The sequence below is a fragment of the Paenisporosarcina sp. genome, assembly GCF_057785155.1.
Genome location: NZ_JBYNRN010000026.1, coordinates 1 through 42048 on the forward strand (window position 1 = coordinate 1; position 42048 = coordinate 42048).

At 36.3% G+C, this 42048-nt stretch carries 37 protein-coding genes; 30 read left to right on the forward strand and 7 right to left on the reverse strand.

All coding sequences use genetic code 11. The annotated features are described in order from the left end of the window. Positions 1–259 precede the first annotated feature (259 nt). Positions 260–1282: an IS1595 family transposase gene (locus tag AC3EA5_RS10770; RefSeq protein ID WP_488608349.1), complete on the reverse strand. Its 1023-nt coding sequence runs from the start codon at positions 1280–1282 to the stop codon at positions 260–262. A gap of 814 nt (positions 1283–2096) precedes the next feature. On the opposite strand from AC3EA5_RS10770, the gene AC3EA5_RS10775 reads away from it, so the two are divergent. The 16 genes from AC3EA5_RS10775 (at position 2097) to AC3EA5_RS10850 (ending at position 20847) form a co-directional block, all read left to right on the forward strand. After that, positions 2097–5912 (forward strand): DEAD/DEAH box helicase, encoded by a 3816-nt coding sequence (locus tag AC3EA5_RS10775; protein ID WP_488608350.1) that lies wholly within the window; start codon positions 2097–2099, stop codon positions 5910–5912. An 11-nt stretch (positions 5913–5923) separates the two neighbouring features. Further along, positions 5924–6727, forward strand: coding sequence for a hypothetical protein (locus tag AC3EA5_RS10780; protein ID WP_488608351.1), 804 nt, complete (start codon positions 5924–5926; stop codon positions 6725–6727). A gap of 188 nt (positions 6728–6915) precedes the next feature. Next, positions 6916–7869 (forward strand): hypothetical protein, encoded by a 954-nt coding sequence (locus tag AC3EA5_RS10785; RefSeq protein ID WP_488608352.1) that lies wholly within the window; start codon positions 6916–6918, stop codon positions 7867–7869. Between the two features lie 123 nt (positions 7870–7992). Further along, a complete protein-coding gene (locus AC3EA5_RS10790; RefSeq protein ID WP_488608353.1) occupies positions 7993–8367 on the forward strand; it encodes a hypothetical protein in 375 nt (124 codons plus the stop codon). 78 nt (positions 8368–8445) lie between these two features. Next, positions 8446–9156, forward strand: a complete 711-nt coding sequence (locus AC3EA5_RS10795; RefSeq protein ID WP_488608354.1) for a DNA alkylation repair protein — start codon at positions 8446–8448, stop codon at positions 9154–9156. Positions 9157–9221: 65 nt separating this feature from the next. Further along, positions 9222–9653, forward strand: coding sequence for an SRPBCC family protein (locus AC3EA5_RS10800; protein WP_488608355.1), 432 nt, complete (start codon positions 9222–9224; stop codon positions 9651–9653). 292 nt (positions 9654–9945) lie between these two features. Beyond that, entirely contained in the window at positions 9946–10359 is a 414-nt protein-coding gene (locus AC3EA5_RS10805) for a VOC family protein (RefSeq protein WP_488608356.1), read from the forward strand. 251 nt (positions 10360–10610) lie between these two features. Then, positions 10611–11402: a cupin domain-containing protein gene (locus AC3EA5_RS10810; RefSeq protein WP_488608357.1), complete on the forward strand. Its 792-nt coding sequence runs from the start codon at positions 10611–10613 to the stop codon at positions 11400–11402. Between the two features lie 422 nt (positions 11403–11824). Then, positions 11825–12898 carry a stage II sporulation protein P gene (locus AC3EA5_RS10815; RefSeq protein WP_488608358.1) on the forward strand — a complete coding sequence of 358 codons (1074 nt, stop codon included), beginning with the start codon at positions 11825–11827 and terminating at the stop codon, positions 12896–12898. A 63-nt stretch (positions 12899–12961) separates the two neighbouring features. After that, complete coding sequence (locus AC3EA5_RS10820) at positions 12962–13873, forward strand: cupredoxin domain-containing protein (RefSeq protein WP_488608359.1); 912 nt, start codon at positions 12962–12964, stop codon at positions 13871–13873. Between the two features lie 103 nt (positions 13874–13976). Next, positions 13977–14549 (forward strand): YdhK family protein, encoded by a 573-nt coding sequence (locus tag AC3EA5_RS10825; RefSeq protein WP_488608360.1) that lies wholly within the window; start codon positions 13977–13979, stop codon positions 14547–14549. Between the two features lie 212 nt (positions 14550–14761). Next, positions 14762–16126, forward strand: coding sequence for a HAMP domain-containing sensor histidine kinase (locus AC3EA5_RS10830; protein ID WP_488608361.1), 1365 nt, complete (start codon positions 14762–14764; stop codon positions 16124–16126). Positions 16127–16141: 15 nt separating this feature from the next. After that, entirely contained in the window at positions 16142–16822 is a 681-nt protein-coding gene (locus AC3EA5_RS10835; RefSeq protein WP_488608362.1) for a response regulator transcription factor, read from the forward strand. A gap of 621 nt (positions 16823–17443) precedes the next feature. Next, positions 17444–18838: an alkaline phosphatase gene (locus tag AC3EA5_RS10840; protein ID WP_488608363.1), complete on the forward strand. Its 1395-nt coding sequence runs from the start codon at positions 17444–17446 to the stop codon at positions 18836–18838. Positions 18839–18945: 107 nt separating this feature from the next. After that, on the forward strand, positions 18946–19584 hold the full coding sequence (locus tag AC3EA5_RS10845; protein ID WP_488608364.1) for a hypothetical protein: 639 nt from the start codon (positions 18946–18948) through the stop codon (positions 19582–19584). Positions 19585–20022: 438 nt separating this feature from the next. After that, positions 20023–20847 (forward strand): methyl-accepting chemotaxis protein, encoded by an 825-nt coding sequence (locus AC3EA5_RS10850; RefSeq protein WP_488608365.1) that lies wholly within the window; start codon positions 20023–20025, stop codon positions 20845–20847. A gap of 345 nt (positions 20848–21192) precedes the next feature. Here AC3EA5_RS10850 and AC3EA5_RS10855 read toward each other — a convergent pair whose 3' ends face one another. Beyond that, entirely contained in the window at positions 21193–21495 is a 303-nt protein-coding gene (locus AC3EA5_RS10855) for a DUF4362 domain-containing protein (protein WP_488608366.1), read from the reverse strand. Between the two features lie 150 nt (positions 21496–21645). Beyond that, positions 21646–22083 carry a stage III sporulation protein AH gene (locus AC3EA5_RS10860; protein ID WP_488608367.1) on the reverse strand — a complete coding sequence of 146 codons (438 nt, stop codon included), beginning with the start codon at positions 22081–22083 and terminating at the stop codon, positions 21646–21648. A gap of 205 nt (positions 22084–22288) precedes the next feature. Here AC3EA5_RS10860 and AC3EA5_RS10865 point away from each other — a divergent pair, with 205 nt between their 5' ends. The 3 genes from AC3EA5_RS10865 to AC3EA5_RS10875 are packed head-to-tail and all read left to right on the forward strand — an operon-like array spanning position 22289 to position 25928. Further along, the gene (locus AC3EA5_RS10865; protein WP_488608368.1) at positions 22289–23017 is read left to right on the forward strand and encodes a GntR family transcriptional regulator; all 729 of its coding nucleotides are present in this window, start codon (positions 22289–22291) and stop codon (positions 23015–23017) included. Continuing rightward, positions 23014–24564 (forward strand): gluconokinase, encoded by a 1551-nt coding sequence (gene gntK / locus AC3EA5_RS10870; protein ID WP_488608369.1) that lies wholly within the window; start codon positions 23014–23016, stop codon positions 24562–24564. Before AC3EA5_RS10865 ends, gntK begins: the two co-directional genes overlap by 4 nt. A 17-nt stretch (positions 24565–24581) precedes the next feature. Next, positions 24582–25928, forward strand: coding sequence for a GntP family permease (locus AC3EA5_RS10875; protein ID WP_488608370.1), 1347 nt, complete (start codon positions 24582–24584; stop codon positions 25926–25928). A 344-nt stretch (positions 25929–26272) separates the two neighbouring features. On the opposite strand, the gene AC3EA5_RS10880 is transcribed toward AC3EA5_RS10875, so the two are convergent. Both AC3EA5_RS10880 and AC3EA5_RS10885 read right to left on the reverse strand, forming a co-directional pair. Beyond that, positions 26273–26743, reverse strand: coding sequence for a hypothetical protein (locus tag AC3EA5_RS10880; RefSeq protein WP_488608371.1), 471 nt, complete (start codon positions 26741–26743; stop codon positions 26273–26275). Positions 26744–27086: 343 nt separating this feature from the next. Next, entirely contained in the window at positions 27087–28151 is a 1065-nt protein-coding gene (locus AC3EA5_RS10885) for an NAD(P)/FAD-dependent oxidoreductase (protein ID WP_488608372.1), read from the reverse strand. 162 nt (positions 28152–28313) lie between these two features. Between AC3EA5_RS10885 and AC3EA5_RS10890 the strand changes: the two genes are divergently transcribed. The 4 genes from AC3EA5_RS10890 to AC3EA5_RS10905 are packed head-to-tail and all read left to right on the forward strand — an operon-like array spanning position 28314 to position 32056. Then, a complete protein-coding gene (locus tag AC3EA5_RS10890) occupies positions 28314–29105 on the forward strand; it encodes an ABC transporter ATP-binding protein (RefSeq protein ID WP_488608373.1) in 792 nt (263 codons plus the stop codon). Positions 29106–29111: 6 nt separating this feature from the next. Continuing rightward, entirely contained in the window at positions 29112–30041 is a 930-nt protein-coding gene (locus tag AC3EA5_RS10895) for an iron-hydroxamate ABC transporter substrate-binding protein (protein WP_488608374.1), read from the forward strand. A gap of 3 nt (positions 30042–30044) precedes the next feature. After that, entirely contained in the window at positions 30045–31052 is a 1008-nt protein-coding gene (locus AC3EA5_RS10900) for a FecCD family ABC transporter permease (protein ID WP_488608375.1), read from the forward strand. After that, complete coding sequence (locus AC3EA5_RS10905; protein ID WP_488608376.1) at positions 31049–32056, forward strand: FecCD family ABC transporter permease; 1008 nt, start codon at positions 31049–31051, stop codon at positions 32054–32056. The genes AC3EA5_RS10900 and AC3EA5_RS10905 overlap by 4 nt, the downstream gene beginning before the upstream one ends. Before the next feature lie 353 nt (positions 32057–32409). Here the strand turns inward: AC3EA5_RS10905 and AC3EA5_RS10910 are convergent, their stop codons facing one another. Continuing rightward, positions 32410–32583, reverse strand: coding sequence for a hypothetical protein (locus AC3EA5_RS10910; protein WP_488608377.1), 174 nt, complete (start codon positions 32581–32583; stop codon positions 32410–32412). A gap of 392 nt (positions 32584–32975) precedes the next feature. On the opposite strand from AC3EA5_RS10910, the gene AC3EA5_RS10915 reads away from it, so the two are divergent. From AC3EA5_RS10915 to AC3EA5_RS10925, 3 genes are read left to right on the forward strand one after another with little or no spacing between them, the layout of a single operon-like run. Beyond that, the gene (locus AC3EA5_RS10915) at positions 32976–34541 is read left to right on the forward strand and encodes a spore germination protein (protein ID WP_488608378.1); all 1566 of its coding nucleotides are present in this window, start codon (positions 32976–32978) and stop codon (positions 34539–34541) included. 15 nt (positions 34542–34556) lie between these two features. Next, positions 34557–35666 (forward strand): GerAB/ArcD/ProY family transporter, encoded by a 1110-nt coding sequence (locus AC3EA5_RS10920; protein WP_488608379.1) that lies wholly within the window; start codon positions 34557–34559, stop codon positions 35664–35666. Next, a complete protein-coding gene (locus tag AC3EA5_RS10925) occupies positions 35666–36787 on the forward strand; it encodes a Ger(x)C family spore germination protein (protein WP_488608380.1) in 1122 nt (373 codons plus the stop codon). The genes AC3EA5_RS10920 and AC3EA5_RS10925 overlap by 1 nt, the downstream gene beginning before the upstream one ends. Before the next feature lie 138 nt (positions 36788–36925). Here the strand turns inward: AC3EA5_RS10925 and AC3EA5_RS10930 are convergent, their stop codons facing one another. Further along, positions 36926–38224: a saccharopine dehydrogenase NADP-binding domain-containing protein gene (locus AC3EA5_RS10930; RefSeq protein WP_488608381.1), complete on the reverse strand. Its 1299-nt coding sequence runs from the start codon at positions 38222–38224 to the stop codon at positions 36926–36928. Between the two features lie 156 nt (positions 38225–38380). On the opposite strand from AC3EA5_RS10930, the gene AC3EA5_RS10935 reads away from it, so the two are divergent. The 4 genes from AC3EA5_RS10935 to AC3EA5_RS10950 all read left to right on the forward strand — a co-directional run bounded on the left by AC3EA5_RS10935 (position 38381) and on the right by AC3EA5_RS10950 (position 41530). Next, positions 38381–38827, forward strand: coding sequence for a MarR family winged helix-turn-helix transcriptional regulator (locus AC3EA5_RS10935; RefSeq protein WP_488608382.1), 447 nt, complete (start codon positions 38381–38383; stop codon positions 38825–38827). Continuing rightward, positions 38824–39768 carry a ring-cleaving dioxygenase gene (locus tag AC3EA5_RS10940; protein WP_488608383.1) on the forward strand — a complete coding sequence of 315 codons (945 nt, stop codon included), beginning with the start codon at positions 38824–38826 and terminating at the stop codon, positions 39766–39768. The genes AC3EA5_RS10935 and AC3EA5_RS10940 overlap by 4 nt, the downstream gene beginning before the upstream one ends. A gap of 13 nt (positions 39769–39781) precedes the next feature. Continuing rightward, entirely contained in the window at positions 39782–40384 is a 603-nt protein-coding gene (locus tag AC3EA5_RS10945) for an alpha/beta hydrolase (protein ID WP_488608385.1), read from the forward strand. Between the two features lie 606 nt (positions 40385–40990). Continuing rightward, positions 40991–41530 carry a DUF4871 domain-containing protein gene (locus AC3EA5_RS10950; RefSeq protein WP_488608384.1) on the forward strand — a complete coding sequence of 180 codons (540 nt, stop codon included), beginning with the start codon at positions 40991–40993 and terminating at the stop codon, positions 41528–41530. Positions 41531–42048 lie beyond the last annotated feature (518 nt).

Here is a 42048-nt window from a genome sequence, read left to right on the forward strand (position 1 = left end):
AGAGTCCCAACCAGCCTCAATCATGTTTCTACAAGTAGGGGGCGAACTGTTTAGTTGACGGGATCACTAGCCCCACGGGTGCTTACGTTCTACCCCGGCTACCGCTATCATATATCGATATAAAAAATGGTCAACCAGAAATATCTGGCTGACCTTATAATACGAACGGGTGCTTTAGTAAAAAACGGACATCAAAATACAATGAGCTTGGAGATACATTTCCCAGCTCATTTTTATATGCATTTTTTGTCTCTATCGCTTAGAATGCAATGTCTCTCAGTCTTAATTTATCTGCGGTTTCCCATGTTCCATGAACACTTGCCAAGATAAGCATTTGCTTTTTCTTGCTCAAATCACTTTCCATTTTTCTATTGTCAAGGAATTGAAACCACACCAGATAAAGCTGTAAATACTTCGTAGAAACACCATTAAAACGACTTATCCAATTCTTTAAACGGGAATGGTAATTATTAATATTATTGAGGTGGTAGATACCTTTCTTTACATATTCTTTCCTACTGGCATTTATGATGACGTGTTCCAAATCGGTTTTAGATGTATACGATTTGTAAGAATTGTGGGCATCGGAAATAAGCACCGTATCACGCTTAAAATGCGATGTAAGGGTGGTATCAATTTGTTCCATTAGAATTCTACCTGAACCGACTCGCTTTGAAAGGGTTGTTTTGTTTCTGTCCCTAGCCACTAATACACAGATTTGTTCATTGGAAATACCTCTTTTTGTAGCGGAACCGCCCCGTTTTCTTGGTTTACGGTTCTCAATAACTCTTCGTCCTTTATAGCTTTCTAAGAAGTATGTTTCATCTACTTCTACTAATCCTTCAAAAATACCGATACTTTCTTTTGAGAGAGCGGACAACACTTTGTGACGCCAGTAAAAAGCGGTTACGTGAGTGATGCCGATTTTTTTAGCCGTTTTACGAAGTGATAGACCATTCAACATACACTCAATAAATGGAATCCATTTGTCTGCCTTTTTCGAACGATACATAGGGGAGTTGGTCAAATCACTGCTTAATTTACAACAGTCTTTGCACTTATATCGTTGGCGACCGTCTCGTTTGCCATGGCGAACCACTGATGTACTTCCACAATGACGGCAATGAAATCCATGCGAAAACTTCCTCTCTCTCAATTCACCAATTAATGCACCTTGTTGCGAAGCTGACGGCGAGAAATGACGAGTTAGATATCCTAAAATCGCTTCTTTGTCTCTATCGTTTAAAGAAGAAATATCATTTATTATGTTTGCTAATGTCATTTGAATTACCCCTTTTGTTATTAGTACAGTTAGGATACTACAAAAGAGGATGATTTAAACAAAATCAACCAATAACTTTAACATAGCCATTTAAAAAAACATCCAGTTCTTCGTTGGTCGGAAATCTAGATTCTAGCTCTATATATTACAAGGTAAAGAGAGGTTAATTCCATTTGAATTGACCTCTCTTTTTGCCAAGATATTTAGTTCTTTACCACGATAACTACATCTATAAGGACTTAATACATACCGTACGAGCGATTCACCGCATACGGAGTTCCAAATAAACCAATTTATTCTTTCTATGTATAAGCAGATGAGTACTAATTTTCCAAAGTTAGATTATTGCATTGTTACATTTCAGTCGTAATTTGTTTACTTTTTCTATTTGCTTTTTTGAATGCTTTAAGCTTTTAAGAACTTTTCAATTTGTGCTTTGTCTTTCAAATGTATAAGTTGTTGTATAGCTTTATTCAAAATTATTAAGTTCGAGTAGCTATCATCTTTTGAAATGTTAAAAGGATTAATATGATGACATAGAGTGAAAACAATCGATCTATTAAATGTGTCGCTAATTATGGTGTTACCATCATATCAGTTTAAAACATTTCCAAATCAACAAAAAAGAACAGTCCATTTAAGTGGAAATTAGTGAACGCATTAAACTTCAGTCGTTTTTTTTAAAGTAGTCAAAGGTGACAATTCTTTATTTCCCAAAACGGTCAAAAAGGTTTATGAATGGATGGTCGATTTGAGGACCACAATCCTTTACAATAGGAAGATATGGTTTGGACGGGTTAGGAGTGTTTTGGTTGTGAGTGTGGTGAAAAGTATAGATGTGACGCGGTGCAACTTAGCTGTGAGCAGTCGGTTTAAAAAGAGTAAGCCGAAAATGGTAGATGAATTGACAAGCTTGTTGAATGCATCTCCCATTGTGGAAGTGCATATGGAACGTCTTGCAGATGGACAGGCAAATCAGCGACGCGTGTCGTTATATATAGATTCAGAAACAATTGAAGGCACCCCGGTTATGGAATGTGAATGGATTGGGAATGGGCTTGAGGTTTCTCATTTTTACATCACGAAGAAGCGTCTGCAATTAGGAAATAACCGACATCTGCACATGAAGATGGCGTTTGATCGTAAAGGGCTAGTATCTACTGAAATGACACTAACTCTATATCGAATCATTCAATCTTTACCCATTGCTTCCGACCGATCGGAGTATGTAAAGAAACGGATTTCAAGTTGGGAATCTTATTTACATGTAATGGAGCGAAACGCAGATGTGGATCGACTGGAGATAGGCATTCGAGGAGCACGATTAAGTCCTGATTTCCGCAAAGTAACGTTTGAACTACAAAAGCTACCAAACGGATTTGATAAATATTATAAAAGGTCAGCTGTTAAATTAGTGGAGACGAACCAAAGCCTAGGGAATGTTGTACAAGTTCAAATAGGTAAGCGAAGTATCGATGTGGAACTAGGCAGAGATCTTCAAGAAAAGGCACGAACAGGAAAATGGCGAGTGCCTGCGAGCGGTAAACTCGCATTTGATAATGTAGCGGAAATGGCACAAATCAATCGATTAAAAGATGGCTTTAAGCGTCTTGAAAATGGTTGGGCGGTTAACCCGAATCTTGAAAAGCTACTATTTGAAAAACGACCAACTGTGCGAAAAGGCAAAGTACCAGAGGACTTATCCTTCAAACAAAATCTAAATGAGTTTCAAAGACAGGCAGTAGAAGGCGCGATTGCTGCAAATGATATGTATGTGATCCAAGGTCCCCCTGGAACCGGGAAAACCACGGTTATATCTGAAATTTGTTATCAGCACGCGAAGATGGGATTGAAAACGCTTGTCGCTTCTCAATCGAATTTAGCGGTAGATAATGCACTCGGTAAATTGATGAAGGACCAAGACATTCGAATTTTACGTATTGGTCGAAGTGAAAGTATCGAGGAAGAAGGGCAGCGCTTTGTGGAAGAGCAAGTGGCCCTTTACTGGAAAGAGCAGACGCTTTCGTCGATTCAAACGCATGTGAATCAGTTCGAAAAAGAAGGACATGCCTTACTGGCTGCGATTAAAGATACCGAAGAAACCGTCTCGTATTTAAAGATTGAAATAGAAGAGCTTGAAACAAAGAAAGTTGAAAAGGCTCAAGCGAAAGAAAAATTAAGCAAACTAAAGCTCGATTTGGAAACAAGTCAGACGTACGTTCAAGAGTTGAATCGCAAAAAGAGCCAATTCGAACGTCAATTAAATATGAGCGAAGACATTTTAGAAGATGCGAAAAGCAGATATGCGCGATTAAACAATCAGGTCGCCTTATACGCTGGAACGGGTGAATTCGCAAAACTGCATTCACGACTTTTAGATGGAGTTAATGAACTTCAGAAACAGTTCGCCTATTTACAAGTTGAGATGTCACTTCAGAATAAACGAAGCGAGCGTCAGAATGCTGAAGTCCAACTTAAAGGTTTTCAAGATCAACTAGCATCTTTTGTACATGCAGCTGAGCAAACTCCTCATGTGAAAAAAATCCCGGAACTGCAAGCTTTAATCGGACGGGATGAATGGACTCGAACAAATGAAATCGACTCGCTAATTCAACAGATGGGTCAATTGCGTGTGAATTATCAAGCTTCCATGCAATTAGGGAACCATTCTGAAGTAGATGCTACTTTGAATAAAGCCATTACGTATGCTGAGCAACAGTTGCATGCTCACCAATACAATATGAAAATGCTAGCAAAGAAAATATCGATGTTGCCTCACGTAACAGGAGTAAAGCTAGAAGATGTTTATGTGAAAAAAGTAATCGATGCTTTCCGGGATTATACGAAACAAATGAATGCGTTCCGAGAGCCTTTGCAACAAGCGGATCGCCAAAAGTTATCGGCGATTTATGAACATATGGTGGTTTTAAAAGCTTCTCGTACCGCGTTTTTTAAAAACAAGGTTTCTCAAGGTCAAGGGAATGAACAGATTAAGAATGAGATTTTAACGACTTTTGAAAAGTTAAAAGAAGTTGTTGGACAAGCACTTGTTACTCGTCAGCAAGAAGTAGAGGTTGAGATTTCTTTATTGGACCCAAAACTAGCGACACTCGATGAAGAGATTGTCTCTGTTGAACAGTCTTTATTGGAAATGAATGAGGTTGCAATAGCACCACTGCATGAAGTGGAAAAAGTTCTTGGGGAGAAGAAGTTAGAACTTGAACAACTGGGAACGGAAGAGAGTTACGTAGAAGGTTTAGAACAAGCATCTGCTGCGCAACAAGCCGTTGTGCAAAAACGTCAGCATGAAATGACGCAGTTCAAAACGACGATTGATGAATTACAACAAAAAACGTCTGATGAACAACAAAAGCAAGAATCATTTGCTCACGAAATGTCCGAATTAGAAGAGATTGTTTTAATCGACTTCGACGCTTTACTTAGCAAAGTGAAATCGGATTATGAACAGAAGTCTGGCCAATTAAGTGAACTTAGAAGGAAAGAGACGTTGTTGAGCGTATCGAACGACATACGCTTGGAATGGCAAGAAATGCTTCAGGAATCTACGGCTTACGATTTAGATGAAATCAAGAAATTGTATATCCAATACGCAAACGTCATCGGAGTTACTTGTTCCATTTCGGCAAGTAAAGATTTCGTGAATCAATACCCCGATTTTGACGTGGTCATTATTGATGAAGTATCCAAAGCAACGCCGCCAGAACTGTTATTGCCAATGCTAAAAGGGAAGAAAATCATCTTAGTTGGGGACCATCATCAATTACCGCCACTCGTTGGACAAGACACGATGGATGAAGTGCTTGAAGAAATGACAGACCCAACCGAAAAAGCTGATTTGAAAGCGATTTTGAAGGAATCTATTTTCGAGCGTTTCTTTAAAGACTTACCTGACGATAGCAAAGCTACGCTACGTATTCAGTACCGAATGCACGAGCACATTATGGAAACCATCAACCCGTTTTACTTAGAGAAAAACTACGGACTGGAGTGTGGTTTGACTGACTCCAATAAAGACCGGGACCACTTGCTCGATGGGAAGCAATTTAAACGTGGTCAACATATTCTTTGGTATGATATGCCGAACGCGAAAGGCTATTTAGAGGAGCGGGAACAACATAATCGAAGCTTTTATAATGCAGCTGAACTGACACAAATTCGAGCGTTGTTGCTTGATTTAAATGAAGCGACTGCCTCTGCGAAACAAAAAGGTGATCTAGATCAACATGTGAAGAAAAAAGTCGGCGTGATTAGTTTCTATGGGGAACAAGTGAAGAAAGTGGACCGTATGCTAAGCCAAGAGCTTGACCTTCCACATCTTCACACCCGAACTGGAACAGTTGATAAATTCCAAGGGATGGAGATGGATGTGATCATCCTCAGCTTTGTACGAAACCATCTGCAACCAGATGCCAATATTGGCTTCTTAAAAGATTACCGTCGACTCAATGTAGCCTTATCAAGAGCGCGCGAGCTCCTCATGATTGTAGGAAGTGTGGATATGTTCACGCAAAAAGCATTGAAAGAACCTCAACGAAAAATGTTTGAACACGTATTACACGTGGTGAATAAACACGAGGGCTTAAAAGTATTAGAAGCGAGCAAAAGGTAGGAAGTGAAGCAATGAGTGTCAATCCGCAAGTCGAAAAAGAAATGGCGAAGATAGCCAAGCAGTTTACAGAACAACCTCATATGCGTTTACTTGGAAGTGAAGCATGGGTCTTTCCGATTCAACTCGCGGATGTTCAAATGAAAACCGTGGTTAGAAGTCAGATGGATGTCTTAATGAAAATGATTTTGAAGATTCTAAAGAAATTAGCTGTTAAAGAAGCGAATGAAATCGGTGAACTCTTAGCGGTAGAAACCATCTTTGTCGAGCATATGCTGGCTTTATTAAAACAAAACAAAATGGTCCAAAAAGCAGAAGGCTTGTACCAACTGACGCCTCTTGGAACGGAACATTTAAATCGAGGCACATTTGTCCATGACCCAACCGATGAACAAATCGACCTTTTTTATAGTCCATTTCATCAAGAAGTGTTAACTCATGACTATGAGCAACAAATGATTGAAGACACGGATGATTTAGCTGAATACCGAATCGAACAAGACACTCCGCAAAAGGATGTCACCACCTTAAATGACGACCAAATAATCCAAATGATTTTAGATTCAGGTTATGAAGTGTTAGTGGATGCTGGTCAGAAACAAATTGACGAAATCACATCGATTCAGGTTAAAGAAACCTTACCCGCAGTATGTTTCGAATTTCATTTACACGATACAACCGAAGATCTGGTCTTTATACGCGTATGGAATACGTGGACAGGCAGCTTTGATGTAGCCTTTGAAACGGAGCTGAATCAAAAAGAAGCAAGTCGATTAAGAAAACAGTATTTCGAGCCAGAAACAGAAATAGACAAATAAAGTGTTTAAACAATCTTAGATTAATTTAAGAAAATTAAAAACTAATTTGACAGTTCATTTGTCGTAGTAAATTTTAATAGTAAAAGGAATTGAATCTAGAATATGGTAATGTAAATAAAACGGAATAATACTGTTGGAAAGTCAAAGTCTGAGTAAAACATTTGCTATTGCTAAAGGGGATGAATTAAATGGATAAATTTTATTCGCTGTGTCTTCAAGGAGATATAAATTCAGCAATGGAATACCTTAATTGTATTCAGCCAAAAACAAAAGAAATTGAATTACTACAGCAGAAATATAATGAGAGATTTTTTGTGCAAAATTCAGATGAAAATATTCTGACAGAAGATCCCTGGATTAAAGATGTCGTGTCAGCTTATCATGCTTATTTTAGAACTGTATTAACAAATGTAGAAGTAATGGGTGAAGCTGAGTTAAATTTGAATAATAGTTTAAAGATGCATTTAAACGTGGAGTCATCTGAAGATATAGATGAAACCGAAAATGAGTTGGCTTCTATTTTTTCTGAAAAAGGATATTATTTCTTGGGTGGAGTTACGCCACCATTTAGAGGCGCATATATTTGGAAGCGTATGGAGACATTGAATTTTGATGTTGAAATACCAAATCAAATGATTACAGTTTCTGTACATATGATGTCAGAATTTTTATTGGAAGGTTGGATGGGTTACGCCACGTTTAATAATAGAGCTGTCGGAGGGTGGGCAAATGAAAATGGGTTGTATTGTAATTTGAAGCGTTACAAGAACTTAGATGATGACAGTTTTCAAGTATCCTATTTAAAACACGAAGCTCAGCATTTATATGACTACACACATTTTCCTGAATTGAAATCCGATGCATTAGAATATCGAGCAAAACTAGTAGAACTTATTTATTCCAAAAACCACTTAATCTTAAAGAAATTCCTGAACGATGCAAAAAATGATCCGAATTTCCCCCATCCCTATTCTTCTTACAAAATTATAAAAAGCTTGTCTTTTATCATTTTTAAAAAAGATTATGAGCCTAATATTAATGCATGGTTAGAAACCGATTATCAAATCGTATCTTCCACAGCTCTAGAGCTTTTTGATCAGAATACAAGTGAACTAAAGATGGTTAGTACAGATGTTACTTGAACATTCTTTAGCCTCTTCAATAGCCACAAGTAAATACGATTAACAGATTCTTTACTTCATTTTGAACTAATTATCTTTTTGTGAAAATTAGTAACTAATTTATAAAAGGTGATATGAAGGAACATGAAAAAAATAGTTATTTTCTTGTTGTTAATAAATATTTTAGGTGGATGTTCGTCAAAGTACATGGAATTCTCAGGTGAAAGTGAGAGCTGGGAAGGGAAATACTCAGTAAATCTTCACGACAATGACGAGGACGGAAGCTATACTTTTTTCTATAAAAATGGAGATGGCAACACTATACTTAAGAATATTGAGATTAAAGTTGGTACCGGTATTAAGGAAAGTAAGCTGTTTTCGGAAGAACATCAAGGAGCTAACTTTACAATGAAATCGTCTTGTCAAAATTGTTCGGTAACCCAAGAAAATGAAAAAATTGAAGTTACTATTAAATGGGATAATCAGCATGAGGAAACTTTTGTCTTAGATTCTAAATAAAATAAGTGTTAGGCAATTGCTATCTATACTTTAATTGAGAATTAACAAAAGTGTTTATTAAAAAGGAGGAAAATCAATATGACGGATTTCGAAATGGCTATGCAGGAATTAGAAGCACTTAGTAATGAACGAATGAAGAAGATTTATATCAGTAACGGTGCACAAGAACCTCTATTTGGCGCGGCTACAGGTAAAATGAAGCCGATTGCTAAAAAAGTAAAGGGAAATCAGCTTGTAGCTGAACAACTTTATGCAACGGGAAATTACGACGCTATGTATTTGGCCGGTATGATTGCGGATACGACGAGTATGACTGAGTCGGATTTCGAGCGCTGGATCGATGCAGCTTATTTTTATATGATTTCCGATCATGTGGTTTCGGTTACTTTAGCTGAAACTGATTTCGCACAAGCTGTTGCAGATAAATGGATCGCAAGTGGTGAAGAACTTAGAATGTCGGCAGGTTGGAGTTGCTATTGCTGGCTTTTGGGGAATCGAAAGGATGAGGAATTCAGTACTAGCAAACTTGCCGGTATGCTTGAACAGGTGGAAAAAACAATTCATGATTCACCAGATCGAACGAAATCTTCTATGAATAATTTTGTCTACACTGTTGCAATATCATATGTACCTCTCCATGAACGAGCGGTTGAAACTGCAAAAGCAATAGGACCAGTCGAAATCAATCGAGTAAAGAAAAAAACCAGTATCCTACTTGCTTCCGAAAATATTCAAAAAGCTTTAGACAGAGGGCAGCTTGGTTTTAAACGTAAACATGTAAGATGTTAAAGTTTTTCCTCCTTGGAATGTCCTGATTCAAACCAATAAATTCTATAATTTTAGGAGAATCTATAGTGCTTGTAGTTAAAACGAATATACTGATTCATAAACCGTTAGAGGAAGTAGTGAATTTTTCGGCTGCTCCTGATAATGCACCCTTATGGTATAAAAATATTGATAGTGCCGAATGGAAGACTGGTCAATCGCTGAAAGTGGGTAATCAAATTGCATTCCATGCTAAATTCTTAGGACGGGACCTGGCATACACATATGAAATCAAGGAACTCATTCCGATGAAAAAGCTTGTCATGGAGACTGCCAATGGTCCTTTTCCTATGATGACGATTTACGAGTGGGAGAATGACGGTACTGAATCCACCAAGATGTCTCTGATTAATCAAGGAACACCTACTGGTTTTTCTATACTTGCAAAACCTTTCATGGGTTTAATGATGAAGAGAGCAAATGAAAAAGATTTACAACTTCTTAAGAAAATTATGGAATAAAAAATTCTGTCACATGAAGATGACAGACTTGGATTTAGTGTTCAAATTAATGTGATTGACTTAGACTCCTTCATAAGGAGTCTATTTTCTTAAGTAAGTGCCACATCAAGTGGGTTCATTATTTCGTTTTTCTTTTTTTAGCTGCGTATATAGCGATAAATGTTCCAGATAAAACCGTAATCCATAAAATAAGATCCATGCAATTAGCTCCAATCGGTCATTTTATCTATCTATACGTGTAAAATTGATGAAAGATTCATGTAGGATATAAATACAGAACGGAGGCTATGTAATGGAATATGTTCTCGATCACGTAGGAATTGCTGTTCGCAATATTGATGACGCTCTTCCCTTTTATCTACATGTACTAAATGGTTCACTAGAGGATCGCTATACAAGTGATACTCCTGGTGTTGAAGTACATGTTGCTGTTGTTAAAACGAATGATAAAATAATTGAATTATTAGCTCCAACTAACAAGAACTCACCAATTGCTCGATTTCTAAAGCAGCGAGGAAAAGGGGTACACCATATCGCTTATCGAGTGGACGATTTGGATAAAGCGATACAGGAGGCACGTAAAGATGGAGTTCAATTTCTAGAAGACACACTCCGTACAAATATTCGGGGAAGAAGGCTTATTTATTTAAATCCCGTTTCAACAGATGGCACTTTAATTGAACTGTGTAGTTATCCAAACAGTTAGCATGTTGGTTGGTCGCATTATGTTAAACCCTGACTATGCGAAGTAAGCTTCTGCGTCTGCAGAAGCCTCAGAGTTTGGTCTATCGCCAAATTAATGGATTGTTACGCCATATTATCGGTTTGAAACGCTATATTAAAAGCACCAAACGCTATTTTTTCGAAGAATCGTGCCAGATTATGTGAAGGATGTGAAGTACATCCCAATGCTCAGGTGCATACGTTATTTGTATAAACTGTGAAGGGATTGAGAAAATGTACTATGTTCCTCATATGTATCAGTGTCCTCATTACGTTCATGTACCCATGTGTACCTGCGGCAGACAGTATCCTTACCAAGCTTTTCCTCAAGGAACCGACATTTCAAACAATGCTGAGAGTATTTTATTAAAAGATTATGGACCAAAACCTTTTGTTGTTAATATCAATGAAGCAACGAAGCAAAATGATACGTATCGAACGGCTTTATGGACCGGAGAACATTTACAAGTTACGTTAATGAGTCTCAATGTTGGAGAAGATATCGGTTTAGAGATGCATCCCGATGTGGACCAATTCCTTCGTATTGAACAAGGACAGGGAATCGTTCAAATGGGCAAGCGTAAGGATCACTTGAATTTTCAAAGAAATGTCTATGATGATTCTGCAATTGTAATACCTGCTGGCACATGGCATAATTTAACCAATACAGGTACTGAACCATTAAAACTTTACTCGATTTATGCACCTCCAAATCATCCATTTGGTACTGTACATGAAACTAAAGCCGAAGCACTAGCTGCGGAAAAAGAACATAGTCATGGCAATGGAAATACCGATAATTCTGGAAGGACTCCTGATGAATGGGTTCGATATACAGAATATCTAGTCGATGAAGGATTAGAAGATGTGAAAAGAGGCATAAACGCTACACACATTCTTCAAGAATTTATTCTAATGGGGGTTCTTGTAGGTAAAGGGTATTCGCCTCAAAAAGCATACGAGACGGTAGAAGAATGGGAACGTACTGGAGAATCAAAACTTCTTCAACAAAGTAAAAATATGTAGCGAACCTAATAAATTATAGACAAAGCGTTGATCCATAAGGGATTGACGTTTTTGTATGTGAAATTAATAATGAGGATGATAATCATCGTATTTTCTTATAGCTTCTGATACCTAAAATTTTTTTATGAATTATCTAAAATCATAAGAAAGTAAAAAATGGGATAAAGTTATTTGTTTTGCAGAATGGTATTCAACAATCGAATTAATTGAGCATTACCCTCATTTGTTATCAATACTAATCTAAGTTATGTGTATAGAAGATGAGCTGTTTTTTGTTGAAATTATTTATTTTCTTGTCTAAGTTATCATTTAAGTGGAAATGTAAAATGTATACCAAACTCTATCTAAAACTTCCAGAACCATAATAAAGTGTTATGATTAGTTATCTTTTTATTCTGGAATAGGTGGGACTTAAAAAACAAATGCTTACAAGAAATAAGAAAAATGAAGAAAATAAAACTAATATAAAACCTTTACTAAAGATTTTACTGTTTATGGCTATTTTTCTGTTTATTATTTGGCTTATGATCGTCTTTTTTTTATCATTTTTTTATGATTCAAACAAAGTAAAAGTAAATGTATTTGAAGAGCATTCACATTCTTTAACAAGTTTGAAATCGGGGACATTAAAGAAATTATTCGATTATACTAATCCTCAAGATAATTTAGTTGATTCTAAAAGTAATGTGGATAAAAAGTCAAAAATTCACACGAATGTTCAAGACAGAGATGAATTTCAACCAACTATGAAGAATCTTTTTAAAGATAGAGATCTCACCATAAAGAATATTGATGCAATTTTTAATAATATAGAATCCCCAAAGAAAATTAAAAAATCACATTCAACTTTTGGAAAAGAAGTTGTATTTATTTATCACACTCATAGTAGAGAATCATTCTTACCTTATCTCAAAGACACTCTACTACCGGAAGAAGCTTACCATGAGACAGCAAATATTACATTAGTTGGGGAAATGCTTGGAAGAGCACTAGAGAGAAGAGGGATTGGAACGGAAGTAGATTCTAGTGACATAGTAAAAATACTAGAATTCCGAGAGTTGGACTACAGTAGTTCGTATGCTACTTCGAGAGGCTTAGTTCAGGCTGCTCTCAAAGAAAATAATGATTTAGATTTGTTTTTAGACGTCCATCGGGATTCTTTGAACAAAGATTCTACTACTATCAAATTAAATGGAGAAAACCATGCTCGGCTGTTATTTGTGGTTGGAACAGGCTATGAGGATTTTGAAAGCAATCTTAATTTTGCTGAAGCACTAGATGAAATGCTCTCAGCTCAATACCCCGATTTATCGAAGGGCGTAATTCAAAAAGATGGTAGTAGTGGAAATGGCATTTACAACCAAGATCTGTCTCCGAATTCAGTAATTATTGAAATTGGCGGGGTTGATAATACAGTAGAAGAACTTCATAGGAGTACAGAATTGTTAGCTGATGTCATTAGCGATTATTATTGGCACAAAGAAATAACAAATTAGTGAAAAGAAATATCATTAAATTTGTTGCTTAAACATAGCATGTACCCTAAGGTGGTAATGCTAATGAGTGATTTTCATTTATATGTTTTGATTGTATTAGCCGGCATAACAATTTTAACGATGTTATTAGCTCTAAGAAGGAAGAAACATTTTACACTGATGGCTGCAATGATTGTTTCCATGTTTTTAGGTATGTCTGTAGGTTTAACCGCAGGCATAATGTTCGGAGTTATATTCCAAGGGAATTTATTTATTTCTACGATTTTAGGAATGATTTTTGGAATAGTAGCCGGTGCGATGTGCGGGGGAAGTTTTAATCTTATTTCATCAATTGAAGGGGTATTGTCAGGATTAATGGGTGGCATGATGGGTGCGATGCTAGGAGAAATGATTCCGGCCGAACAAGCTAACGTGTTCATTAAAATGTTCTTGCTCATGTCATGCTGCACAATTTATTTGTTGATCATCTTGTCTACCTCAGCCAAAGATACGATAAATAAAATCAGTGCATTAATTAAACCGATTTCAGTTTCGCTTATTATTGGGTGCGTTTTACTTTTAGGGCATTCTTTAGAAAAAGAAGTGTTGAAATTCGCATCTCCTAACTCTGAAAAAGGTATGCATCACGTTTCTGATAAGGAAACACAAAACATTGTGATTGAAACGACTGAAATGAATTACTCGCCGAATGAAATAGTTGTTGAAAAGAACAAGCCTACTACATTTCAATTAATTAATTCGGATCAAATAGAACATGATATAGAAATTGTAAACTTGTCTTTTAAAACAATTACGAAATCTACTCATAATACGCACCATCATGAGGTTTTAGAGAACGTACTACATTTACATGCTGAGGCTCAAAAAACAAGTGAAACGACAGTTGTAATCAATCAAAGTGGAACGTATGAATTTTATTGTACAATTCCTGGTCATAAGGAAAGTGGAATGATTGGGCAATTGGTAGTTCACTAATTTAAATCTTTCTAAATAGATGTTCGTTAATATAGTGTCTGCATAATTTCTCCATAATTATCGTGTATAGTTAGTTTTACTCGAACAATTAGGAGGAAAAATAATGCCAAAAAAATTATTAATGTTAATGATTACTGTTTTTATGGTAGTTACATTAGCAGCTTGTGGTGAGGAAAAAGAAGAAGTAAATCATGAAAACATGAACATGGAATCAAATTCCAACGCACACGAAGGTATGGATATGAATCACTCAGGTTCTGGTGAAGTTCCTGAAGGACTAAAAGTATCTGAAAATCCAACATTTGAAGTAGGAAGCCAAGCGATTATTCAAGCCAATCACATGGAAGGTATGAATGGTGCTGAAGCAACTATCGTAGGTGCTTTTGATACTACTGCGTACATTATTTCATATACACCAACAAATGGTGGAGAGAGAGTGACTAATCACAAATGGGTCATTCAAGAAGAAATTAAAGATGCTGGCGAAGAAACATTTGAGACAGGTTCAGAAGTTATAATAGAAGCAGACCACATGGAGGGAATGGATGGAGCAATTGCTGAAATTGACTTTAGTGAAAAAACAGTTGTTTATATGATTGATTACACTTCAACAATTGGAGGAGAAAAGGTAACAAATCACAAGTGGGTAACGGAAAGTGAACTTTCTACGAACTAAATTTTTTAGAAATAAATATTCATCAATATGTAAAAAGAGCTTATTCCCAAAGGAACAAGCTCTTTTTTGCATATTAAGATCCAAATAATTGATGATAAAATAGGGTAAATAAGATGATTCTTTACAGAATTATTATTGAATTGATCATTTGGTAACTGCATAGTTTCTTCATATTTATCAAGTATTATAGGTCAGAAGGAAGGGGGTATTGCATGAATGTAATATCTGTAAAATTGGCTGCTTATTTTTTCCTCACCGTTCTCGTTATGGAATCGTTACTCATGTTATATCTCCATCAAACAATCATTCATTCGAGAGTGAATGAGGAATTTTCACAATTGGTTTCAAGAGGTTCCAATCACCGTGACGCACTTGAAGACAGTTATTCCAAAAATACAATGCGTCATATTTCGTTGATGGAATATAACAGTGCTAAACAAGTTGCTATAACAGACGATGATTATAACTTATTAATTAGCTCAGAAGAAAATCAGACAAATTTAGAAATACTTATAAGTGGTTTTTCAGATAGTAAATTTAACGAAGATCGAATCGTTGAAAGAAACTGGAAAAAAGAGGAGTATATCATCAGTTTGCATCCTTACAATGTAAACGGACAACAAGCTGGCTATGTCTTACTTTTTCAAAGCACCAAGGATCTTCAAACCCTTGTTAATAAACTTAATTTCCATTTTATTTTAGCTGGATTAGCTAGTTTAATTTCATTATGTATTGTGTATCTAATACTTTCTAAATTCTTAACTCGACCGTTAATTCGGATGAAAGAAGCAACAGAAAAATTAAGTGAAGGTGAATTTAATGTCACACTACCAAAACAAGGAAATGATGAGCTAGGTGATTTATCAAATGCTATTCGAAAATTAGCATCTGATTTAGAACGAGTAAAAAAAGACCGAATGGAATTTTTAGCATCGATTTCCCATGAACTTCGAACTCCACTTACTTATTTATCGGGATACTCGAAGGTTGCTATGCGACCGGAGTTAAATGATGAGGAACGTAAAAAATATCTCTCAATTATTGATGAAGAATCATTACGGATGACGAAATTGGTAAAGAATCTTTTTGACATAGCTAAAATGGATGATAATAGTTTTACTGTTTCTAAACAATCCATTCAAGTATTACCTTTCTTTCTCCATTTATATGAAAGGGTGTTACCGTCATTTAATATGAAAGGAATTAACTTAATAGTGGATTGTAATGAAGACTTTGAGATGCTCGCTGATCCATTGCGGTTGGAGCAAATCGTGCTGAACTTATTGGATAACGCTCTTAAATACTCTTCTGAAGGAACAACAACTACTTTAGCTATAACACAAAAAAACAACAATAAGACCGAGATTTCCGTTCTCGATCAAGGTATTGGTATACATGAAAATGATTTTACCCACATCTTTGAAAAATTATTTAGAGTTGAAAAATCTCGTTCACGTGATTTTGGAGGTTCAGGATTAGGTCTTTCTATTGTGAAAGATTTAGTGGTGGCTCATGGTGGCACAATAGATGTGAAGAGTGCACTTGGAAAAGGTAGTCAATTTACCGTCATAATCTAGGAAGGGAGCATGTAATTGAAAACAATTTTATTAGTAGACGATGAACAAAGAATGTTGGATTTGCTGGAATTATTTTTAATGCCCAAGGGCTATAAATGCATAAAGGCTAAAAGTGGGGAAGATGCATTGGAAATTCTTGATGAAGAGGAAATTCATTTGGTTATATTGGATGTGATGATGCCATTTATGGACGGCTGGAAAACATGTAAAGAAATAAGGATACGAACGGTCGTTCCAATTTTAATGTTAACAGCAAGAACAGATAAGTCTGATATCGTTAAAGGATTAAATTTTGGTGCGGATGATTATTTAACAAAGCCTTTTGACGATCAAGAATTACTTGCAAGGGTGAATGCATTATTCAGACGGGTGTCTAATGATCAAGTAGAGGAGCAAAAGATAATTAAGTACGAGGAGTATGAATTGGACACACAATCATATACTTTAAACTTTCAAAATAAACATGTGGCCTTAACGATGAAAGAATATAAAATAATCGAAGCTTTAATTAGTCAACCGAAACGTACATTTACGAGGGATCAATTACTTTTCCTTGCTTGGGATTATCATTCAACCACTGACATTCGTACGGTTGACTCGCATATTCGAAACTTGAGAGACAAACTTAAGAATGCTGGTTTTTCTACAGATCAATTTCTTCACACTGTTTGGGGGATTGGTTATAAATGGAAGTGATGTCTAACAGTGAGTAATAATTAGGTGAAATTGGTTGCTTAAAATAAATACTTCTATATTCCATATATTTCTTTCGATAATAAAAAAGGATATACCACCAAAGATGTCTTTTAGAAAAAATGGCGGAAAACCACACAGGAATTGACTTTTAAACTTATGGAACAAAATATTTCTTATCATAATTATTTTAGGAACAAATTTGAACTTGTCAAAACAGTAACCAAAGAGAAAATGGCAGATGGCGTAAATATAGCCTCTGCCATTTTTTATTCCTGAAATGTTGGTCATATGTTGAGTAACTTTGTATTCAATTATATTCAACACATTATGTTAACTATAATTCAGGTTTGTAAACCTCATGTAAATTCCTTCAGTGATCTTTCTATAAGTATTTTACTAAGACGATATTAATTGCAGTTCTATTAATACAATAAATAAGAGTTTTATGATACGGGAACCCCTTTTTAGTAATTACACTGATTTCAATTCCTCATAAAAAAACCATTCTCTGATTCTTTCTACCTCCTATCACGCAACTTACAATATCGTTACACCCACTTAATATCATATTAAAACTAAAGAAATATAATAAATTCAAGATAAGAGGAGGAGGAAAACATAATGATCAATAAAAAATTGACAAAAAAACTTTTACCCTTAGCAGTTATGACTACAGTTGCAGTTGGTAGTTTAGGAGGAACTTTTTCTACCGCTGAGGCAAAAGATGTAAAGTCAAACAATGCAGAAATAAAAAATGTTATTGTCCTTATTGGGGATGGCATGGGAGTATCGTATACAACCGCATATCGTTATTTACAAGATAGCTCTGACTCGAAATTCGCGAAACGAACAGAGCTTGATAAATATCTTGTTGGTCAACAAATGACCTATCCAGAAGATCCAGTTCAAAATATTACTGACTCAGCTTCCGCTGCAACAGCAATGTCCGCTGGTATTAAAACATACAATAATGCCATCGGGGTTGATAATGATGGATCAGAAGTAATAACTGTATTGGAATCTGCGAAAGAACGCGGGAAAGCAACTGGACTTGTCGCAACTTCTGAAATTACACATGCTACTCCTGCATCATTTGGTGCACATGATGAAAGTCGTAAAAATATGAATGCTATTGCAAATGATTATTATGATGACCTGGTAAATGGTGAACATAAAGTGGATGTTCTTCTTGGTGGAGGAACTGATTTATTTGTTCGTAACGATCGTGATCTTGTTGAAGAATTCCAAAAAGACGGTTTTAGTTATGTAACAAACAAAGATGAGCTTTTAAATGATGAGAACGAACAGGTACTTGGGTTATTCGCGAAACGCGGAATGCCAAAGATGATTGACCGTACAGAGGACATTCCATCATTAGAAGAAATGACTAATTCTGCAATTGATCGTTTAAATAAAGATGAAGATGGTTTCTTTTTAATGATAGAAGGAAGCCAAATTGATTGGGCGGGTCATGACAATGACATCGTTTCTGCGATGAGTGAAATGGAAGACTTTGAAAAAGCATTTAAAGCAGCAATTGATTTTGCAAAAAAGGACAAGCATACACTAGTCATCGCAACTGCTGACCACTCTACAGGCGGTTATTCTATTGGTGCAAATGGTATATATAACTGGGACGGTGCGCCAATTAAAGCAGCAAAAAGAACACCAGATTTCATGGCAGAAGAAATTGTTAATGGTGCTGATATTGAAGAAACGTTAAAAGAATATATTGATCTTGATTTAACTAGTGAGGAAATTAAATCTGTTAAAGATGCTTCGATTTCTAAAAAAGTAATCGATATTGATAATGCAATTGAAAAGATTTTCGACAACCGTTCTAGCACTGGGTGGACTACTGGAGGCCATACTGGTGAAGATGTTCCTGTCTATGCATTTGGACCATCCGCAAAACGTTTTGCGGGTCAAATTGACAATATTGACATTGCAAAAAACATTTTTGATATTTTAGAAAAAGGGAAAAAGGAAAATAAAACTGTTATTAACGATAAGTAGGGATTGGTTTAGATTAAACGGAGAAAGAAAGTATGGGAGGCTGACATTTAGATATAGAGTCAGCCTCTTCTCTTTCATTGTTAAATTTGAAAATCGGAGGGCTTTACTTGAAAAATATAATTATCCTTATTACACTTGTATCCCTTTTATTATATGGGTGTTCAAGCAACGTACAAAGCAGTTCTGTTTCTGAAAACGAAAAACAGAAAGAAGACGATTATTTAAATGATTACTCATCAAATCCACAAGTGACAGATGATCGTTCACTACTGGAAGTTGGCCAAGAAGTTTCAGATGAAAAAGGGGAAGCTACTTTAAAGGCGATTAATCTTGTGAATGAGACTTACCCTGTTGGCCCGATCGAACTTCGTGTGAAAGATCTGAAGGTTATTCACTTACGACCAGATTACAGCCTTGTTGATTACTTTCATGTTTTGACACATGAAGAAAAATTTAATTTTGTTAAGGTGTTTATAGAAACTGAAAATATGTCCGAAGAAAAAGTGAAATTTGCTCCAATAGCAATGATCGAAACAAGCACAGGTGAGAAGATTGATTGGGAAAAAGATATTTATCTTGAAGATTTAAACGGTGAGATAGACGGTAATACAACTAAAAAGGGCAACATAGGCTTTATTATAGAATCTTCCAAAGACCTTAAATGGATTGAGATTACAACTAGTGATGTATATGATGAGGATGAAAATAAATTGAGCGAATCACAAAAATTAAAAATTGAATTATAGGTGCTAAAATTAATCCTTCAACGTAAATGTGGATGGAGAATCTAATTCGAATATGTTTTAACAGTTAATTGGTAATATAAATGTTTAATAAAAACGCTCAGATTTTTCTGAGCGTCTTTTTTTTGGCTAAATAATTTATTAAATTGTTCGGAATTAAAACATACTGTAATTGGATTATCATCCCAGACTATTGCATAATATCTGTTGTAAACGGGTTTCTAGGGAAGATTTGATTTGGTTATGTTTACTTAATTTTAAAAGGAATGATCTTCCTTTCTCTGTTTATTTATACCAAATATTTTATATACTCAAAAGATAACGCCTATGATTTATGATTAGCCTTAATGTACTAATATATTTTTCTGAATAATTATAATATAGGTCAATGTTACTGTTGCAATATTGTTAATAACATTTTTAATAAAGGGAGTTTAGGATATGAGTATTATTTCAAGTATTAATAGAAGCACTCAAATTTTAGATCAAACATCTGTTTTAGCAGCACTAGAATCAAATTTAGCCATGATAGAATTTAATATAAATAGAGAAGTTATCTGGGTAAATGAAAACTTCGCAGAGAATATGGGATATACAGTTGATGAAATGAAGAATATGCAGCATAAACAATTTTGTACTCCTGAATTCAGTAACAGTAGAAAATATGAAGAATTGTGGGGGAATCTTGAAAAAGGGAATAAGTTTCAAGAAAAGATTCAAAGAATCGATAAAACAGGCAAGTTACTTTGGTTAGAAGCCACTTACATTCCAATTTTAAATGAAGATGGAATAGTTGATGCTGTTCTTAAAATAGCAACCAATATTACAGAGCGAGAAAATAACACGGCAAAAATAATCTCTGAATTAAAGGATATGCCAGTAGAATTGGTAAGTCTAGTTGTTAAAAATTCTAAAGAAAAAATTCAAGCAGTTGAATCACTAAAAAAACAAACTGATTTAATAATTGAAATAACTAAAACCATACGCAATATCTCTACACAAACAAATGTGTTGGCATTAAATGCGGCGATCGAAGCAGCGCGAGTTGGAAAAGAAGGACGAGGTTTTAAAGTTGTAGCTGATGAAGTCCGAAAATTGGCTGGTAATGTTGATGATGCCATCAAAAATGTGAATACAAATGTAGAGAATATTACAATGGAAGTAGAAAAGGTTAGTAAAATTACAGAGGATTTACAAATAACAGTCTCAGAAACTCAAACTAAATTTAACAAAGTTATTGAAGAATTTGAAGGCGTTGCTAAATAAAAAAAGGGATCATTATTTTACTTTAGTAGATATGAAAATTTAGCGAGAATGCTCAATAATTAAAATATAAAACCCCCTTGTTTTGAATTAAGTTTTATCAAAATAAGAGGGTTTACTTTGTTGTGAATTATCATTTTTAACAATAAGATTTTTCGGAGAGTCACTCTCAACTCACTTTTTTTGAAAAGTTCCTGATTCTGAACTAATTTCTTCGTTAATAGAACTGCTTAGTCGAAACTTCTAATAACTCAAAATCCCCTTCAAAATCACCTGAACATTGAATAAGTATATATTTTTTAACATCTTCGTTTGTTTCTGCTATTACATCTTTACACTCATATTCTTCTATAAAATTTCCCCCACTTCATGAAAAACATTAATATTTTCACCGTTAAATGTTAGTGTCATTACTCCACGTTGACCCTCAATTCCATAACGAACATAATTGATTTCAGATTTAATTTGATTTTTAACATTTTCTACAAATGTATTTAAAGCATCGAGATTTTGAATGTGACCATGCTTGCTTACCACTTCTACAATACCTTTTTTGTCATTCTGTACATTTACATCTTCATCAATGTTATTTGATTGACAGCCTGAAATGAGGAGAATAAATATTGTAATACCTATTAAAAAACGCCACATTCTTACACACTCCTTACATATTTAGTTGTAAGTCCTTATTCAACTACCTATCTCTTAATGATTAAATAACAGAGCTTTGAAGCATAGAATAGTCGAAGAAAGAAAAGTTTTTTTACATAATTAACGAGAATATTCACTAATCTGTAATCCTTAAATATTCTTTAACCTCTCAATTTCATCTTCACCGTCCGTATTTATATAACTCTCTCTTTCATGTGCACAATTAACTAACCATTCATTATCACCCTTAAAAAATGATAAATCTTCAGGTAATACATTTGGTTCTGACAAACTCCATTCGTATAGTGAATTTGACAATTCTCTTATAACTTTCTTGGCATTTTCATCCGCATGGTAAAAATAAACTTCTGCTTTATTATCGTCGTCCAAGATTGTACTTGCCCACTTCGATTCTAGCCTCATCTCTTTGAACGAACCTTTAAGCTGATCTAAGATAGGATCTAATGCTCGAATATTCCCCATATCTCTTCTTAGAACGAGATGAAATTCAGTGCAAACTTCGAATGCTAAATCCATTATCGCACCGAAAGTTTCATTTTCTGGGTTTTTATCAATTGTAAAAATCATTAGTTCCATCCTTTTGCTTTTAAATTACTTTATTTACTAACTTGCTCCGTAAGTTTAAGAACATTCCTTCGCTAGCTTATTCACATTTTAACATAAATATCCAATTAAAATAAAACCACCAAAGATAAAAGCGTTTACATTTTTGAGTTTCTCTACTATCATACTTGTATACAAGTATACCTAATACAAATAAAGGACTGAGAGTATGGAAAAACGTGAAGAATTCTTATTTCCTTTAAAGTGGATTGCAAACGCTTCCACGGGAGTGCGCTTAGCATCTGAACTACGTATTCGAATTATTTCAGGCTTGATACCAGCGGGTACCGTTTTATCAGAAAATAAATTAGCTCAAGAATTTGAAGTGAGTCGATCACCCATTAGGGAAGCCTTAAAAACATTAGCATCCGAAAATATGATTCGTTTAGAGCGAATGGGTGCTGTCGTTATCGGATTAAATGAACAAGATATTAAAGAATTATATGATGTGCGCCTATTAATCGAGACGTTTGTATATGAACGTATATTAAAGATAGATACAACAGAGTTAGTGCGAGAACTTAGTAAAATCCGCGAAATGATGGAGGTAGCGATTAAATATAAAGATGCGGATGAGTTTTCATACCAAGATGTTTTATTCCATGAGACGGTTATTCGCTCGATTAATCATTCTTACATTTACTTGATTTGGAATAATGCAAAACCTGTTATGGAGAGTTTAATTCTGTTGTCCATGCGGATGAGATTAGAGGAAAAGATAGATGATTTTTCTCGCATCTTAAAAAATCATGACCTGTACATTGAAGCGATACAAAAGAAAGATCGAGATATCATGATTCAAGCTATGCATCAGAATTTTGATGACGTACAAGGTACCGTAGATGATCTTTGGATGTCTCAACAAATGCTCACGAAAAAAGGAGAGCAAAATCAATGACGAACTATATGTTAGGTGTAGATATTGGTACAACTAGCACGAAAGCTGTTTTATTTACACAACAAGGTGAAATCATTCAACAAGAAAACAAGGGGTATCCATTGCACACACCGGATATCTCGACAGCTGAGCAAGATCCAGATGAGATTTTCCAAGCTGTTCTACATGTGATTTCAAAAGTTATAGCGAAATCCAACATATCTTCTGAAGATTTACAGTTCATTTCCTTTAGTAGTGCCATGCATAGTGTAATTGCGATGGACGAGCATGATCAGCCACTTACACAATGTATTACCTGGGCGGATAATCGAAGTGAAGCTTGGACGCGGAAAATTAAAGAAGAAATGAATGGACACGAAGTATACAAACGGACAGGAACACCGATTCATCCGATGTCCCCTTTAAGTAAATTGGCTTGGATTGTGAATGAAAAACCGGAGATCGCCAGTAAAGCGAAAAAATATATAGGCATTAAAGAATATGTCTTTAAAAAGTTATTTGACCAATACGTTGTTGATCATTCCTTGGCTTCAGCTATGGGGATGATGAATCTGAAAGAATTAGATTGGGACAAAGAAGCTTTAACGATTGCAGGAGTTACAAGAGATCAATTATCAAAGTTAGTACCTACAACAGAAACTTTCACAAACTGTCACGCAGAATTTGCCAAGCAGCTTGGCATCAGTTCAGAAACAACTTTTGTGATTGGTGCTAGTGACGGCGTACTTTCTAATATTGGTGTAAATGCCATTGGAAAAGGCGAAGTGGCTGTAACGATTGGTACGAGTGGAGCTATTCGCACAGTCATTGATCGCCCCCAAACGGATGAAAAGGGACGAATTTTCTGCTATGCCTTAACCGAAAAGCATTGGGTTATTGGTGGGCCAGTTAATAATGGAGGAATGGTCCTTCGATGGATTCGTGATGAGTTTGCGTCTTCAGAAGTAGAAACCGCAAAACGATTAGGGATTGATCCGTATGAAGTGTTAATCAAGATTGCTGAACGCGTAAGACCTGGAGCAGATGGTCTTCTATTTCATCCCTACTTAGCGGGAGAAAGAGCACCATTATGGAATCCGGATGTACGCGGTTCGTTCTTTGGTTTAACAATGTCCCATAAAAAAGAACATATGATTCGAGCAGCTCTTGAAGGTGTTATTTACAATTTATACACCGTGTTCTTAGCGTTGCTGGAAGTAATGGATGAACCGGTTGTTCGAATTCAAGCAACTGGTGGTTTCGCAAGATCAGATGTATGGCGTCAAATGATGGCCGACATATTTGACCTAGAAGTGATTGTCCCTGAAAGCTATGAAAGCTCATGTTTAGGGGCTTGTATTTTAGGATTATACGCAATAGGAGAAATCGAATCATTTGATGTTGTATCTGACATGATTGGCAGTACACATAAACACACACCAATCGAAGAAGATGTACAAGAATACCGAGAATTACTACCAATTTTCATTAATGTATCAAGAGTTTTAGAAAAAGAGTATGCAAGCATTGCAAAGTATCAAAGAGGATTATCTAAAAATACGAACTAAAATTGGGGGAAATAAACATGCCGTTATTTATTGTTGCCATCGGAATTGTGTCTTTACTCGTTCTGATTATGGGCTTTAAACTAAATACATTTGTTTCATTAATCATTGTCTCTTTTGGAGTTGCTTTAGGATTAGGAATGCCTTTAGGCAGTATTGTTACATCAATTGAAGCGGGTCTAGGCGGAACGCTTGGACATTTAGCATTAATCTTTGGACTTGGTGCGATGCTTGGTAAATTAATTGCAGATGCGGGTGGGGCTCAACGTATTGCAATGACCTTAATCGATAAATTTGGACCGAAAAACATCCAATGGGCAGTTGTTGTTGCCTCATTCATTATCGGTGTAGCATTATTCTTTGAAGTTGGTTTAGTATTATTAATTCCAATTATCTTCTCCATCTCAAAACAATTAAAAGTATCTATTCTCTATTTAGGAATTCCGATGGCTGCAGCCTTATCTGTAACACATGGTTTCTTACCGCCTCACCCGGGACCGACCGTTATTTCTGGTGAATATGGGGCGAATATTGGAGAGGTATTGCTATATGGCTTTATTATCGCCATCCCTACGGTAATTTTAGCAGGTCCTTTATTTACGAAGATTGCTAAAAAACTTGTTCCGGATTCATTTAACAGAACTGGTGATATTGCCTCTTTAGGAGAACAAAAAACATTTAACCTTGAAGAAACACCAGGATTTGGTATCAGTGTATTTACTGCAATGTTTCCTGTTATTCTTATGTCAATTGCAACCGTTATTACGATGGTTCAACAAACAATGGACATTCCAGATAATATGACGTTTGAAATCGTTCGATTCATAGGGAACGCATCTACCGCTATGTTACTGTCTTTACTATTGGCAATTTACACAATGGGATTAGCACGAAATATTCCAATGAAAGAAGTAATGAATTCTTGTTCTAGTGCAATTGCTAGTATTGGGATGATGTTATTAATTATTGGTGGTGGCGGTGCCTTCAAACAAGTGTTAATCGATGGTGGTGTTGGAGGATACGTTGCTGAACTATTTAGTGATACAACTTTATCACCGATTTTATTAGCATGGATAATCGCAGCTATCTTAAGGATCGCTTTAGGATCAGCAACCGTTGCAGCTTTAACTACTGCTGGCTTAGTCATTCCTTTGTTAGGCACTACGGATGTAAATTTAGCATTAGTAGTTCTTGCAACTGGAGCAGGTAGTTTAATAGCTTCCCATGTAAATGACGCGGGTTTCTGGATGTTCAAAGAGTTCTTTGGTTTAACTCTTAAAGAAACGTTTGCTACATGGACATTACTAGAAACGATTATATCAGTTGCTGGATTAGGCTTTATTTTGCTATTAAGTTTGTTTGTTTAAAAAAGTATATGATTAACTTAATGGTTGATTTGTATAGAAAAACGAGCTTGGAGTAGCCTTCCAAGCTCGTTTTTTTGTCTTTTCTTCATAGCTACATGACAGAAAGTCAAAGAGTATAAATTTTTCAGGAGAGTTAAAGATGATATTAATCTCAAAATTCATCTTTTTTCCAAAGTTTATATGCGTGAAACTCCACAATGCCGTAACCTATTATCATCGACAAAATTGGTACAACATAATACCTCGGAGGTCCAAAGATAAGATTTTTTCCGTTCTTTTAAAAAGCGTTTTATTTCATCCATTTTGTATTTTTCTCACTCCAATTACATTTGTCTCCTTAATCTTCATTTGCCTTTTTTCTCATTGATGATGGTCGAGAATTCTTCATATTCGTTAATTACATGTTTCGATAAGTGGTGAGAATGTTCCTCAATTTTTAGAGGAAGTATTCCTTTACTAAGTTGTTCTTGAAGATACTCAGAAAAACCTTTATCTATTGCTTTAACAAATTTCTCGAAGTTAAATTTATAATTATTAGTAATGGGTTGACCATTTTCGTTAATAGTTAAATGTTCAATAAATAAATTTTTCTCCTCTACAGTGAAAAAATATCTTACCGCAAAACCGAAACCGTCTATTTCATTATTTTTCGTTTTTCCATCCCATAGCCGTAAAAGGACAATGAAAAAAGAAGGTATTGAAAAGAATGCGATCATAAATTTGAAATGGATATCTTGATGATCTCCATTTAATTTAATTTCAACATCTCCGTATCTATAATCTATTTCAAAATGACATGAGTATGGGTGTTCCAAAAAATCACTCCTTTGGTTATCATATTGAAAATTTAGGATAACATAATTATTCAGTGCGAGTTATTAGTATTAATAAGCCTTAAAGTGATGAGCAAAATGCAATAATAGATTTTATAGGATTTTTGCTGATTGAAATGAAGGCGGCGACTCCGAGGGGATCAGCACGAACTATAGACCCTGGACTGAGCATCGCAAGGGAAGCGGCTATAGCCGTGCCTCCCGGAAAGCGTCCGCAGCAATGAAAATCAGCAATTTTTTTTATAGATAAAGAAAAGGGAATCCCATAAAAGTCACGTACATGACTTTTCGGATTCCCCATTTTCAATTTTTTAAAGTAAGTACATTAAACATGTACATTTTCTTTTAATAACTCTTTCACCAGTTCTTTATTGCGCGCTTTAAAGACATCGTTATGAGACGAAACCATTGCTACACTGGCAGCCCCTGGTTCAATATATTGCTTCGCTTTATTCACCGCATTCGCAGCATCTTGAAAAGTCCCTGCAATGAGATTCAGTTTTGCTTCATGTTTTAATATATCCCCCGCTGCAAAGATCCCTGGAACAGAAGCTTCACTGTTCGTGCTTCCTTCAATAAACGATCCATCCGCTAATTGAATTTGAAGGGGGCTGTTTTCAAGTAAGGCAATATCCCGTTCATATCCATGATTAATGACGATTTCATCTACAGCTAAGTATTGTTTTTCACGGGTAGTCGCATGTGTGATTTCAACCGTTTCAATTCTAGAATTGTCACTTGATGCAATCAGTTTTGAGATTGAGTTATGAAACAGACAGATGGCATTGCTTTCAAAAAGTTTAGATACTTGTGCTTCATGACCAGTAAAGTCACCTTTTCGATAGACAACAATAATTTGTTTTGCAATCGGAGCGAGTTCATTAGCCCAGTCAATGGCTGAATTACCGCCACCTGAAATAACGACCGTTTTATCTTTAAAGTGCATTAACGATTTAATTGTGTAATTCAAGTTGCTCACCTCAAATCGGTCAGCGCCTTCAATTTGAAGTTTCTGTGGAGTTAAAATGCCACTACCAATTGCCACAATGATAGTTTTAGAGAAATGATGTTCATTCGAATCAGTGACGAGTTCAAAAATTCGATCATCGCCTTGGTGAATGGCTTCAACTTTTGTATTTAATGCGACGGTTGGTTGGAATGTTAAACCTTGCTCAACTAGTTTTTCGATTAGCAATGCGCCAGGAAGTGGGGGGTGTCCGCCAACGTCCCAAATCATTTTCTCGGGGTAAACATGAATTTTGCCGCCAAGTTGAGGTTGGAATTCAATAATCTTTGTTTTTAAACCACGCAACCCACTATAAAAACTGGCATATAGTCCAGCTGGACCTCCACCAATAATCGTTACATCATAAAGTTCTGATTGTTTCATTCCTTCTTCAATCCTTCCTCAACTTGCATTAAATTCTGACAATTTTTTTTATATTCAATCCTCTTGACAGTTCTAGCTTACCCCATTATAGTTACGTTGTAAATGAAATTGATAATCGTTATCAGTTAAAATACATAAATTATGTTGGGAAGGAGGTAGCAAATGGTTCGGCTACAGGCAAAAGATTTACAAATTCGATATGGTGATCGAACGATTGTCGATGAGCTTTCGATTTCCATTCCAGATGAACAAATAACGGTGATTATTGGCTCTAATGGTTGTGGTAAATCTACCTTGTTAAAGGCTTTAACACGTATAATTCCACATCAAAGTGGATCAATTGTTCTCGACGGTGAAAGTATTGTCAAAGAACCAACGAAACGATTAGCTCAAAAAATTGCGGTTCTACCACAAACACCTGAAAGCGCAGGAGCCTTAACAGTTGGAGAACTGGTTTCATATGGACGGTTCCCTCATCAAAATCGCTTTGGTCAATTGACTAAACGAGATTTAGAGATGATAGATTGGGCACTTGACGTTACAGGTACGAAATTCTTCAAGTCCCATCCAGTCGATTCACTATCAGGTGGACAGCGTCAACGCGTCTGGATTGCCATGGCTCTGGCACAAGAAACAGATATGATTTTCTTGGATGAACCAACTACCTATCTCGACATGGCGCACCAACTTGAAATATTAGAATTACTGCAGCGCTTAAACGCTACAGAAAAACGCACAATTGTGATGGTCCTACACGATCTAAACCACGCAGCCCGTTTTGCAGATTACATTATCGGCATGAAGTTTGGGAAAATAGTTAAGTCCGGACCAAGTGAAGAAATTATCACGAAACCCGTGTTACGCGAGTTGTTTCAAATCGACGCTGAAATTGGCGAAGATCCACGTACAGGAAAACCCATTTGTATTACCTATAATTTAGTTAGAGGAGAATGACATAAAATGAAAAAGTACTCATTCGTATTCATAGCATTACTAGCAATGTTCGTTTTAGCAGCATGTGGAGGTTCTAAAGAAGAAGGATCATCTGCAGATAAAGAAGAAAAGAATTCAGAGCCAACAACGATTACTTATGAATCGGAAAACGGACCAGTAGAAGTTCCAGCAGATCCACAACGCGTATTAGTTCTATCTTCATTTGCTGGTAATGTCATGGCACTTGATGTTCCTCTAGTAGGAGTTGATTCATGGTCAAAAATGAATCCACGCTTCGAAGAAAAGCTTGAAGGTGTAGAAGAAGTAACGGACGAAAATCTAGAAAAAATCATTGAATTAGATCCAGATTTAATCGTCGGCCTATCTAACATCAAAAATGTAGAGAAGTTAAAGGAAATTGCTCCAACGGTTACGTTTACTTACGGTAAAGTTGATTATTTAACACAACATATTGAAATCGGTAAATTGTTGAATAAAGAAGAAGAAGCTCAAACGTGGGTTGATGAATTCAAAACACGTACGCAAGAAATAGGGGACGACATTAAAGCCGAAATCGGTGAAGATGCAACGGTTACAGTAATTGAAAGCTTCGATAAGCAATTATATGTATTCGGCGACAACTGGGGCCGTGGGACAGAAATCTTGTACCAAGAAATGGGTCTGAAAATGCCTGAAAAAGTGAAAGAAATGGCACTAGCTGATGGTTATTATGCATTATCAGCAGAAGTATTACCTGAGTTTACAGGAGATTATTTGATTTTCAGTAAACATAAAGATGCTGACAACTCATTTGAAGAAACTGAAACGTTTAAAAACATCCCTGCAGTGAAAAACAATCAAATGTTTACAGTGGATGCGATGGAATTTTATTTCAATGATCCATTGACTCTTGATTACCAATTAGACTTCTTTAAAGAGTCATTCTTAGGGAACTAATTCATGTTAAATTATCGGATTCAACGCATTCCATATTCCATTAAACTTGGTGTGAGCGTGATTCTGATGATTGTGCTGTTCGGCATGGCTTTAGTTTTCGGAGCGGCCGATACGAATGTTCGTGATGTCCTATCTGCCATATTTAAAGCACCGAATGACCAAGCCATTATGTTGCGGGAAATTCGTTTTCCGCGAGAAGTAGCCGCTGCCCTTGTAGGCGCGGCTCTTGCCGTTTCCGGTGCTATTATTCAGGGCATGACTCGTAACCCCCTTGCCGATCCAGGTTTGTTAGGTCTTACTGCTGGAGCGAATGCAGCACTAGCGATTACGGTGGCATTTTGGCCATCTGTTAATTACTTTGGTGTCATGCTGACGTGTTTTATAGGAGCAGCTGTAGGGGCAATCCTTGTTTTCGGTTTTAGCTCATTTCATCCAGAAGGCTTCACATCTCTTCGAATTATTTTAGCAGGAGCCACGATTTCTGCTTTTCTATATGCCATTGCTGAAGGCATAGGTATTTATTTTAAAATTTCTCAGCAAGTGTCTATGTGGACAGCAGGAGGAATGATTGGGACAACGTGGAATCAAGTGTTTTTGATTGCCCCGATTGTGTTAATTGGAGTGGCAATTTCTCTCATGTGCTCTCGACAATTAACCATTCTTTCGTTAAGTGAAGAAATGGCGGTAGGATTAGGGCAACGCGTTCGATTGATTAAATCAATTTTGTTTGTCTTGGTCATTATTTTAACAGGTGCTTCAGTGGCACTTGTAGGAAATCTTGCGTTTTTCGGCTTAATGGTTCCGCATATTGTAAGGTCGGTTGTCGGAACAGATTACCGATTTGTGCTTCCAATGTCAGCAATAGTAGGAGCTGCGTTTATGCTTCTTGCGGATACAGTCGCTCGTACGATTAATGCACCATATGAAACACCTGTAGCCGCAGTCGTAGCCATAATGGGCTTGCCATTCTTCTTGTACATTGTGCGAAAAGGAGGGCGAAGTTTCACATGATTGAAACCTCTATTATTCGAAAGCAGAGACTTTTATTCATCACTTTCACATTATTAATAATAGCAACTGCCGTAATCGGTATGGGGCTCGGATACGCATCCGTTTCATACGATCGCATTATTCCAACCTTACTCGGTCAAGGGGAGTTTAAAGAAGAATTTGTCCTTTTTTCAGTGCGCTTACCACGTATTGTCATTACTTTATTAGCCGGAATGGCTTTGGCTCTTTCAGGTGCTTTGCTGCAAGGAATTACACGAAATGAGTTAGCGGATCCTGGAATTATCGGAATAAATTCTGGAGCAGGCGTAGCGGTTGCCATATTCTTTCTTTATTTCCCAGCAGAAGCAGGTACATTTATTTACGCCCTTCCTTTTGTCGCATTTCTTGGAGCTTTGCTCACGGCAGTTATTATTTATGTATTTTCCTATAGCAGAACAACGGGCATGCAGCCAGTGAAACTAGTATTAGTGGGAGTCGGAATGTCGATGGCTTTGTCAGGCGCAATGATTGTCATGATTTCATCAGCTGATCGCATCAAAGTGGATTTCATCGCTCGATGGCTTGCGGGAGATATTTGGGGAACGGATTGGCCATTTGTCTTGGCTATACTCCCTTGGTTAATTATCCTCATACCATTTTCATTAATAAAAGCGAATCGCTTAAACATTCTTGGTCTAGGTGAACCGGTAGCCATAGGAGTTGGTCTATCTGTACAAAAAGAACGAATTGTACTAACGTTAGCGGCTGTCGCACTTGCTGCATCAGCTGTTTCAGTGACGGGTGGGATTTCGTTTATTGGATTAATGGCACCACATATTGCACGTACTCTTGTTGGTCCAAGACATCAGTTGTTTCTGCCAATGAGTTTACTAATTGGAGGCTGGCTGTTACTTATTGCGGATACAATCGGTCGCAATATCGTAGAACCGAATGGTCTTCCAGCTGGAGTGATGGTAGCTCTCATTGGTGCACCTTATTTTATATATTTATTAACGAAGAAGTAGAAAATAGCACTCCTAATGGGGTGCTATTTTTGTGTTTTTATTTTGTTTTTTCTTATCAATAGTGAATAGGAAAATATGAAGAAGTGTTGATTTCCATTGCGCCGGACGCTTTCCGGGGGGCACTTCTTTAGCCGCTTCCCTCGCGGTGCTCAGTCCAGGGTCTAAAGTTCGTGCTATTTCCCCTGGAGTCGCCGCCTTCATTCCAATCAACAAGAATCGTGATTAAATAAAAATATACACATTTGATTTTAATTAAATCTACAAAATTCGGTATTTATGATCTGGAAAATCTACCTGCAAACCTATCTTACCGAAATCAAGATTGTCTTTTCTTTTTTTAAAAACCCTGATTTTTATAAACCTCCGCTACTATTTACGTTGTTATGCGTATTTGCATCTCTAAAAGCAGCATCAGAGCTCTTACCCTTTGGAGGAGCTTTGATTTCTTTAAAACTTTTGTTTTTAATATCATACAAAATGCCGAATACAACTAAACCAATTGGGATCAAAATGAGAAACCAAATCATTATTAACACTCCATTCATATTTAAATTTGTATAAATTGCATATTTACGTGAATATACCGTTAAGCAGTACAAACAAAGATGGTATATTTCCTTTCATATATATGCAGAGCCACTCTGTATAACCCACCGCGATCGTATAAGCTTCCAAAATTCGATTAGTCCGTGTTTAATATTAATTCGATACCGCTACTAAAAATACCTCCTTTTTCCATTAAATTAAGTTAAATCCATAAGACTGGTTAATGAACAACGATTGTTTCCTTGATCGCCATGTTAGAAAAGCAATCAGGAAAACCTGTTGAATTGGGTCACCAAAGATTATGAGAAGAATGCGTATAGAAAAAAACTCTAAGACCTATTCTAGGAACAAAGAAAAAATGGGGAGGTGTCCCATGTTTAATAAAAACTTTAAAAATATGTTCAAGAAAAAAGTATCAAAGCAAGAAGCTCGTTCTGACTCTGAAAGTCTAAAACCAAAGTCTATAAATATTAATTCACATGATAAAAAAATAATCTCGGCTGATAAAGATGGGTTTATTTCTGTTATCAAAAAGGAGTCGAATAACCCATCTGATTTAAAAACTAAATTTATTACTGAGGACTTTACTCTTTTCTACATAGAAAATTTGGTAGATAGCCGAGTTCTTAATAAACACATTCTTCCGGTTGTGCTTAATAACCCAAGTTCATCTCCATCCGAGCTGAAATTCCAATTACAAATACCTGAAGTGAATATGACAGAGAAGTTGGATTTAGCCATACTCGAACTGTTTAGTGGAACAGCTCTCATTCATAAAAATGGGCATCCAACTGTTTTATTGGCAAAAATTAATACAAGAGACTCTCGATCATTATCTGCACCAGAAAATGAATCTCAAGTAATCGGTTCTCAAGTCGGATTCAATGAAAGCCTATCTACAAATGAATCTCTGGTTAGGCGATATATTCGAACACCGGATCTGTATATTGAAAAACTCTCTGTTGGCAAAATTTCCAATACAACTGTTTCCATTCTATATCTCAAAAGCATTGCCTCGGAGGAAATGGTTCAAACACTTCGGCAAAGAATAACCGATTTAAAGATTGACGCATTACTGGATAGTTCCTTTCTGGCGGAAATGATAGACGATAATTCGTTATCTCCTTTTCCACAGATGCTTTTAACTGAAAGACCTGACCGGTTTTGTGATGGGCTAATAAATGGAAAGTTGGGGATTCTTGTAGATGGAAGCTCGATGGCCATTGTTTGCCCGCATTCATTTATCGAGTTTTTCCAAAGTAGAGAGGACCAAAATCTTAGGTGGCCAATTGCCTCTTTTCTTAGATTATTGAGGTTTGGCGCCGTTTTTTTATCAGTATATTTAACACCTTTATATGTAGCTGCATTGACCTTTCATTATGAGGTGATTCCTCAATCCCTACTAGTTCCTTTAAGTGAATCAAGGGCGTTAGTTCCTTTTCCACCGATAATTGAGGCATTACTACTAGAACTCATCATTGAGTTACTTAGAGAAGCTGGAGCTCGATTACCAACCAAAGTAGGTCAGACTATTGGTATCGTAGGCGGTATTGTCATTGGGACTGCTGCTGTTCAGGCAGGTATTACGAGTAATATATTAATTATTATTGTTGCTTTAAGTGCACTTGCATCCTTTACAACACCAAGTTATATGATGGGGAATGTTATTCGTGCCATTCGATTTCCTATTATCATTCTTGCAGGCTTTTGGGGATTTTATGGCATCATGCTTGGATTCTGTTTTTTACTCATTCACTTAATTAAACAATCAAGTTTAGGTACGCCTTATACTGCACCATTTTATCCACCTCGATTGGTTGATTGGCGGGACAGTATTGTCAGATTGCCTCTGACATTAACTAATTTAAGACCTACAAGTTCAAGAGCTAAAAAAAGAAAGAAATTTGAATCAGAACCGATCAATCCAGAAAAAAGTTGAACTGAAGGTGTTTTGATGAAAAATATGATTCACGTAAAACCCCAACATATGATAAATGCTTTCCTAGTCTTTTTCGTTGTTCACACAACACAAATTGGTGTTGGTATTCACGGATTTCAGCGAATCATTTACCAAGAAGCTAAACATGATGCATGGATTTCCGTACTTGTCATTGGACTTGCTACACATGTCATTGCCATCGTCATGATAAAGACGTTGGAGATGTATGATTCACACGATCTGTATGGAATTAATCGCGAAGTTTTTGGTACTTGGATTGGGAATTTTATAAACGTCATTTACGTCTTTTACTGCTCGGTAGCATTTTACTCAGTCTTGAGAAACTATATAGAAGTGGTTCAAACGTGGATATTTCCGTTACTAAGTACGTGGTTTATTTCCGCAACACTATTATTACTCGTAATTTATACATTCTTAGGAGGTTTACGTGTAATTGTTGGTGTTGCTTTCTTTAGTTTTGTATTGGCATTTTGGCTCATTTTTTTTCTGGTATTTCCACTTCAATATTCAGATCCACAAAGTCTGTTTCCAATACTTGAAAGTGAATTCATTGATATATTGAAAGGTGCAAAAGCGATGACTTTTACGATTATAGGATTTGAAATTTTGTATATTATTTTTCCTTTTGTGAAGGAAAAGAAAAAAATAGCAAAGCCTGTTCATTACGGTTTACTCCTCACTACGTTGATGTATCTAGCCATTATATTAGTCTCATTGACCTACTTTAGTGGTGAACAGTTAAGTAAAACCATTTGGGCAACATTATCACTGTTTAGTATTGTTCAATTTCCATTTTTAGAGCGTTTTGAATTTTTAGCAGTCTGTTTTTGGATGCTGATTATTTTGCCTAACCTATGCCTATATGTATGGGCAGCACACAGGGGATTGAAGGGTATAATCAATATCAATGCAAAAAAATTTATATGGGTATTTTCAATCATTGTTCTACTTCTAACAATTTCTATTAAGTCCCGCATTCAAATAAACGCCGTAAATAATATTTTTGCGCAAGTAGCATTCTATGTCGTATTTATCTATCCGTTAGTCCTTTATGTACTTGCACTGGTTAAGAAAAAACTCACGTCTCAACGGGGGGTAACATAATGCGTATGACTAAACATGGCATTTTAATTCTATCCTTCACTTTACTTATAGGCGGGTGTGCTGAACAGAAACTTTTAGAGAAAATTGGATTGATCACTTTGGTTGGCTATGATCTGGATGAGGACGGGAAAGTGTCGACTACCGCTGTCATTCGGCAAGTGGACCCAGAATTTCAAAGTATGGTAACGACTTCAACGGCCGTAAATGACTCAAGTCTAGGAGCACTGACAGAAATAAATCGTAAAACGTCGAAAAAATTAATGCCGGGACAGATGAGAATTGTTTTGTTTGGTGAAACCCTCGCAACTGAAGGTATTGGACATTTTCTAGATACATTATCTAAGAATTCATCAACCAGTAGTGGAATACTTTTGGCCATGACTCCCGGAAATTCAAAGGACTTGCTGGAATATCCATATCAAAACATGAATGATGTTGGACAAGAAATATATAAGCTAATCGAACAAAATGTGGAGGCTGAGCAAGTCACATCTTCGACTTTACATGAAGTTGTCCAAGACTATTATTCTGTTGGCAGGGATATTATTATGCCAATCATCGTGAGAAAAGGTGAAGTAATCGAGGTTTCAAACGTGGCATTATTTAATAAAGATAAATTAGTTGGGCAACTCCCTGCAAAAGACAGTTTTTATTTGTTATTAAATAGAGGGAAGTTTAAATCTGGTAAATTTGAAACTTCTATTCCAGGGGACATATTCTCTTCTGATCGATCTAATTCCTCGGAAACTGTTCCTGTTGTTCTTGATACAATCACGTCAAAAAAGAAATTGAAATTAACTGACCAAACAGTTCCGGAATTTGATTTACACATTGATTTAGATGCGAGAATACTCGAAGTAGAAGCAGAAGTGGATTTTGATAATCCTAAAGAAGTCGAAAAACTCGAAAAAGCTATCAATCAAAGCCTGACTGAGGAACTAAAATCCATACTAGACTATTGTCAGGAAATAAATTCAGATGTATTTGGACTCGGTGAACAATATCGAAGTCAAGTCCGCAACTCAAAACTTACACATGAAAGTTGGCATGACAAGTATCCAACGGCAAAAGTTAATATTACAGTAAATTTTAAAATACTTCGAAGTGGTGTTTTTGAATAACGTTTGCTCAATGAATGGGGCATTTTTAGTAATATAAACCGATAGACTTTCTTTGTGTTGAAGCTGGTTTTTATAGTCAACCGCCTTCATTTTCAGTTTTACAACAGCCAGAAGCTCAATTTGTATTGAGCTCCTTTTTTATTTACGAAGATTTTTCATGCGTTGGTGTAATAAACCTTCTGACTGTTCGTTTTCTCCCGTAACAAATTCCGTCATATACGTTGTTAAATATTTGCCAAAGTTGTTTTTGGTTTTAATTAATAGCTCATCAACATAATAAGCACCTTTTTCTAAGTTATCTAAGAACAGAACTGATAGGGAAGCATAAACACCGCAAGCGACTTGAAAGTACGTTGCATTTATCTTGTACTCGGAATAGACGGATTGGTTGCTTAAGACGTTATACATATAGCGTTCCTTGTCAGGATAAACGAGGAGTACACCAACTAAATCCTCCCCACGTAAAGGAGCTTCATTAGGATCGAGAACCTTCATCTCATGGTTCCATAATTTGTCTACATCCTTTATATTTTCTCGGATTAGATTAGTCGTGTGCTCATTGACCTTATAAAGAAATCCGCCTTCCATGTCGTATTGCTTACAAAGGGTATAAACTTCCTCGTGGGGCATTAAACAGCCATCAAACTCTATATCTCCTAGCTTGACTTTAAATTCAAGATCATACACTTTCTCATAGAAAAAGAGGGGATTGTGGTGTTGCATAAACATCGGAAAACTCAAGATAGCTTCGTCAAGAAAACACTCTGGTGACCAAGTCGTATAAATCGTATCTTTTTTAGCGATTTTTGGATTTTTATAGAATGAATTATCATGCTCCACTATATAGCAACCAATAGGTTTGTTTTCAGGTGAATCAGTCTTGAGTAATTCGTGTACCATCCACTGGACGACTCCAGGGTTCATTCCAGATCCGATAATAGCGGTTAGATTTGAAAAGTTATCCTTGTACTTTTCAAGGTGTCTAAATCGCTCAATCAAACCAAATCCCTCATACAACTCTTCATTTTCATCAATCATCGTGTTTTCCAATGCTGTGTTCACATAACTGATTCCTACCTCATTACAACATGTCATCATTTCAACCGTGTCCGCCCATGACAGGTCAATAACGACATCAGTTTGACTCTTTTTTAGGTGCTCGGTAAATTGCTTCGTGTCTTTCAAATCATATTTATGCAAGATGAATTGATCTTTCAACTGCGGGAATAATTGTGAATAGGTAAAAGCATCTTTTTGTTCATAATCAATCAAATGAATTTTACATTTACTCATAATGTGATGAAGTGGATCGTTCTGATTCATTGCAGATTTATTTAAAATAGAGAGAATGCCGTTAGCAACTCCGCCAGCACTACCAAGAATGCTAATTACATAATGTTGTTTCTTCAAACCAAAACCCCATTTAGTTTTATTCATAACCTATGTAATCAAAGAGGAAATGGTCTCAACTCTAATATGTCTGAATCAAACCGTTTAATTGACATTAAAAATAAAACAGTGTAATATTATCTTTAATTCAAGATATCTTAATTAAACATAATTAAAATTAACCATAGAAAGAGGTGTTGCGAAATGGAAAGCAAGTCATTGAAATCATTTATTGTTTTAATGAAAGCATCAAAATCAGTTCAAGAATTGATTACAACAGACATTACCTCCTATGACATGCGCACATCTGATTTTGTCATTATGGAAACCCTCTATCATAAAGGGAGACAAACCATTCGCCAAATAGCTGAAGCTGTCTTGATTAAAACGGGTTCGATTACGTACGTCATCGATAAAATAGAAGATAAGGGCTGGCTGACACGAAGTGATTGCAAAGAGGATCGTCGTGTTGTTTATATAGAATTAACTGACGAGGGAAAACAAGTAATGGATTCAATTTTTCCGCAGCATCAACTCGTCATTGAAGATATTTTTTCTGAACTCACAGAACAAGAACACGATGTATTGATCGATTTATTAAAAAGAGTAGGGAAAAAAGTGCCAACACAAAAAGGAGTGACAACAAAATGAAACGAACAGCAGGGATTCACCATATAACAGCGATTGTAGGACACCCACAACAAAATGTAGATTTTTACGCAGGAATATTGGGTTTACGAATGGTTAAAAAAACAGTGAACTTCGACGATCCAGGTACGTATCATTTGTACTTTGGTAATGACGGAGGAAAACCAGGAACGATTATCACGTTTTTCCCATGGGCAGACGCTTATCCTGGTGTAATCGGAGATGGGCAAGTAGGAGTGACTTCATATGTTGTGCCTACAGGTGCTTTTGCGTTTTGGGAAAACCGGTTAGCTAAATTTAATATCGAGTTTTCGAAATCAGAGCGTTTTGGCGAAAGATATTTGACGTTTAAAGATACGCACGGCTTACAACTTGAATTAGTTGAGCGAGCAGATGGAGACCAAAGTTCATGGGCTTTTGGAGAAGTGACATCTGATGTAGCCATTAAAGGATTTGGCGGAGCAACTTTGTTTTCAGCTCAACCAGACCAAACAGCTAAATTATTAGTAGACGTGATGGGTCTTGAAAAAATCGCGGAAGAAAATGGCTTGCTGCGATTCAAATCGTATGGCGATATCGGAAATATAATTGATGTGAAATCATCGCCAAGTGGACGAGGACAAATGGGAGTGGGAACAGTTCACCATATTGCATGGCGTGCTGAAGATGACGCCGATCAGTTAGAGTGGCGTGAACATGTTGGAAATGCTGGATACGGAGTGACACCTGTCCAAGACCGCAATTACTTTAATGCGATTTACTTTAAAGAACGTGGCGAGATTTTATTCGAAATTGCAACGGATCCTCCAGGGTTTGCACATGATGAATCCGGTGAAACAATGGGAACCGAGTTGAAATTACCAGCTCAGTATGAACAACATCGAGATGCATTAATGAATGTCTTAATTCCAATCGAAGTTCGAAATTTAGATTATGAAGGGTGAGAAGAAAATGACAATGAGACATCTTTTTCAACAAGGGAATGACCCTACTAGACCTACATTGCTTTTGCTACACGGAACAGGTGGGACAGAGCATGACTTGCTTTCATTAGCATCAAAAGTAGATCCGGAAGCGAATGTACTTAGTGTAAGAGGAAATGTATTAGAAAACGGGATGCCTCGCTTTTTCAAGCGTTTAGCGGAAGGCATATTTGATGAAGAGGACTTAGTTTTCCGTACAAAAGAATTAAATGACTTTCTAGATCAAGCAGCAACCGAATATGGTTTTGACCGCTATAATATCTACGCTGTGGGCTATTCGAATGGGGCTAATATAGCTGCAAGCTTATTATTTCATTACGAAGATTCATTAAAAGGCGCCATGTTACATCATCCAATGGTTCCGAGAAGAGGAATTGAGCTGCCGGATTTAGCTGGGAAACAGGTGTTCATTGGAGCGGGTTCTAATGACCCGATTTGTCCGGCGCAAGAATCTGAAGACTTGAAAGCCTTGTTAGAACAAGCCGGTGCAGAAGTGACATTGGAATGGGAAACCAATGGCCATCAACTAACGTTTAGTGAAGTGGAAAAAGCTACTGCGTGGTATCAAAATAAATAATCGATCGTATGCAACCAATCAGAAAGAGATTTTTCTCTAGCTGGTTGGTTTTTTTGTTGATATGAAAGTTAAGATTACGGATATTAGTAATGGGATAAGACAGTGCGCACTTTTTCTTTTCCAAAGTAAGCTATGTTTGTCTTATTTGCTAATGCTGATTGGAATGGCAGTGGCCAAAAACACTACCTCTTATATCGTTGTCTAGCTTCGTCGGAAAGAAGGGGATGTCACATGAGCCCCTAAACAGATTAAGCTTTATAAAAAGATGTTTTTTTAAGGGTTCCGTTTTCGTATACAAAAACTAAATTATCACGCCAATTCGCATCGGAAATTGATTTTACATTTTTAATGATATATGAGTGGTTTAAACCGAATTGAGGGTAAATTATCAACACTTTTTAACAGGTTGACAGCAGTTAGTGTTAGTGTGCGAATTCGTATGTTAATTTCGTTGAAAATAAGATCTAAAGTTTAAAAAGTCTAATTGGATATTTATGTTAAAATGAAAGAAAACCTATGAACTAACGGAGCAGTTTAGTAGAAGAAGTTTTATGAAACGTTTTTCGGTGTTTACTCGTAAAATTTATGAGAGGAAGTGTCATTTAAATGAAAAAAATTATTTTAGCTTTATTTATGATACTGACAATAGGATTGTTGTCTGCATGCACTGAAAATACAAGTAATGAAACCGAAGAACCAAAACAAGAAGAAAGAGTAAATGAAAACAAAAATGATGTTAGTTATGAAATCCCAGAGAATGACTGGGAATTGTCTTCAACATTTCAACATTCAGTTGAATATGAAAGTGGCGAAGATGGTTCATATACCGTTGTGGGAAATAAAGACGGCATAGGTTTTACTGGTCCGTTACCAATTATAGCAAAAGACAAACAGAAATATTTTTGGTTTTATTTTGGAAAGGAAAATATCTACGATAAACCAGTAGAAGTAAAAGCCATAAAAAAAGGAACAGAGGAACTTGTTGATGTCCTTTCAGGTCCAAGTACCTTTTATGAGAGTGCTGAGGTAAGCCCTGATAGTGTGAATATGCCTTCACACTTAAGATTTCCATCAGCAGGGATATGGAAAGTCCTCGTATATATTGACGAAGAACTTTATGAAAGTATTGTTGTAGAAATTGTATAGAATTGCTTTATTGAAGTAACGGGTGCTTGTGCGGCCGAGCCTAGGTCGTATCATATAGCGGGTGGGATTCCCGTCGAGATAGAACTAGCCATTCACTCGTAGCGAGTCTTGGAGGGCTAATGGTAACAGTAGCCTTTAAGCGTAGACAGTTAGGTGGCGGGCCGAAAGCCAATTGGTTGAAGGGATTGAGCTCCATAATGTTAGTAAATCGAGAGGGCTGATGCCTTAAGCACAGCAGAAAGCTACATTTTATCCATCGTTAAAGGCAAGAAGGATAAAACCTCTCTGGAGTCAGAGACCTTGGCACGTCACACATTGATATGATACGGCAACTCAGGAGACCCTACCGGTCTTTTCTTTTTTTAGAAGAGTATGGTGTACAAGCGATAATAAGCAAGGAAACCAAATGCCGTTGTAGGGAGTCGGATAGCAGCGTAGTACCAATGAAGTTGGGTAATGCCGATGGAGGAAAGGCTGCTACCAAGTGATCACCCTCACTAGGGACACATTTACTACAC

Coding starts and splice junctions, on each gene's coding strand:
- AC3EA5_RS10950 (WP_488608384.1), top strand. CDS start 40,991: ATGAAAAAAATTATTTTAGCTTTATTTATGATACTGACAATAGGATTG.
- gntK (WP_488608369.1), top strand. CDS start 23,014: ATGACGAACTATATGTTAGGTGTAGATATTGGTACAACTAGCACGAAA.
- AC3EA5_RS10935 (WP_488608382.1), top strand. CDS start 38,381: ATGGAAAGCAAGTCATTGAAATCATTTATTGTTTTAATGAAAGCATCA.
- AC3EA5_RS10900 (WP_488608375.1), top strand. CDS start 30,045: ATGTTAAATTATCGGATTCAACGCATTCCATATTCCATTAAACTTGGT.
- AC3EA5_RS10850 (WP_488608365.1), top strand. CDS start 20,023: ATGAGTATTATTTCAAGTATTAATAGAAGCACTCAAATTTTAGATCAA.
- AC3EA5_RS10830 (WP_488608361.1), top strand. CDS start 14,762: ATGAATGTAATATCTGTAAAATTGGCTGCTTATTTTTTCCTCACCGTT.
- AC3EA5_RS10920 (WP_488608379.1), top strand. CDS start 34,557: ATGAAAAATATGATTCACGTAAAACCCCAACATATGATAAATGCTTTC.
- AC3EA5_RS10770 (WP_488608349.1), bottom strand. CDS start 1,282: ATGACATTAGCAAACATAATAAATGATATTTCTTCTTTAAACGATAGA.
- AC3EA5_RS10840 (WP_488608363.1), top strand. CDS start 17,444: ATGATCAATAAAAAATTGACAAAAAAACTTTTACCCTTAGCAGTTATG.
- AC3EA5_RS10810 (WP_488608357.1), top strand. CDS start 10,611: ATGTACTATGTTCCTCATATGTATCAGTGTCCTCATTACGTTCATGTA.
- AC3EA5_RS10915 (WP_488608378.1), top strand. CDS start 32,976: ATGTTTAATAAAAACTTTAAAAATATGTTCAAGAAAAAAGTATCAAAG.
- AC3EA5_RS10930 (WP_488608381.1), bottom strand. CDS start 38,224: ATGAATAAAACTAAATGGGGTTTTGGTTTGAAGAAACAACATTATGTA.
- AC3EA5_RS10820 (WP_488608359.1), top strand. CDS start 12,962: ATGAGTGATTTTCATTTATATGTTTTGATTGTATTAGCCGGCATAACA.
- AC3EA5_RS10890 (WP_488608373.1), top strand. CDS start 28,314: ATGGTTCGGCTACAGGCAAAAGATTTACAAATTCGATATGGTGATCGA.
- AC3EA5_RS10940 (WP_488608383.1), top strand. CDS start 38,824: ATGAAACGAACAGCAGGGATTCACCATATAACAGCGATTGTAGGACAC.
- AC3EA5_RS10885 (WP_488608372.1), bottom strand. CDS start 28,151: ATGAAACAATCAGAACTTTATGATGTAACGATTATTGGTGGAGGTCCA.
- AC3EA5_RS10875 (WP_488608370.1), top strand. CDS start 24,582: ATGCCGTTATTTATTGTTGCCATCGGAATTGTGTCTTTACTCGTTCTG.
- AC3EA5_RS10795 (WP_488608354.1), top strand. CDS start 8,446: ATGACGGATTTCGAAATGGCTATGCAGGAATTAGAAGCACTTAGTAAT.
- AC3EA5_RS10865 (WP_488608368.1), top strand. CDS start 22,289: ATGGAAAAACGTGAAGAATTCTTATTTCCTTTAAAGTGGATTGCAAAC.
- AC3EA5_RS10815 (WP_488608358.1), top strand. CDS start 11,825: ATGCTTACAAGAAATAAGAAAAATGAAGAAAATAAAACTAATATAAAA.
- AC3EA5_RS10825 (WP_488608360.1), top strand. CDS start 13,977: ATGCCAAAAAAATTATTAATGTTAATGATTACTGTTTTTATGGTAGTT.
- AC3EA5_RS10805 (WP_488608356.1), top strand. CDS start 9,946: ATGGAATATGTTCTCGATCACGTAGGAATTGCTGTTCGCAATATTGAT.
- AC3EA5_RS10785 (WP_488608352.1), top strand. CDS start 6,916: ATGGATAAATTTTATTCGCTGTGTCTTCAAGGAGATATAAATTCAGCA.
- AC3EA5_RS10905 (WP_488608376.1), top strand. CDS start 31,049: ATGATTGAAACCTCTATTATTCGAAAGCAGAGACTTTTATTCATCACT.
- AC3EA5_RS10780 (WP_488608351.1), top strand. CDS start 5,924: ATGAGTGTCAATCCGCAAGTCGAAAAAGAAATGGCGAAGATAGCCAAG.
- AC3EA5_RS10945 (WP_488608385.1), top strand. CDS start 39,782: ATGAGACATCTTTTTCAACAAGGGAATGACCCTACTAGACCTACATTG.
- AC3EA5_RS10910 (WP_488608377.1), bottom strand. CDS start 32,583: ATGATTTGGTTTCTCATTTTGATCCCAATTGGTTTAGTTGTATTCGGC.
- AC3EA5_RS10790 (WP_488608353.1), top strand. CDS start 7,993: ATGAAAAAAATAGTTATTTTCTTGTTGTTAATAAATATTTTAGGTGGA.
- AC3EA5_RS10855 (WP_488608366.1), bottom strand. CDS start 21,495: ATGTGGCGTTTTTTAATAGGTATTACAATATTTATTCTCCTCATTTCA.
- AC3EA5_RS10895 (WP_488608374.1), top strand. CDS start 29,112: ATGAAAAAGTACTCATTCGTATTCATAGCATTACTAGCAATGTTCGTT.
- AC3EA5_RS10860 (WP_488608367.1), bottom strand. CDS start 22,083: ATGATTTTTACAATTGATAAAAACCCAGAAAATGAAACTTTCGGTGCG.
- AC3EA5_RS10925 (WP_488608380.1), top strand. CDS start 35,666: ATGCGTATGACTAAACATGGCATTTTAATTCTATCCTTCACTTTACTT.